At 58.7% G+C, this 57,671-nt stretch carries 37 protein-coding genes (2 of these 37 only partly in view); 2 read left to right on the top strand and 35 right to left on the bottom strand.

The features are described from left to right. From PLH32_08660 to PLH32_08630, 7 genes are all read right to left on the bottom strand, one after another. A protein-coding gene (locus PLH32_08660; protein ID HQJ64670.1) for a transposase crosses the window boundary here: on the bottom strand, positions 1 to 2,929 show its 5' portion. The gene continues 1,373 nt to the left of window position 1, outside the view; the window shows 2,929 of its 4,302 coding nt (coding positions 1-2,929); the start codon lies at positions 2,927 to 2,929; the stop codon falls past the left edge of the window. 51 nt (positions 2,930 to 2,980) lie between these two features. Further along, a complete protein-coding gene (brxC, locus tag PLH32_08655; protein ID HQJ64669.1) occupies positions 2,981 to 6,424 on the bottom strand; it encodes a BREX system P-loop protein BrxC in 3,444 nt (1,147 codons plus the stop codon). A 102-nt stretch (positions 6,425 to 6,526) separates the two neighbouring features. After that, positions 6,527 to 7,087: a DUF1788 domain-containing protein gene (locus tag PLH32_08650; protein ID HQJ64668.1), complete on the bottom strand. Its 561-nt coding sequence runs from the start codon at positions 7,085 to 7,087 to the stop codon at positions 6,527 to 6,529. Next, positions 7,074 to 7,895: a hypothetical protein gene (locus PLH32_08645; protein HQJ64667.1), complete on the bottom strand. Its 822-nt coding sequence runs from the start codon at positions 7,893 to 7,895 to the stop codon at positions 7,074 to 7,076. Before PLH32_08645 ends, PLH32_08650 begins: the two co-directional genes overlap by 14 nt. 84 nt (positions 7,896 to 7,979) lie before the next feature. Next, entirely contained in the window at positions 7,980 to 9,482 is a 1,503-nt protein-coding gene (locus tag PLH32_08640) for a 3'-5' exonuclease (GenBank protein ID HQJ64666.1), read from the bottom strand. A 149-nt stretch (positions 9,483 to 9,631) separates the two neighbouring features. Then, a complete protein-coding gene (locus tag PLH32_08635) occupies positions 9,632 to 11,278 on the bottom strand; it encodes an IS1634 family transposase (protein ID HQJ64665.1) in 1,647 nt (548 codons plus the stop codon). A gap of 117 nt (positions 11,279 to 11,395) precedes the next feature. Continuing rightward, on the bottom strand, positions 11,396 to 12,436 hold the full coding sequence (locus tag PLH32_08630; GenBank protein ID HQJ64664.1) for a hypothetical protein: 1,041 nt from the start codon (positions 12,434 to 12,436) through the stop codon (positions 11,396 to 11,398). Positions 12,437 to 12,930: 494 nt separating this feature from the next. On the opposite strand from PLH32_08630, the gene PLH32_08625 reads away from it, so the two are divergent. Both PLH32_08625 and PLH32_08620 read left to right on the top strand, forming a co-directional pair. Then, the gene (locus tag PLH32_08625; GenBank protein HQJ64663.1) at positions 12,931 to 14,562 is read left to right on the top strand and encodes an ATP-binding protein; all 1,632 of its coding nucleotides are present in this window, start codon (positions 12,931 to 12,933) and stop codon (positions 14,560 to 14,562) included. A gap of 15 nt (positions 14,563 to 14,577) precedes the next feature. Next, on the top strand, positions 14,578 to 15,255 hold the full coding sequence (locus tag PLH32_08620) for a response regulator transcription factor (protein HQJ64662.1): 678 nt from the start codon (positions 14,578 to 14,580) through the stop codon (positions 15,253 to 15,255). A 66-nt stretch (positions 15,256 to 15,321) separates the two neighbouring features. Here the strand turns inward: PLH32_08620 and PLH32_08615 are convergent, their stop codons facing one another. The 28 genes from PLH32_08615 to PLH32_08480 all read right to left on the bottom strand — a co-directional run. Beyond that, on the bottom strand, positions 15,322 to 16,839 hold the full coding sequence (locus PLH32_08615) for a DUF1846 domain-containing protein (protein ID HQJ64661.1): 1,518 nt from the start codon (positions 16,837 to 16,839) through the stop codon (positions 15,322 to 15,324). 208 nt (positions 16,840 to 17,047) lie between these two features. Continuing rightward, positions 17,048 to 18,196 carry an iron-containing alcohol dehydrogenase gene (locus tag PLH32_08610; GenBank protein HQJ64660.1) on the bottom strand — a complete coding sequence of 383 codons (1,149 nt, stop codon included), beginning with the start codon at positions 18,194 to 18,196 and terminating at the stop codon, positions 17,048 to 17,050. Beyond that, complete coding sequence (locus tag PLH32_08605; protein HQJ64659.1) at positions 18,197 to 18,502, bottom strand: antibiotic biosynthesis monooxygenase; 306 nt, start codon at positions 18,500 to 18,502, stop codon at positions 18,197 to 18,199. Positions 18,503 to 18,516: 14 nt separating this feature from the next. Continuing rightward, positions 18,517 to 18,645 (bottom strand): CcmD family protein, encoded by a 129-nt coding sequence (locus PLH32_08600; GenBank protein HQJ64658.1) that lies wholly within the window; start codon positions 18,643 to 18,645, stop codon positions 18,517 to 18,519. A gap of 8 nt (positions 18,646 to 18,653) precedes the next feature. Then, positions 18,654 to 19,328 (bottom strand): cytochrome c biogenesis protein, encoded by a 675-nt coding sequence (locus PLH32_08595; protein HQJ64657.1) that lies wholly within the window; start codon positions 19,326 to 19,328, stop codon positions 18,654 to 18,656. Between the two features lie 172 nt (positions 19,329 to 19,500). Next, positions 19,501 to 20,178 carry a heme exporter protein CcmB gene (locus tag PLH32_08590; protein HQJ64656.1) on the bottom strand — a complete coding sequence of 226 codons (678 nt, stop codon included), beginning with the start codon at positions 20,176 to 20,178 and terminating at the stop codon, positions 19,501 to 19,503. A gap of 3 nt (positions 20,179 to 20,181) precedes the next feature. After that, positions 20,182 to 20,871, bottom strand: coding sequence for a heme ABC exporter ATP-binding protein CcmA (ccmA, locus tag PLH32_08585; GenBank protein ID HQJ64655.1), 690 nt, complete (start codon positions 20,869 to 20,871; stop codon positions 20,182 to 20,184). Then, the gene (locus PLH32_08580) at positions 20,868 to 22,157 is read right to left on the bottom strand and encodes a hypothetical protein (protein ID HQJ64654.1); all 1,290 of its coding nucleotides are present in this window, start codon (positions 22,155 to 22,157) and stop codon (positions 20,868 to 20,870) included. Before PLH32_08580 ends, ccmA begins: the two co-directional genes overlap by 4 nt. Positions 22,158 to 22,162: 5 nt before the next feature. Next, the gene (locus tag PLH32_08575; protein HQJ64653.1) at positions 22,163 to 24,115 is read right to left on the bottom strand and encodes a heme lyase CcmF/NrfE family subunit; all 1,953 of its coding nucleotides are present in this window, start codon (positions 24,113 to 24,115) and stop codon (positions 22,163 to 22,165) included. Between the two features lie 171 nt (positions 24,116 to 24,286). Further along, complete coding sequence (locus PLH32_08570; GenBank protein ID HQJ64652.1) at positions 24,287 to 25,369, bottom strand: amidohydrolase family protein; 1,083 nt, start codon at positions 25,367 to 25,369, stop codon at positions 24,287 to 24,289. After that, positions 25,366 to 26,268: a DMT family transporter gene (locus PLH32_08565; GenBank protein ID HQJ64651.1), complete on the bottom strand. Its 903-nt coding sequence runs from the start codon at positions 26,266 to 26,268 to the stop codon at positions 25,366 to 25,368. The genes PLH32_08570 and PLH32_08565 overlap by 4 nt, the downstream gene beginning before the upstream one ends. A 16-nt stretch (positions 26,269 to 26,284) precedes the next feature. After that, on the bottom strand, positions 26,285 to 27,589 hold the full coding sequence (locus PLH32_08560) for a D-tagatose-bisphosphate aldolase, class II, non-catalytic subunit (protein ID HQJ64650.1): 1,305 nt from the start codon (positions 27,587 to 27,589) through the stop codon (positions 26,285 to 26,287). Then, positions 27,579 to 28,520, bottom strand: a complete 942-nt coding sequence (locus PLH32_08555; protein HQJ64649.1) for a sugar kinase — start codon at positions 28,518 to 28,520, stop codon at positions 27,579 to 27,581. The genes PLH32_08560 and PLH32_08555 overlap by 11 nt, the downstream gene beginning before the upstream one ends. A 9-nt stretch (positions 28,521 to 28,529) precedes the next feature. Then, positions 28,530 to 29,585: an SIS domain-containing protein gene (locus tag PLH32_08550; protein HQJ64648.1), complete on the bottom strand. Its 1,056-nt coding sequence runs from the start codon at positions 29,583 to 29,585 to the stop codon at positions 28,530 to 28,532. A gap of 45 nt (positions 29,586 to 29,630) precedes the next feature. Continuing rightward, positions 29,631 to 31,754, bottom strand: a complete 2,124-nt coding sequence (locus PLH32_08545; protein ID HQJ64647.1) for a T9SS C-terminal target domain-containing protein — start codon at positions 31,752 to 31,754, stop codon at positions 29,631 to 29,633. Positions 31,755 to 31,766: 12 nt separating this feature from the next. Beyond that, positions 31,767 to 33,113: an Ig-like domain-containing protein gene (locus PLH32_08540; protein HQJ64646.1), complete on the bottom strand. Its 1,347-nt coding sequence runs from the start codon at positions 33,111 to 33,113 to the stop codon at positions 31,767 to 31,769. Positions 33,114 to 33,134: 21 nt separating this feature from the next. Beyond that, positions 33,135 to 34,151: a PorV/PorQ family protein gene (locus tag PLH32_08535; protein ID HQJ64645.1), complete on the bottom strand. Its 1,017-nt coding sequence runs from the start codon at positions 34,149 to 34,151 to the stop codon at positions 33,135 to 33,137. A 16-nt stretch (positions 34,152 to 34,167) separates the two neighbouring features. After that, on the bottom strand, positions 34,168 to 36,714 hold the full coding sequence (locus PLH32_08530) for a TonB-dependent receptor (protein HQJ64644.1): 2,547 nt from the start codon (positions 36,712 to 36,714) through the stop codon (positions 34,168 to 34,170). Positions 36,715 to 36,829: 115 nt separating this feature from the next. Beyond that, a complete protein-coding gene (locus PLH32_08525) occupies positions 36,830 to 39,121 on the bottom strand; it encodes a DUF4957 domain-containing protein (GenBank protein ID HQJ64643.1) in 2,292 nt (763 codons plus the stop codon). Between the two features lie 107 nt (positions 39,122 to 39,228). Next, positions 39,229 to 42,624, bottom strand: a complete 3,396-nt coding sequence (locus PLH32_08520) for a DUF4957 domain-containing protein (GenBank protein HQJ64642.1) — start codon at positions 42,622 to 42,624, stop codon at positions 39,229 to 39,231. Positions 42,625 to 42,723: 99 nt separating this feature from the next. Continuing rightward, positions 42,724 to 47,184 (bottom strand): metallophosphoesterase, encoded by a 4,461-nt coding sequence (locus PLH32_08515; protein HQJ64641.1) that lies wholly within the window; start codon positions 47,182 to 47,184, stop codon positions 42,724 to 42,726. Positions 47,185 to 47,302: 118 nt separating this feature from the next. Then, positions 47,303 to 49,024, bottom strand: a complete 1,722-nt coding sequence (locus PLH32_08510; GenBank protein ID HQJ64640.1) for a T9SS type A sorting domain-containing protein — start codon at positions 49,022 to 49,024, stop codon at positions 47,303 to 47,305. A gap of 95 nt (positions 49,025 to 49,119) precedes the next feature. Further along, a complete protein-coding gene (locus tag PLH32_08505; GenBank protein ID HQJ64639.1) occupies positions 49,120 to 51,306 on the bottom strand; it encodes a T9SS type A sorting domain-containing protein in 2,187 nt (728 codons plus the stop codon). A gap of 29 nt (positions 51,307 to 51,335) precedes the next feature. Then, positions 51,336 to 52,124 carry a DeoR/GlpR family DNA-binding transcription regulator gene (locus PLH32_08500; protein HQJ64638.1) on the bottom strand — a complete coding sequence of 263 codons (789 nt, stop codon included), beginning with the start codon at positions 52,122 to 52,124 and terminating at the stop codon, positions 51,336 to 51,338. 299 nt (positions 52,125 to 52,423) lie between these two features. After that, a complete protein-coding gene (locus PLH32_08495) occupies positions 52,424 to 54,730 on the bottom strand; it encodes a glycerophosphodiester phosphodiesterase family protein (protein HQJ64637.1) in 2,307 nt (768 codons plus the stop codon). A 20-nt stretch (positions 54,731 to 54,750) separates the two neighbouring features. Beyond that, entirely contained in the window at positions 54,751 to 55,680 is a 930-nt protein-coding gene (locus PLH32_08490) for a hypothetical protein (GenBank protein ID HQJ64636.1), read from the bottom strand. Beyond that, a complete protein-coding gene (locus tag PLH32_08485; protein HQJ64635.1) occupies positions 55,667 to 56,872 on the bottom strand; it encodes a DUF362 domain-containing protein in 1,206 nt (401 codons plus the stop codon). Before PLH32_08485 ends, PLH32_08490 begins: the two co-directional genes overlap by 14 nt. A 74-nt stretch (positions 56,873 to 56,946) precedes the next feature. Continuing rightward, positions 56,947 to 57,671 carry the 3' portion of an SGNH/GDSL hydrolase family protein gene (locus PLH32_08480; GenBank protein HQJ64634.1) on the bottom strand. It continues 343 nt past the right edge of the window, so only the last 725 of its 1,068 coding nucleotides appear in the window; its start codon lies off the right edge, out of view; its stop codon occupies positions 56,947 to 56,949.

Genomic DNA, 57,671 nt, shown 5'->3' with positions numbered 1-57,671 from the left:
TCCTAAAATCGTGATTCATCCAGAGAACAAGTTGTCGACCTCCAAAATATATGGTACTTTCTACAGTACTTTGCCAAAATTTAAAATCACCCGATAAGTTACAAATCTCCCAAAAATATCTTCCATAATGAGGAAAATCAGCTGGCGATATTCCTTGGTATGCACTGCCATAATTCTGAAGTAGTAAAAGATTTGAGACTATTTCTAATGTCACACGCGCATCCGGATTCCCCAACTGCCCCGCCTGGCTGACGCAGATCACCTCCTCCGCCAGCAGCCTCTGCGCCTTGTCGGCCGCGTTCCTGCCGGCCGAGACATCCAGCCCCGCCAGCTCATGCGTCTCCTCCGCCAGACGATTGGTCAGGGAAAACATTGCAGTAAAAGCACCCGCAGCTTGGGAACTCTGAAAACCCCCTTCGCCGAGTTTCGCCACCCAGTCCCACTGCACCTGCTTGAGCAACTTTTCCCGCAGTTTGGCGTAAGAGCCGAGAAAGAGCCAGTTCTGCGGGGTCACCAGAGTCGCGGTTCCGCCGGGGAGACAGAAATCGCGGCAGCGCTCGACAAAGGCTGTGGCCAGATCCTGTTTGGCCGCCGGATAATGGGTCTCAATAAAAGTCCGCAGCACCTCGTCCTGCTTGCCGCGCGCCAGATAGGGCACATTGGTAGCCACCAGATGGTAGCGCTCGCCGAGAAGGCGGTAAGCGGTGGTTAACCCCCTGGCGGTCACGCCCAGCTCTTCGGCGCCGTAATCGCGGCCGCCGGCCGCCTCCAGGCCTTGCTCCACCAGCGCCGTCACTGCGCCGAGATCATCTTTGTGAAACGTCTTAACCTGCTGCCGCGGATCGATCAGGCTGCCATAGGTGACGGCGTTGTCAAAAAGTTTGTACAGCTCATTCATTAAATAGCCGTGCTGCGGCGCCAGGGCTTTCCACTCCGCCTGTGAGACGCCGATCTCGAGCCCGCAGCAGGCGATGTTCAGCTGCGGCAGGGGCTGCGTTACCGCATCCGGAGCGAGCTTCCAGGCGGCCAGGGCGAGATTGAACGCCGCCAGCTGGGTGCAGCGCGGATCGATCTCCAGGCCGTAGAGGTTATCGCGCAGCACCGCGTGCGCCGCCGCGGACTTGTCAAGCTCTTCTTCATCCATGCGCATGGCCACCAGCCGGTCAAAAAGCGCAACCAGAAAATGGCCGGAACCGCAGCAGGGATCCAGGCATTTCAGCTCCGCGGCAGCCTGCGGCCACTGCGAGAAATCGCCGGCCATGGGTGCCCAGGCCGTAGCCGAAGCCTCGGTCGTAGCCGGAGCTCCCGTCGTAGCCGGAGCTTCCAGCTCCGGAATTGTAACCGGATTTTGCATAGTAGACGGAGCTTCCAACTCTGGATTCTCTACTCGCCAACGCAACGCCATGATCCCTGCTTTATCCGGATTCCGCCAAACATATTCTACCTGAGAATGGTACTCTTTTTCCGTGCGAATGATATGGTCATACGATTCATGCTGCCAGAACGCGCCGCTGCGTTGCAGCAGTTCATTGGCTTTATTGGAGGTGAACGATTTCCAGCTGTGGGTAATTTTTTCAAGGGCGCATCCCGGCTGCGTTTCCACAATCACATGCACATGATTGGGCATGATGCACCAGGCGTGAAGACGATAGCGCTCGCCATCAAAATGCTGCAGCGCGTTTTTGACCAGTTCCGCAATCTCCGGTTTTTTCAAATAACAGGCGCCGTGTCCTGCATCCAGAAAAGATTCGATTTTTTTTGAGTACAGGTCGTTGAGCCGCCTCTGCTCATCTTCGGACAGTTCTCGCCCTAATTGCTCGGCGGTCTTGACGATATTCAGGCGTTCTTCTCTCCATTCATCAAGTCTGGATTGCGGCAGTGAATCGGCCAATCGGAAGGAGATGTGGTAAATAGCCTGTTGGCAGGTCCAGTGGGGCAGTTTGTCGCCGTGGCGAATTTTCAGCGTGGACCAGTCTGGGGAGGACATGTAGCCGGAGCTTCTAGCTCCGGAAACTATTTCACCAGAGCTGGAAACTTTGGCTACGTCATAAGCTCTGGCTATGGCAGACGGTGGTAGCCCGGAGCTTCCAGCTCCGGGAACTATTTCACCAGAGCTGGAAGCTCTGGCTACGGGAATAAATCGCAAATAATTCAACGGCATGCCGGGAAGAGCCGCTTTTTGCCGCAGCTCCGCCTCGCTGCGGCCGGATTGCAGGTCACTTTGCGTCAAATGCCGACTTGCCCACCAGGCACCGAGGGTGTTGTCGAGCATGAAATCGACCATGTAATCCTCGGTGAAGAGCTGGGTCACGGAAGGCAGTTCGTCCGCGCCGACCTTGTCGTTGCTCTCGTTCACCTCCTGCTTGCGTTTGGTCTGCCAGAACTGGTAGACCCAGCCGATGGCGTCATTGGCCTGGAAAATCTCCGCATTCAAGCCCGCAAGCAGCTGCTCCAGCTTTAACTGAAACTCACGCGGCAGCGGCACCTGCAGCAGCGGATCATCGGGCCGAAAGATCTGCGGCAGCATGTGCTGCGCCAGCAGACTGGCCAGCTGCCATTTGTCGCCAGAACCCTGCTTGGCCAGCTCCTCGCACTCTTCCAGGGTGATGGCCACGCCCATCTCGGGGTGGAGCAGCAGATGGTTTTCAGCCAGGCAGCGGGCAAAGAGCATGCGGTGCCAGTGTTCATAGGCGCAGGCGCTGATCAGATGCGGCATGGCCCGGCCTGTTAGTGCGTCGCCGAGCTGACGGCCGCGGGCGCGCAAGTGGGTGCGCAGCCGGCGCTGCTCCTCGTTCATGTGATTGTAGGGTTTGGCCTCGTGCACGGCCAGCGATTCCAACGCGAGCCGGGCGCCCTCTTCGGCGACCTCGCGCGCCTGGATGACGGTGTTTTCCAGCTTTCGGCGTTGTTCAGAAGTAATGGATGGCATGGCGTAGCGGCTTCTTTCCGTTGAGTATCTATTCATCAGCACGGGCCGGTCTCAGGAGATCAATATCGGTCCTTGTCGGATCTGCTGCATCAACTCCTGCTCGGTCTCGTCCAGCCAGCGCTTCACATCCTCAGGCGTGGCCAGGGTCGAGCTGGCCAGCCGGATAGTGCGGGTTTTAGGCTGCAAAAGCCGGGCGGCCGCCAGCAGGGCGGCGGAAAATTGCTGCGGCAGCGCCTGAATGCGCGTCTTCCAGCTCGACAGGGAGATGGCATCGAGGCTCTTCAACAACCCGGTTTCGTCGCCGGTTTCGATATCGGGGATATCGGCCAGTCCGTTGTCGCGCAGAATCTGCTTTTGCTGCTCCGGCGTCAGTTTTTGCCACTCTGCATTTTGCGCGAGCTGCCGTAAAAGTTCGTCGTGCTGCACCCGGTACGCCTCGTGCTGTTCCCTGAGCGCCTTGCGCAGCCGATCGAGAAGCTGCTGGCGCAGCGTCTGCAGCGGATTCTGCGGCTCCAGCAGGCGGCGTTCTGTGCGGATCGCCTCGAGCTGTCCCTCGATCTCGCGCAGGTCGAGATCGCTGCCATGGGCGATGAGGCGCTGCACGCCGAGCCAGGCTGTCATGCGCTGTTCCGCCAGATCGGCCAGGCTGGACCATGCGCTGAGGTTGTTTTGCAGTTCAGCGGACCGGGCCAGAATGGCCTGGAGCTGCTCATTGCCCGCCATGGTGCGGATGGATTCGATATGAGCGCGCGACGGCCGTTCCGGCAGGGGCGGTTCGCCCCCGCTGCGCTGCGCCAGATCGGAGAGATGGAGCAGAAAATCGGCTGCCTTGGCGCCCTCCTCACCGGATTTGCAGTGGATGCCGGCAAGCTGATAGAGACCGCGCAGTCTGATGCGTTCCTGCGCGCTCAACGTGGCGCTTTCGACGCGAAAATCAGCCATGGGGATGCGATTCTGATCCAGATGTCCGATGGCAAGCAATTCCCCCTTGTAATTGGCGCGGAGATGGCCGCCGGTGTGCAGGACCATCAGCGCCGCATCGATGGCGTCGCGCGGCCAGCCGCAGGGCGCATCCTCGAATTCTCCTCGGATCTCGCGTCCCGACTTACCGGCGCCGATGCAGTCGAGGATGGCGGCGCAGACCGGATGCTTTTGCGCTGCGTCATGCCAGCCGATGGCTTGCAGCGCCGCCTCGTCGCCGTTCTTCGCCCGGGTGATCACTGTGGGCCAGCGCGCATCGTCGGCCGCGTGGAAGCGGGGGAAGAGGCGGTCCATAGAGGCTTCGGCGGCGTGGCGCACTTTTTCGACCAGATCGAGTTCGAGGCGCTCGTTGCCGCCGCCCTGAAAGACCCTGGCGTTGTTGACGACCTCCTCGACCATGCGTCTGCGGCCATCCGCCGCGGCGGAGAGGCGCGTGGCCATGGCGTCGCGCGCATCACGGCCCTCCTCGGTGCTGGGCGTGCCCTTGAATTCGAGGGTACGCTGCGCCGCCTCATGGTCGATCAGCGCCTTTTTCAGATCATCGGCCGAGGCCTTGGGAATGTAGACATAGATGATCGGACTGTCGGCGCCGTCGGCGCGGCTGTCGTCGACGACACTCTTTTCGCTTTCGCCCCAGCCGTCGCGGATCCACACCGGAATTTCATGGCCCTGCGCCGAGGGCCGTTCGGGGCCATAGTGGATCAGCAGCTTGCGCGGGTATCGGCTCTTGCCGTGCAGCAGCTTTTGCGCGCTGAGCAGCTTGTCGCAAGCTTCGCCAAGCAGCGTGGTACGTTTTTGTGAAAGCCAGGTGAGGTCGCCGGCTATGCGGGTCTGGCGGTTGCGGAACTCGCGGTCCCATTCAGCGCTCTCGCGCGTCTGCAGGCTGTATTCGTCGTCCAGCCTGATCAGCTTGCCCTGTTCGGTCAGTCTATCCAGAATCACGGGAATGCGCTGGCGTAGGGCGGCGCCGTCGCCGCCCAGATCTTCGATGAGCAGATCGGCGAGCATCTCGGGAGTGGCGCGCACACCGATATCGGCGACCTGCTCGCGCGGCAGCTTGCGGATGAGAAAGATCAGACTGCAGAGGCGTTTGGCCAGGCGGCCGTCCGCACTGCCGTCATCCAGTCCCTGAATGGTCTCATCGATCTCGCGCAGCAGCACACCGGACTGGAGCATGTTGGCGCGCTGTTCGTCGAAAATAAAATCCGCCGGCGTGACCGTACCCACCGGCTTGTCGCCGATTTCGCGCACCGCGTCGTAGACCACGCGGAGCTGGGTGCGCAACTGGCTGGCGGTGCCGGGGATATCCACGGCGCGGAGCACGCTCTCCCAGAAACGGCGGCGCACCGGCAGCAAGGGATAGTCGTCCACGATGGTGGTGCGGTCTTCGCTTTTCGGGCCGATACGGGTGCCGATCAGATGACGATCGATCTCGCCGGCATGGGTGGTGTAGAGCTGCTCGACCGTCTTGCGCTTGTCGGCTTTTTTCGCCAACACGACGCGGCGGGTCACGGTTTCGACATCGGTATCGGAGAGTTCGACGGCGATGGTAAAGCGGTCGCGGAGGCGCTGCAGCAGGGGCACGCTGCCGGCCAGGGCGGTCTGGCCGGAGCCGATCAGCAGCAGCCGGCTGTCGAGCTGCTTGCACAGCGCTTCGGCCACCTCCTGCACTTCGGTGGAGCGCTGGGTGCTGTCGCCGATGAAGAGCTGCACCTCGTCCAGCACCAGAACGGTCAGGGGGAGCTGGCCGTTGCGGGGCAGCACCTGGCGGATAGTCTGGATGAAATCGGCGGTGGAGATATCCTGGACGACCGGGAACTGGTTCTTGAGGATGGAACGTACCTCGCGCGCGCTGGGCGCGAAATCGGGATAGACCTTTTCCAGCGCTTTGGCGATGACCGGGCTGACGTAGAGATCATCCAGCTCGGTCAGCAGGCTCTTGCCGGATTTTTCCACTTCCGCGGAGATCTGCTCAAAAATGTTGTTCTTTTTAAGCCAGAGCCAGAAACGGGCCTGGGGGTAGGAGGTCGGCAGTCCCATGGAGCGAAAGAGGATGCCGAGGATGGCGAGGCGGACGCTTTCACCGCCGCCGGAGGGGAGCGTGCCGGCCGCGGCGTGAAGGCCGCCAGCACGACGGCTGAGCGTGTCCAATTCTTTGAGCAGATCGGTGACCTCGACCGGCAGGTGCGCCAGTCCGCGCGCCGTGGCGCCGTCCGCTGTAAAAGTCGTGTTGACCCAGAGGTGGCGCAGCATTTTCAGCAAATGCGACTTGCCGCTGCCGAAAAATCCGCTCACCCAGGCGGCGGGCTGCACTGTGGCATCCGCATGGCTGAGGCAGGATTCCAGGATGCGGATCATTCCGCTTCGATATTGTCCTTCGCAGACGAAATGTTCCAGCTCAAAACGAAGGGTTGCCTCCTCCTTTTCGGTACGGCCTTCGTTGACCGCCGCCACGCCGTCGTTCAGCAGCTTGACTGCAAGAGGATCCCGTACGAAAAGCTCCCTGTTCTTCATCCATCCGCTCCATTTCAAAAAATATTCACTTTGGCTTCCACGGCTTTAGATACTGATATCAGACTGATTTTATTCTGACGTTCGTGTTCAATATCAGCAGCCTCAGGCGTCCATCTCATCCTGAAAGGTGATTGGCACAGCCAGGTAATTCCAGTTATCGCGCGCGTCCAGCAGGCGATAATTGTTGTTCTCATATTCGCCTGGGAAAAAGAGCACCAGCCGGCCGCGGATCTCCCGCACCACCTCTTTCAGCACCAGGGAGACCTTGGCCAGGCCGTAGAGGCTGGCCACGCCATGGACGGCGACGACAGTGTTCTCATCGACCTCGTCGGCGGTGAGGCTGGCGGCAAGTTGATCGGCCGCGTAGCGCAGAAAGTCGCTGTGCAGCTTCATGGAAATCGAATCCGGCTCCTCGAAATAGATCTCCTTGTATTCGACACGGGTCATCCATTCGGCAAAGGTGTGGGTGAAATCAAAGGATCTCCATTTGTGGCCGGTGCGCACCGTGGCGATCTCGAAAAGCTGCAACTTGGCGCGGAGGCGGCGTTCCTCGGCCGGAGGATAGACGACAAAGATGGTTTTCTGGTCGCCGGCAAGATTTTTCTGCCAGGGTGTGGCGATATGATTTTTATATTTGGCGACGAGATTTTCAATGCGTCCCATAAGCCAGCCGCCTTTCCTCTTCTGTCAAAAGAGTGTTGAAAGATATCATCATCACACCGCCCGCCTGGCTCATCTCCAGCAGTCCCATTCTTTTGGCGTCGACGGCCAGCTCCAGGATGCGGCCCTCGCCGAGATCGAGCAGCTGTGCCCACAGGGTATGCAGGAGTGCTGCGCCGCGATGGCCGAGGAGAAAGCCGAGGAGCAGGGCCCAGGCCACGGCCGCGATGGACGGCTCCACGCGTTTGCGCACCTTGTGCATGCGGCCGGTCAGGTGGCCGGACTGGGTCCAGGACGAGGCGGCATTGCGCAGCACTTTATCAATAGTAGCTTCATTAAGCCGCGAGTGCAGAGTTGCAGTGAGCGCGGTGGTGAATTTTTGCCGGCTCAATTCGTGTCCCGGGGTCAAGTCGAGGATGGCTTCCGCAGTCAGGCGCAGCAGCGGGTCGCGAGCCAGGGCGGTGAAAAGGGCAAGGAGAGGTTTGCTTTTATCGTCAAGGTTCCAGAAGCTTCTCATCAGGCGGAAGAGGGGAACTGTGGGGTCCAGGGCATAGAGTTCGCGCAGGCGCTGGGCGGAGAGCTCCCGGCTGGCGACGGTCTGCTTGCCGAGGCAGTTTTGCGCGATGATCGCCTGATCGTATTCAATTCGGGTTGATTCTTTGGGGCAGGATTGGAGCAGCGACTCGAGTTCGTGCAGCATGATAGTGCGGCTGGTGTGGGTACCTTTGTCGCCGAAACGGAAGCCGAATGCGGTCAGGGCATCAGCATTCGGGGGGACTGGCAGATTTTGAAGGATGGGATCCTGGTACATATATACTCCTTGTTTTCGCCGGCAAACTTGCCGGCGAAAACAATATAGTCATATTTTGCGGAAAAGCAAATGAATATTCATGCCTTAAAACCTGTTAAAAAAGGTCTCAAAATCCTGAAATGTTTTCTGACCAAAGGCCTGCACCAGGTAGAGTCTGTTCGTTTTGTCAGCAAGCGCTTTACGGATCGAGGCCCACTCCAAGATTTTTCTCCCCTGCATCTTATTCACTCCAGTTATTCTTTCCAACATTTTATTTTGTACTTCAGTTGGAATACCAAGAGCTTCACGGCAATAGAGAAACTTTTCACCGGTTTTATCAAGCAGTGACTTTCTATAGAAGATTTGACCTGATGGCATCGGTAATTCGAATTCATTTATACGATTATTTTTTTCATGAGCATCCCAACGTGAATATTGAAAATCCTGATTGTTCTCTCCAAAGAACGGTGAAATTTTGGAGGAGTAAGAAATTATGAGTTCCCTTTTTGCCCGAGTCATGGTAACATATAGTTTGCATAGTTCACGGTAGTATTCTTCGGGCGGGGTTCCTGATTTTGGAATAGTCCCAGCAGTGCAATTGATAATGCAAATGCGATCAAACTCAAATCCCTTCGTTTGTTCCAGATCTGACAAAAAGATATTCCCATCATCAATACTAATTGATCCATCTAAAACGGGCAAGTTGATTTCTTCTCCTATTTTTTTAACCTCCAGCAGACTGTATCCACAAAGTGCGATGCACGTTTTTTCGTTCGAACCCTCTATCATATAATTGATGTAGTTAAAGCAAAAGGCGAATTCTTCTGGAAGTGTCGGTGAAAATAGGATTAAAGGTAATGGGGATGAAAAATTGGCATATTCAGGATCCAGTACTCCATCCAGGAGTTCATCATCAACCATATCCATCCCTAAATTATTGTAAAATAAATTATAAGCCGCTTGAAGAATTTCGCGACTGTTCCGATAATTTTTGCGAATGATGTTGGACCTACCTGAGATGGATATACCTGCCTCAATCGGATTATGATATTTTGTGTACACTTGCTGGGCATGATCACCACACAGGAATAAATCGTTTTCTCCTGGTTCGACCAGTTGTCGGATGATTTCCAGCTCGATTTTTCCAAAATCTTGCACCTCATCGATCAGGATGCAACGATACTTAGGTTTAATATCATCGAGATGTTGATATAAGGCTGTAGCGAGACCGATATAATCGACGATTCCGACAAAGTTCATTTTATCTTCCCAACAAGCCAAGCCCTCAAGTATTTTTGTTCTATACTTCTCATCAAAATTTATTGCTCTTCCACGTCGTCTCATTGAAATGTATGCCTTTCTGAGATGCGGTGGAAAAGCACTTCGAATATAATCGAATTCCTGATATAAATATTCGGATGGATAGATCCCTCTGGCTAGCAATGATTTATGTATATCGAAGAGTACTTTCGCATCTTGATTATTGTTTTCGCACTGATAATATTCTCTCCATATCTCGGAGATGTGTTCATTATTTTTCCAGGTAACATCGTTGTATTTTTTATTAAAATCAGCTTTTTCGAATTTTCGCAGTTCATCCTGACACAATTCCCAGAAGGATTTGATAGTAATATTTTCGCGTGCTTGTTTAACCGAAGTTCGACAGTTGTAGGGTAAAAAAGATAGGGATTAAGCCCTATTATACAGCAAGATAGACATTCTTTTCCAGATGGTGTCGTGTTACTACAGAATCGGACCTACTGTATGTCTAAAATAGCAACCGGTTCCTTGATGGCAAGCTGCTTGAGGATGAATTTCTGCTGCTGGGTAAGCTCGGTCAATTGCGATACTGTCTTCTGATCGACAGTGAATTGACCCATCTGCAACCGGCTCATCTCCTGGCGGACTGAGCTCCAGGAGACTCCGGTTTTCAGCTCGGCTATCCGGGCCAGGACCAGCGCCAGAAAGCAAAGAAAGATATGGCAGCGGATCCGTTCGTCTTTGCTGTGGTAGTTGGGCCGTAATTCCAGGGTCGTTTTCAGGGTCCGAAATGCCTGCTCCACATCGTTGAGTTGTTTGTACCCCAGGACAATATCTTCCAGTGACAAGGTGTCGTCACTGGTTTCGATCAGGAATTTGCCATCATAACGGCTCTCATCGGCCACCTTGCCTTTGTCGAGTTTGAGCCGGCCATCCTGAAGTTCTTTTACATATTTGCCATAGACCGCGTGTGACTTGAGCGCACAGGTGGCTTTGGTATGCGCCTGGCCTTTGCGGCTGTTGATCTCTTCCAGCTTCCTTTCAATGGCCGCAACGATCTGCTGGCGAACGAGCAACTGTTTTTTCTCTTCTTCGCTGTTGCGCACCAGGACCAGTCTTTTGCGTTTCTCGCCATCGCCTCCCAAAGAGACTTCGCGGGCGGAGAGATTTTCTTTGATTGCGGTATATGGCCCCTTATGGGCCAGGGCGGCCTCGGCAGCCGGCTCGCCGCTTTTCAGCTTGCGGCCGACGATGTAGTGCCCACCGGCTCGTTGCAGATACTGCAGATTGTCCTCGGAGGTCATCCCGGCATCGTGGACAAAGATGCAGCGGCCCAGTTGCCAGCCCACCAGGTCCTTCTTGACCTGCTCGATGGTGCTCATATCGGCGGTATTACCGGGGAATACCCAGTGCTTGACCGGGATGCCATCCCGATTGACCGCCAGACCGATCACCACTTGCGGCAGATCGGCGCGTTTGTCTTTGGAGTAGCCGCGCTTTTTAAGATCGGTTTGGCTTTCAGTCTCAAAGTAGGTCGAGGTGGTATCAAAGAACAGCAGGTCGACTTCCAGATTCAACAGTGTGGAGACCGACCAGAAGATCTCTTTTTCCAGCTCTTCCTGCCGCTCGAGAAGATAATCCATAGCCCGGTAGAGAACCTGGACATCAACCGCTTCCAGACCAGGGATGTGGACATCGCGCTCGATCCACTCGGTGATGGCTAGTTTGCTGGAGGGGGCCAGACAGCGGTTGGCCACCATGGCAAACACCGCCTTGCTGACCGGTATCTGGTACTTGCTTTGTTTGAGCTCCTTTTCCAGGATCTTCTCAAGCTGCAGCTGTTGCCAGAGGGCAGCCAACAGATAGATGCCACCATAGCTGCGGCAGGACTTGAATTTCAGATTGTTAGCGCCCAGCTCGAGGGCTGCTTTGGTTTCCAGGGCATCTTCGGGCGACAGAAATCGCGAAATACTCCGGGTCAAGCGCTTGAGCTGATCGACGTCCAGCTCATCGATACGTCCAAAATTATAGAGGATTTTGGCGACTGCGCAACCCTTTTCCGGATCACGTTCATTGTGCGCCAGCTGGACGTAAGTGACTTTGGATCCGTCTTTGTTTTTGCGGGTGATTTGTCGTATATACATGCCTACAATATAAGCATATTATGCTATATTGTCAAGCACTAAATGCACTATCGTGTGCCTACGCTATTTCGCGATTTTCAGAGCTCGATTTTCTATTTTTATTCAAGTTATCTGTTCTCAATAGGCCAATTTTTGCCTACAACTGTCGAACTCGGGTTTAACATCTGCGTAATTAACCAGATTTTTAATAAGCGCAGCGAGGGATTTATTCAAAGTCAGTATGAGTATTTGCCCTTGGGGGTACTTTCTGGCTAATCGTAACGCACGTTTTATTAGCACACATGTCTTGCCAGAGCCGCTTACACCAGATAATTTTGCCGGTCCATCATAGTCTAATTCGACAATCTTGCGTTGTTCCGGATGGAGAAAGAGCATCCATTGCTGAAAATTGGCTAGTTTCATGTATTGCTTGATTAATTCAGCCTCATATTCGCGAAAACTAATCGAATATTCTCCATCGACGATTTTTTCGATATCGTCCAAAGACAAGTTTTCCAGAGTGACCAATGTATTCGTGAATAAATCTATCCTGTCTTTTGCGCCATCTATATTACCGTTTTTTAAATGGATAAAAACATCGAAGATAACATCCCGCAATTTGACGTCTTCGATTTCGAAAGCCAACTCGAGGATTTCCTCATCGCTGGAAATCGAAGTTAGCGTTTCCAATGCTTTTATATAACTTGATTTCAAGTCTTTAGTAATATGATTCAGGTAATGTTTGGATATTTTTTTATACAATGGGCCGTTGGACCAATCTGACTCGGAATGAATACGATAGTTCTTGTTATCTAATTGCGAACTTTGATAAACAGGTTTTATTGATCGGTTCTTATCGACCGCCAATGTCATGCCCTTATTTTTTTCCAGCCATTCATCACTTTCGTCATGGGTCCCGACAAATGCTAAGTAACACAAGCCATTATCCTGTATGGTTATCAATCTGCAAAACTCTGTCAAATCATATTTTACACAATGTTTAATCCGACTTTCTCCATTATTTGTTATTCTTAATCCTTCCAATGGAAAGCCTGCCTCCGGATGATCCATTTTCGCCAGAATGACAAGTACTTTATCAGCGGCCTTTTTGTAGGCACCACCGCGGTCATGTAGGTTTCGGCAGCTGGCAATAAAATCTGGGGACTTGTCAAATTTCATCGTTCCTCCCATGTACTATTCTGTACAAGCATTGTTCTACCGATAGATCATATCGACTGCCACCGTGGATATCTGCTTCAGAGCACAGCGAGCATCAGTACAACCAATAAAAAATGGCCCAGTCACATCAAGCGACTGAGCCATTCATCTATCTATAACGCCTCCCAATCAACGCCACTCTTAAAATGCATAGCTCCCAGTAAGAGATACACTAATGTAATAATTTTCTACATAAAAACAAGAAGAATTGCGGGTTGTAGCCAAAAAATAGGATTATAGCCAGAATTCTATGAAGACGTGAAACGTAATTAGCATTTTCCATGCGTCGTGTCTTATGAAGGGGGTCAATCTAGGTAAAATAATATTACTTGAAGGTAACTACCTTAGTGAATCCCCTTGGTGCCGGCGTATTTGATTTACTGCTTGTTTTTCGGCGCGGTATTGGGTAATTTCCGGGTAGATGGCCGCGGGACAAATAGGAAATGGACGAGATCATGAAAAGGACCCCGTTCCGGAAACTGCTCTACTGGCTGATTCCGCTGATCGTCGCGCCACTGCTGGGATATACCGCCTGGCAGCTCCTGCAGCGCAGCCGGCAGCAGGCGCTGATTCACTCGATCTATCAGCAGCAGCTCGACAGCATCCTCCTCTCGGTCAACCAGAACGCCTGGGACCGCCTGAATGCCTGGACCAGTCTCCTCGCCATCATGGTCCAGTCCAGCACAGGGAATGAGCGCCGCCTCGAGGCCGAACTCGCGGCGTTCATTGCGCGCTATCCCGCCGTCGCCGCGGCACTCATCGAGGAGGGCCGCAGCGTCCGCGCCGCCGCCGCGCGCGGCCCGGCCGCGCGTGCCGCAAGGGACAGTACCACTGCTGCGCGTGGCACCGTAGACGCGCTTCCCGCTCCAGCCATCGATCCCGCCGCCCTGCAAAAGGTCCTGAGCGATTCCTCCCAGCCGGTTGCGCGCATGTTCGCGCTGGCGGCGCAGAACTATATCCGTCCCCTCGCCATCCCCTGGCAGCCGCAAGGCTATACCCTGCTGCTGACGCCGCTGATCGCGCGGCCCGGTGCGGAGGGGCTTTGCGCCGCCCTTCTGGTGGACCAGCGGCGCTTTGTCGAGGAAACCGTGGCGGCGCGCCTGCGCGATACCGGCCGCGGCCTCTTTGATTTCGTTGTTCGCAACCGCCGCAGCGGTGGGATTCTCTATGGTTCGCAGACGCTCGCCGCCGCTGATTTTGAGCAGACGGCCCCGCTGTGGATCCTCCCCGATCTCGAGCTGCAGATCAAGCTGCGCGGCATGACCCTGACCGCCCTCGCCGGCCGGCAGACCCGGATCAATCTCCTTTTCCTCGCGGCCGTCAACGTTGTGCTGCTGCTCGGCGTGACCCTGCTGATCCGCAATATGGTGCGGGAGGTGCAGCTCGCCCGGCAGAAGAGCGATTTTGTCGCCAATGTCTCGCACGAGCTGCGCACGCCGCTCGCCCTCATCCGCTTGTACGCGGAGACCCTCGAGCTCGATCGCGTGCCGGACGAGGCGCGCCGGAAGGAGTACTACCGCACCATCATGAACGAAAGCGCGCGGCTGACCCAGCTGATCAACAACATCCTCGATTTCTCGCGGATCGAGGCCGGGCGCAAGGTCTATCATTTCGCGGAGGAAGATCTGACCGAAATCGCGGCGGGCATCCTCGATCTCTACCGCTTTCATCTCGAGCAAAAGGGCTTTTCTTTGCAGGAGGAACTGGCGGCAGGGCTGCCGCGGGTTGCGGTGGACCGCGAGGCGGCCGGACTGGCGCTGGTCAACCTCATCGACAATGCGGTCAAGTACAGCGGCGAGGTCAAGGAGATCCGGGTCAAGCTGGAGCAGCGCGGCCGGGAGCTGCATCTGGCGGTGACGGACCGCGGCATCGGCATCCCCGAGGCGGAGCAACAGCGGATATTCGAAAAGTTTTACCGCGTCGAGAGCAGCCTGGTGCGCAGCACCGGCGGCAGCGGGCTGGGACTCGCGCTGGTGGAGCATATCATGGCGGCGCACGGCGGCCGCGTCCTGGTCGAGAGCCGGCTTGGCCGCGGCAGCACCTTCACTCTGGTTTTCCCGGTCCGGCAAAACGCATCGCAAGCATAAGGAGCCGATTCCGCAGTGGCAAAAATACTGATTATTGAGGATGAGCCCGAGATGGCCCGCGGCCTGCGGGACAATTTCGAATTCGACGGCCATACGGTCGCGGTGGCGGCAGATGGGGAGGAGGGACTGAAAAGGGCGCTCGAGCCCGGGATCGATCTGATCATTCTCGATGTCATGCTGCCGAAAAAATCGGGGCTCGATGTCTGCCGCGAGCTGCGCGCGGCCCGGCACACCACGCCGGTGATCATGCTCACCGCCCGCGGCCAGGAGATCGACAAGGTGCTCGGCCTCGAACTCGGCGCCGACGATTACATCACCAAGCCCTTCAGCGTGCGCGAACTGCTGGCGCGCGTCAAGGCAGTGCTGCGACGCACCGGCGGTCAGGGCGAATCCGCTCCGGTGCAGATGGGACGGCTCACCCTCGATTTTGCCTCCTATCACGCCGAGGATGCCACCGGGGAGGTGGAGCTGACCCACAAGGAGTTCGAGATTCTCAAGTACCTGCACCAGCACAAGGGCGAAACCATCTCCAGGGAGCAGCTGCTGACGGAGGTCTGGGGGTATGAGGCCAGTCCCACAAGCCGCACGGTCGACAACCATATGCTCCTGCTGCGCAAAAAGCTGGAGGAGGACGCCGAGCACCCGCGGCACATTCTCACCGTCCATCGGGTCGGCTATAAATACATCGGGTGATAGGCTAATCCGGGTGATGCGCCCGGTCCTCTCAGCGCAACCTGACCCGCAATGGGCAATGACCTGTCAGCTGAGGAAGAGATAGCGGCTGGCAAAGTCGGGATCGCAGGTCAGGTTCAATCCGAGTTTGCGCAGGCCGGCCTCATCGCCCGGGGCGGGAATATGGGTGGTGTGGACGTCGCAGCCGCGCAGCTCCTTAAGTTTTTCCACGGCGGCCTGGGCGGCCGGATTGTTGGCGCCGCTGATGCTGAGGGCGATCAGGGTCTCTTCGAGATCGAGACTGAGGCGTTTCTTCTCGAGCACGTCCCGTTTGAAATGGCTCAGCGATTCGATGATGTTCTTGGGCAGGAGATCGATCCGGGCTGGAATGCCGGCCAGATGTTTGGCGGCATTGAGGATCAGGGCGGCGGAGGAATGCAACAGCGGTGAATTCATGCCGGTGATGATCGTCCCGTCAGGCAGTTCCACCGCAGCACCGCAGAAAATGCCTTCATTCCCCTTGCCGCGGCGCTGGGCTTCTCCGGCTGCCCTACGAGCAGGCACCACCACCGGCCGGTCCTCCGGCCGTGCACCGATCTCTTCCATGATCAGTTCGGCCCGTTCGACGGTTCCCTTGTCCATCATCCCCAAAGCATACTCTGTGGTGTAGCGGAAATAGCGCCGGATGATCTCCTGCACGGCCGCCTCGCGCACAGCGCTGTCATCAATGATCCCGAAACCAGCCCGATTAACGCCCATATCCGTCGGCGACTTGTAAGGGCACGGCTCGCCGGTGATCTTTTCGATGATCCGGCGCAGCAGCGGGAAGGCCTCGACATCGCGGTTATAGTTGACGGTCCTTTCGTTGTAGGCTTCGAGGTGGTGCGAATCGATCATGTTGAAATCGCGCAGATCGGCGGTCGCTGCTTCGTAGGCTACATTGACCGGATGTTTGAGCGGGAGGTTCCAGATCGGGAAGGTCTCGAATTTGGCATAACCGGCGCGGATCCCGCGCTTGCGCTCATGGTAGAGCTGGGAGAGGGCGGTGGCGAGTTTGCCGCTTCCCGGTCCCGGGCCGGTGACGACGACGATGGGTTTGGCGGTCGGGATATAGGCGTTGGCGCCGTACCCCTCCTCGCTGACGATCATCTCGATATGGGTGGGATAGCCCTTGGTAAATTTGTGGGTGAAGACGGCGATGCCGCGGCGCTCGAGCTTGTTTTTAAACTGGATGGCGGCCGGCTGTTCTTCAAAGCGGGTAATGACCACCGCGGTCACCTCGATGCCCCATTCGCGCAGATCATCGATGAGTTTCAAGGCATCGGCATCATAGGAGATGCCGAAATCGGCGCGCATCTTTTTGTGCTCGATATCGCCGGCATGGATGCAGAGGATGATGTCGACCTGGTCGGCGAGCTTTTGCAGAAGCCGCATCTTGACGTTGGGATCGAATCCAGGGAGCACCCGCGCGGCGTGATAATCATACAGCAGCTTGCCGCCGAATTCGAGAAAGAGCTTGTCGCCGAATTGTCCGATGCGGCGGAGAATTTCCGCGGATTGCTCCGCAAGATATGTGTCGTTGTCGAAACCGATTCTGGCCGGCATGGCCGTCATGCTCCCCAACTGCGATAGTGATCGTCCGGATTTCTCAAGGCATAGTAAGATCCTGTCGCCGATTTATTTGTTCAGTATAGAAAAAACCAGCCTGAAAAGCAAGCAGAAATGAGGTGCAGGGTATCACCCCTTGAAACGCACGATCCTCTATCACGAAATCGCTTCGACAGGGGTGTCCGGCTGCGTCGTTGCAGGAGGATTACAGGGCACTCTCCAGCAGGGCGCCGATTTCATCCGCGCCGAGTGGAACGGGATTGCCTTTCATGCTGCTCGCCCGCGCCGATTTTTCGATCAGCTCGGGGAAATCGGCGCGGCCGATGCCGTAAGCGGCCAGCGGGGGAATCTGGAGATGCTTGCAGAGATCCGCAATCCAGGCGGCACCCTCTTCGGCGCGGGCTGCCGGGCTGCCGGTTAGGAGTTGGGCGACTTGATCATAGCGCAGCAAGGCGGGACTCTCCGCTGCGCGTTCGCGCAGGACGCGGATATTGGTGGCCATGACATGCGGCAGCAGCGCGGCACACACAGCGCCGTGCGGCGCATGGAACATCCCGCCCAGGGGGCCGGCGATGCCGTGCACCGCGCCCAGCCGGGCGTTGGCCAGAGCCAAGCCGCCGAATAAACTCGCCAAAGCCATTTCCTCCCTCGCCTGCAGATTGCTCCCCTCTTTACAGGCTCTCATGAGCGCGCCCGCGGCGCGGCGGATGCCGGCATCGCAGAGGGGGTCGATCAAGGGGTTGGGGGCATTGCAGGTGAACGGTTCGATCAGCTGGGTCAGGGCATCGAGGCCGGTGGCGGCGGTGACCGCGGGCGGCAGGGAGAGGGTCAGCTCCGGATCGACCAGGGCGAGGCGCGGCAGCATCAGGGGGGAACGCAGGCTGACCTTGACGCGATGTTCGGGGGAGGCAATGACCGCGTTGCGGGTGACTTCAGCGCCGGTGCCGGCTGTGGTCGGGATGGCGATGAAGGGCAAGGGAGACTGACTGATGGTCTTGCCGGCGCCGATAACCTCGAGATAGTCGGTCAGGTCGCCGGGATTGGCTGCCATGGCCGCGATGGCCTTGCCAGTATCGATGGCGCTGCCGCCGCCGAAGCCGATGACCAGGTCCGAACCCGCTTTTTTTGCCGCCACAACGCCTGCCTGAATTACCTCGACCGTAGGCTCGCCGGTGACTGTAAAAATAACCACCTTCAACGGATCCAGCGGACGCTGCAGGGTCTCCATGGCTTCGTCGTTACGGCCGCTGACGATCAGCGCGCTATGGCCCATTGCAGCTGCCAGGGGGCCGATCTGTCGCAGTACCCCGGAGCCGAAGAGGATACGCCCTGCTGTGGCAAACTCGAAATTCATTCACCAGCCTGCATCATCGGGGAAAAGATTGACATACTTGACACTGGTGCGGGGTTCGCTCATCATTTCGGCGACCGCATCGCGCCAGGCGGCGTAGTGGGCGGTCTCCTTATGCTGCGCCGGGGCCTCCGGCGTGCGATAAACCTCGATCAGGACGAAGCGCGACGGGTCATCGTTCTGCTGAATCACGTCGAAGCGGGCAATGCCCGGCTCAAGCACACTGCAGCGGGCATTCTCGAGGGTTGCCCGGCGGAACGCCTCGACCTGCTCCGGCTTGACATGGACATGCACATGGACCACGAGCATAGCTTACCTCCCGGTCATTTGTCCTCGAAGCGGCGGAGTTCCTGCTCCAGCCGACTCACCTTTTTGGCCAGCCGCAGCAGAAAGAGAAACAGGGCGAGCCAGATCAGGGAATACGCAGCGAAGAGAAAATTTAGGTTTTGCATGAAGAGCCTCAGGCGCTAGGTTCAAGGGCTTGCAGTTTCTGCTGGAGTGTGCTGATGCGGTAGGAGAGCAGTAGCAGGGTGATGTAAAGCACAGTGAAGGCCAGCAGGCCGGCCATCAGGGTGCGGAACATCTCCGGGGCCAGGCCACCGCCACCGCCCATAACGGGCGCGGGGTGCTGGGTCCGCCACCAGCGGATAGACATGTAGACGACCGGAACGTCGAGAAAACCGATGATGCCAAATACGGCAGCGAACCGGGCTCCGCGCTGCGGATCGGCTGTATAGCTGCGCACCATCAGGTAGGTGACATAGATGAGCCAGAGGACCAGGGAGGTGGTCAGGCGCGGATCCCAGGTCCAGTAAACGGTCCAGACCGGCTTGGCCCAGAGCGGACCGGTGATCAGGACCAGGGAGACGAAGAGGACGCCGATCTCCGCCGAGGAGGCCGCCAGACGGTCCCACGCGGCCTTGCCCGTGCGAAGAAAGGCGATGCTGGCGATGCAGGTCACGAAAAAGGCGAGGAAGGCGACCCAGGCAGAGGGGACATGGAAGTAAAAGATCCGCTGTACGTCACCCATGGTGCGCTCGGTCGGAGCGTAGAGAAAGGCCATATAGAGGGCGCCTTCGACCAGCAGGAAGGTCAGAACCGCGAGGAGGAGGTAGAGAGGTTTGATTGATTTCATCCGGAATCCTTTGACCAAAGTTCCAATTCAGTCCAGCAGCCGTCGCCTATGGCACCCGGCTGAGCTTGGGTGGGCGCGAAATGGACCCGTGGGCGCCGGACGCCGAGCCCCGATGGGCGCGCGAGTGTTTGCTGGCCCCGACTGAGACCGGGTCGGCACCAGCGTTCGGCTGTTACTCTTCCACCACATATTCATAGAGCAAAAAACAGACGAAGAAATACAGCACGTCGAAAACGATCAGCAGACGCAGCCAGGGCCAGATCTCCACAACCCCGCGGCCGTCCAGCAGGGCGGCGGTGCTCTTGATCGCCGCGAGAATGACCGGCACGGAAACCGGGAAGAGCATAATCGGCAGCATCACTTCGCGCGAGCGGGTGTTGGCCGAGATCGCGGAAAAGAGGGTGCCGACCGTCGCAAAGCCGAAAGTGCCCAGCAGCAGGATGGCGATCAGCAGCGGCCAGACGCTCCCGATCGCCAGGTCAAAGAGAACGACCATCACCGGCAGGGTGATCAGCTCCACCACCGTAATAAAGATCACATTGCCGATGACCTTGGCAGCGAAGAGGGTGCTGCGGTCGACCGGACAGAGCAGAAGACCCTGCATCATCGCGTTCTCCTGCTCGCGGGCAAAGGCACGGGCGAGGCCGAGGTTGCTGGCGAAAACGAAGGCGACCCAGAGAATGCCGGGGGCGGCGGCGCGCATCTCGGTCGATCCGGGATCGAAAACGAAGTTAAAGATCACCACCACGGTCAGCGAAAAGACGAGCATGGCGGTGATGATCTCCTTGCCGCGCAGTTCCTGCAGCAGGTCCTTGCGGAGGATGGTGTATAATTGTGCCAGGGCTTGCATGAACTAGTTCTCGCGCAAATGCTGGATGATGTCCGCCTTTGCGACTTGCACTGCGGGGCGGTCGATGACCAGCCGGCCCCGGTGCAGCACCAACAGCCGCTGCGCATGCGCCAGGGCATAATCGGGATCGTGGACGGTCATCAGCACGGTCACCCGATCCGCGCCGGCGCGGGCGATGAACCGGGTCAGCAGATCGGTTGCGTGAACATCAAGGCCGGTGAAGGGCTCGTCGAGAAGCAGGACCTTGGGCTGGTGGAGCATGGCGCGGGCCAGGGCGAGGCGCTGCTGCATGCCGCGCGAGAAGGTGCGCACCAGATCGCGACGCCGAGGCTGCAGCTCCATCATTTCCAGCAGAGCGTCGATGCGCCGCGGCAGTGCGGCGACGCCATACATCCGGCCGTAAAAGTACAGATTCTCTTCGGCGGAGAGGTCCTCATAGAGTAAGGTCTGATGGCTGACCACGCCGATGCAGCGGCGCACCTCCTGCGGGGTTTTACGGACCTGGAATCCCGCCACCTCGACCATGCCGGCGGAGGCGCGCGTCAGGCCGGCGATGATCCGCAGTAGGGTGGTCTTGCCCGCGCCATTGGCGCCGAGCAAAGCGGCCAGCCCGCCCGCTTCCATTTCGAAGGAGACGCCGCGCAGAGCCCGTAAGGCGCCAAAGTCCTTGCGGATGTCCTTGCAACGGATCACCTGGCACCTTTTTTGTTTCTGGCGGTGTAGGCACGCGCCAGGCCGACCCCTAAAATCAGAAGACTGCCGGTGGCCGCTAGTGTCAACCAGGGGGGAAGGGCGACTGCAGCCGGGGCATTCCGCACCACCTGCAGCTGCAGCCGGGTTCCCGGCATGGCATTTTCGACACCGAACCGCTGGTAGGTGGTGCCGCGGATGGTGAAGGGACCGAGATCCTGGACGCCGCTGCCTTCAAGCCGCAGCCCGGTTTGCGGAAGGAAGAGATCGAGGGAGCGGGTAGGCTGGTCGATCTGAATGGCCAGCGGAGCGCGTTCCTTCTGCCAGGGCAAATCATAGGTAAAGGAGATCTGGCGGTTCCCCGGTTCAAAAACTCCGGTGTCGTAAATGAGATTGCCATGCACCTTCAACTCGGGGCCGAATTGCCCGGCCATCGGTGTGATGTGCTGCGCCCAGGGCGGCAGGATGATCTTGAGCAGAGCCTCGGTTTCGTGGCCGTCGGTAAGGACGTTGAGGATGGTCTTGTTCCCCGGATTGCGGAGGACGCGGGTCTCGCGCAGCGTGAGACTCGCACCTTGATCCTGGAGGATGATATGATGCATCAGCACCACAATCCCGCGGCTGTCCCTGGTCGAATCAAAGCGGACGATATCATTCCGGACCGCGCGGTTATGGCTGAACTCGGCCTCTCCGCTGTAGTAGCGCACCCCCTGATGTTCGACCATGGCGATATAGGATGCGCCCGAATCCGTTACGGTCAAGTGAAAGGAGAAGGCGCCGTCACGGCCCGTAGTCTGCGTCATCAGGTTGCGGGGCGGATGCTCGGCGGTGAAGAATTGCAGGATAACCGGGGCGCCGGCGACGGCACTGCTGTCACGGCTGCCGTCGAGAAGGCGCCCGGAAAAGGAGGCGTTCTGGGCCAGGCTGTCGGCCGCCGGCAGGACGGCCAGGGCCAGGAGAATCCAGATCGTCAGCTTCCCCGGCAAACGGCGGCCTTTGTTCTTGCCCTCCGGCCGGGCGGCCAGCCGGGACTCTATCGCCTTGAGCTGTTCCTCCTGCTCGCGGACCAGCTGATCATGGTCCTCCTGGCTCAACTTGCCGGTTTGATGATCAAAATGGAGGTCCTGGATGATCTCCATCGCTACTTTTTTTCTGAAGAGCAGCTCCGGCTGGTCGAGGTGAGCCGCTTCACCGGAGCGGGACGCTCGCGGTGAACGAGCGCGGAAGAGCGGCGCCACCACCCAGGCCACAGCGGCGATCATGATTAAAAAGCCAATCAGTGCGTTCATGCTCCTCACCCTTCCTTGCGTTGGTTGGTGCGCTGCGGCGAGACCGCCAGCAGGGTGCCCAGCACCATAACGATGCCGCCGACCCACATCCAGATCATCAACGGATTGATCATGACGCTGACGGTGGCACTCTGGCTGCGCAGATCATAGCTGGCGAGGATGACGTAGAGGTCCTCGCGCAGGTTGGAGCGGATGGCGACCTCGGTGGCTGGTTGATAATTGGGGTGAAGATGCTTCTCGGCCTCCAGTGTGCCGGCTGGACGGCCGTTGATGAAGAGATCGAACATCGCCGCATCCACCCGCCGGTCGGGCCGCTCCTCGCTGCGCAGCCCCTGAAAGACGAGGCGGTAGCGCCCGAGCTCGAGGCCCTGGCCTTTGCGCAGGGTGGCTTCCTTGTCGACCCCGAAGGCTGAGGAGCCGATGATGCCGAGGAAGAGCAGGAGCACACCGATATGGACGATATAGCCGCCATACCGGCGCTTGTTTTTTTGTGCCAGGCTGATGAGGGCGCGGACGAAGCTGAGATGATCGGTCCGGCCGCGCACCCGGGCGCCGCGCACGAACTCGATGAGGGTTGCGCTGAGCGAGAAAAAGGCGATGGCCAGGGCCAGCAGCGGCAGTGCACCGCGCAGGCCGAGGAGCATCAGTTTCAGGAGTAGCGCGAGGCTGATCGCCGCGGGCCAGAGGAAATTACGGTGCAGGTTGCGCGGGCTGGTTTTGTTCCAGGCGTAGAGCGCGCAGAGACCGGTCAGGGCGAAAATCCCCAGGCCGATCGGAGTCACCATGCGGTTGAACCATTCAGGGCCCACGGTGATCTTTTGGTGGCGGATCGCCTCGGTCAGCGTCGGCCAAAGGGTGCCGGTCAGGACCGCGACGGTCATGGCGATGAAGAGGATGTTGTTGAGCAGGAAACTCGATTCCTTGGAGCTCCAGCTGCCCACTACACCACGGCCTTCCAGCAACGAGCGACGATTGACGATGAGAACAAACGAACCGGCCAGAATTAATCCCAGGAAAGCCAGAAAAGAGGGGCCGAGATTGGAGACCCCGAAGGCATGCACCGAAGAGATGACTCCGCTGCGGGTGACGAAGGTTCCGAAAATGGTGAGGGCAAAGGTGAGGGTCACAAGAACCAGATTCCAGATCTTGAGCATCCCCTTTCGCTCCTGGACGATCACCGAATGCAGAAAAGCCGTGCCGGTCAGCCAGGGCAAGAGTGAGGCGTTTTCGACCGGATCCCAGGCCCAATAGCCGCCCCAGCCGAGCTCGACATAGGCCCACTGCATGCCGAGGATGTTGCCGATGGTCAGGAAAAGCCAGGCGAAGAGGGTCCAGCGGCGGATGCTCTTGAGCCAGCGCTCGTCGAGGCTCTTGTTGATCAGGGCGGCGATGGCGAAGGCAAAGGGCACGGTGAAGGCGACAAAACCGATATAGAGGCTGGGGGGGTGGAAGACCATGCCGGGATTTTGTAGCAGCGGATTGAGGCCATTGCCGTCCTCGGGCACGAAGGGGGTTCGGGCGAAGGGATTGGTCTTGAAGGTCGCCAGATAGAGGAAAAAGAGCGTCGTGACCTGGATCACCGCCATGGTCGCCGGCAGCAGCTCCGGATTGCGTTTCTTGTTGCTCGCCAGGACGATAGCAGCGAAAATGGTCAGCAGCCAGGTCCAGAAGAGGAGCGAGCCGTCCTGGCCGGCCCAGAAGGCTGCGAGGGTGTAAAACCAGGAGAGGGAACGGTTTGAGTAATGGGCGACATACTCGATCTGAAAATCGCGGGTGAGAAAGGCGTGGATCAGTGCGAACGATGCCAGGGTCACGAGGGCCAGGGAAGCATAGACCGCGCGGTGCGCACTGGCGAAATAGAGAGAGGTGCGTCGGCGGGCTGCGCCGAAATAAATCACCGCAGCGTAGGCGGTGAGTGCCATGGCGATGAGCAGGGCCTGATATCCGATATCTGCCAAGCGGGCTCCTGTCTGTAATGGGTGAGGAGAAGAATGAATTGAGAAAAAATATAGTAAATAAAGCTTTTAACCGCAATAAAAAAAGCCGGCTGAAGCCGGCTTGAACGCACCTTGTGGTTGACGGCCCTGCGGAGCTTTGCATGAAAGGGCGCGCCGGGCCGTCCGGAATGATCATTTTTTGCCCGGATAGAGGGCCTTGAGGGCATTGGTGCGATAGACCCGTTTGAGCACCTTATCGCTCAGGTCCAGTCCGTAGAGCGGCCAGTGATAATTGAAGAGCCCGATCTCATAAAAATGCTCATCCGCCGATTCAAGAATGCGAAAAGTGACCGCATACATCTCGGCATCCATGCCCATGTCGGTGCCATAGAGGAGGCGGGTGGAATATTTCTCATAAAAGGCGCGGGTTGCCCGTGGGACCGGCGCTGTTTCGGCATACCGGGCGGAGATGTCGGCGTACAGATTGGGATAGCGGTCCAGCAGTTTGCCGAGCGCCGTCAGGTCGTAATCGCAGTTGGCAAAATGGCAAGCGATGAAAGTGGTGCGCGGATGGCGCGCCACGGCGCGTTCGAGACTTGCCACCATGCCGGTCAGATCGACCAGGTTCTTCTTGTTGTCAAGGCGCCAGGTGTATCCGTTCATGAGGCCGTCGTTGGTCGAGTCCATCGGCTGATACATCCAGATCGGGTCGCCGACGTGGATGCTAACCGGCATGCCCAGCTGGGCGCATTTTTCAAGCAGGGGATCCATACGCGGATCTTCGAGATGCATACCCGGAGCCGGCTCGTTGCCATAGACCAGGCCCTCTCCTTTGTCGCCGAGTTCGCCGACGCCCCGGGCGCCCAGCTTGTAGCAGCGCTCCAATTCGGCGACCGCGGAGGGCCCGTAGCCCGGCTGGTCATAGCCATGGAAATCAAAGCCGCACCACACCTCGAAACGGTTGGGCCAGGCGGCATAGGCGGCATAGATCGAATCGAACCGAGCGCCGTTGGCCATGGAGAGGATGATGGTTTTTTCGATGCCAGCACGGTCCATGGTTTTCACCCATTCGCCGATCTCGGCAGATGACTGGGCATAGGGGTGGGAATGAACATCGATGACGGGGAATTTGGCGCGCTCGATGTGGTGGACTGGCACCCTGTAAATCGATTTGGGCCGGTAGTCTTTAAGAAGCAGCTGCTCCGGAGAGGTCTGCGCCAGCGCTGTTCCGGCTGCTGTCGTGAGGACAAAGAAGATGAAGGCCTTCCGTTTCATTGCTGTACTCCTTTTGATTCTGTCTCTTCTCCACCCTCCTCGATGGCCATTAAAAAGACCGCGACGATGGCCAGGATCATGCCGGTGACGATCAGGGGATGGGGAATGACGCGGTAGAGGGTCAGAGAGAGGATGATCGTGATTACCGGGGCCACCGCATTGGTCAAGGGACTGACGATAAGAGCCTTACCATGGCGGAACGCATAGACCAGCGTGAGCGCGCCGATGGCATTGAGAATCTGAATCAAGGCGGCGAGCCATGGGCCTTTCAACCCCCAATTGATCGGCTGGCTGAAATCGGTCATCCACAAGGCAAAGGGGATGAGGAGCAGACCGGTGACCGTCATGTAGAAAAAGATGCTCTCCGCCTTCATGGTTTCATTGGCGAATTTGATCACATAGGCCTGAATGCCCCAGGCGAAGAAGACCAGCAGGGCCAGGATAATCCAGAGTCCGCCCTGGACCGGACTGTTTGCAGGCTGGTAGGAGAGCAGAGGCATGGCGACCATGGCCAGAAGGATGCCGGCCCAACCCCGTTTGCTGGCCCGCTCCCGGAGCAATAGATAGGACATTAAAATGGTGATGACCGGTGAGAGGGAGATGAAGGGGAAGACCAGATAGGCCGGGCCACTGCGCAGGGCCTGGAAGAGGATCAACTGGCCACCGGCTCCGAGAAAACCCGCGGCAGCACCGAGCGCGATCGAACGACGGTCCCACTCCACTTTCCAGTGGATGTTGGTCAAGGCGACCAGCACCGGGACCAGCATGGTCAAGGCCCAGACTACATAACCGAGAGTCGCCGGAAATCCCGCCTTTTCCGGCAGTTCGATGAGTGCGCCCCAGACGCCCCAGAAAAGGGTAGTGACCAGGGCGTAAACCAGCCATAATTTTTTGTTCACTGTGATTCTCCTTGTGTTAGGCGGATGTAGACGTTGAACCGGTAGCGTTAGCATAAAGACCGAGCACCGTTGCGATCCGGTGCCGGACTAGGGCAACCGGATCGTTGGTGAGGCGTCCCTCGCGGATCGCCCGGTACTGATCGGGCAGAAACTGGCTGATGAGTGTCAGCGGCAGGGGATGGCGCTGCAGATTGGCCTGCAGGTGCAGCACTGCAGCGGTGATGGCCGGATCGGGCCAATAGTAGCGGATACGGTCGCTGTAGCTGTAATGTCGGGCAAAGCGCACTTCAGCCGCGGTGCCGTGGTAATGTTTTTTCCAGAAACGGGGGTCGCGATCCATCACCGCATCGATGGTCTCTACCAGACGTGATGGAGTGGAATCGGCGCGGTCCCCGAGCCAAAGGGTTTCCATCTCCGCCAGCGCGAAGAGGGCTTCGCGCAAGGCGTAGGTCAGCCAGGGGCCGACCTTGAGGATGGCGAAGTGGTCTTGGACCAGCTGATGCAGGGCGGTGCCGGTCTGGTAGTCGGTCGAATGGGCCTCATATACCAGCCCTGGGAGACCGGCGATGAATCGGCTCAACGGGCGGGCCCGTTCGCGATCATAGTTCACGACGTGGTCATGGCTGAACTCGACCCCCGGCTGCACCACCACCGCGATAACCCGCCCCCAGGCGGCCTCGAGGTCACGCTGGTGGAAAGCCTGACGCGTCAGGGTAATGCACTCCTCCACGGCCGCGACGGTGGTCGGCTCGACATGATCCAGTGGATGTTGAGCGCCGCCGGGAATGGGGACATCGGAGCCGATGATGTAGAGCGGAGCCTCGGCGCGGCCCTGAGCGGCACGTTCCGCCGCCGCACACAGGAGCGCGGTGCGTTCGGCAATGACTTCCGGCGGCAGAGCGGGTCCGGTATCGTCGCCGCAGGCCATGGTAGCGTCGAGATGGAGTTTGAGATAGCCGGCGCGGACATAGGCAGCCACTTGTTCCTCCGCCTTGGCCAGAGCCGCGGCGGCGGGTTCCTGCTGCCAGACATTGGGGCCAAGATGATCGCCGCCGAGGAGGAGGCGTTCGCGGGGGAAGCGCATGGCTGCAGCGGTCTCGTGCACCATGGCGACAAAGCGGTCGGGGGTCATGCCGGTGTAACCGCCGAATTGGTCGACCTGGTTGGAGGTCGATTCGATCAGCAGGGGGGAGCCATCCGCAAGGGCTTGCTGCATGGCTGCCTCAAGGACGCGGGGGTGGCTCGAACAGACCGAGTAGAGCCCGCAGCCGGCCCCCTGCTTGTTGCGCGTCAGCCGATCACGCAGCAGTTCAGCGGCCATCGATGATCCGCCTGAGCCGCGGCCATACGGTCGCCTGCTCCTTGAACGCCTCGGTGCCGCCCATCTCCGTCACCGCCAGGGCGCCGCAGGCATTGCCATACTGCATACATTCGACGGGGCTCATGCCCTTGAGCCAGCCGTGCAGAAATCCGGCGTTGAAGCTGTCGCCAGCGCCGGTGGTCTCGACCGCCTCGACCCGGTAGGCCGGCGCTGTCCAGCTCTCCTCCCCGGCACAGACGGTGGCGCCGGCAGCGCCGCGCTTGACTACCAGGATCTTGACCAGCTTGCGCAGTTTGGCGATCGCCTCTTCGACACTCGCCGCACGCGCGATCCGCATCGCTTCGTCCTCATTGGGGAAAAAGAGGTCGGTGTGCGGCAGGGTCTGGAGCAGATCCTCGCCCCACTGCTCGTCGGGATCCCAGTTGGTATCGAGCGAGGTCGTCAGACCGAGCTTGCGGGCACGGGCGAAAATCGTGCCCGCATCCGGACGGATACCGGTCTGAAGGAAGAAACAGCCGATATGAAGGTGGTTTGCCTCGATGATATAGTCCCAATCGAGATCGGCCATGGTCAGATCGCGCATCGCACCCATATAGGTGAGTAGGGCCTTGTAGGGCGGATTGGCGAGGACGATGGTGGCGCCGGTCTTGAGATTGCTTTGCATCTGAATGCCGCGGGTATCAACCCCGCCGGCGGTCAGTTGTTCGACCATGTAGCGGCCGAAGGCATCCAGCCCCGCCTTGCCGACGAAGCCGACGCGGGTGCCGAGGGCGGCGAGATTGTGGGCGGTGATGGCCGAGGAACTCCCCATGGTGAAACGCATATCTCCGGCCAACTTTTCTTTCTCGTTTTCAGGCATGGCGATGTCGCGCAGGACGAGATCGATGTTGAGCTCGCCTATGACCGCGACATCCAGATTTTTCTTTTTCACAGACGCTCCCTATAGTGAAAGTGTGACCACCGCCCTGAGATTGTGCGGCTGATCGGGATTCTGGTTCCGGTGCAGGGCATTATAATAGCCGAGCAGCTGCAGAACCGGCATGTAGAGCAGCGCATTGGCGAGGTCGCCGCCCGGACCCGGCACGCAAAAGTCGAAATCGACGTCGCCGGGAATCCGGGTCAGGCTGCTATCATGCAGCAGCAGCATCTGCGCCCCGAGCTTTTTCATGTCGGCGGCCATTTTCAGCTCATACTCCACCCCTCTCTGCGAGAGGAGGAGCGTAATCAGGGTCTCGGTCGTGGTCGTCGACATCGGACCATGGCGGTACTCGAGGGCATGAAAGCTGCGGGAGGCGGAGAGGGACATTTCGTTCATTTTGAGCGCGGCTTCATTGGCGAGGCCGTAAAAGGGGCCCTGGGCCAGGAAGACGAACTGGGTGAAGGAGTGCGAGATGATCGTGGGCAGAATGGCATCGGCCTGAACGAGCAGCGCCTCACCGGCTGCGGGAATCTGTGCGAGCAGGTCCGCCTGTTCCGTCCTTTCCCAACCCTGTATCGCCGCCTGCACCAGGCTGAGGAGCATGGTGGTGAAAGAACCGGTCATGACCACGCTCTGTTCGGCCGGGAAGGGAAAGGTGATGGAGCGGTCCCCGGCCAGGGCCAGCGGCGAATCGGGATCGCACGAAATGCATAGGGTGGGGATGCCGAATTCATGCCGCGTTTTTTCGACCGCCCAGACAATTTCGGTGGTGGTGCCGGAGCGAGAGAAGGCGACGGTCAGGATGCGTTCGTGCGGATTGAAGACCAGTTCGGGATAGATCAGGATTTCGGATGCCGGAACGGCCTTGCTGCGCAGACCAGTTAGCCCGGAGAAGAGTGCCGCGGCGGCCTGCGCCAGGTAGAAGGACGTGCCGCAGCCGGTGAAGACCCAAAGGTGTTCCCGGTATTCCCGCAAGAGCCGTTGATGCTCCTGGCTCTGTGCAGCGAGCGCGGCAACTGCGTCGCGCCATATCTCCGGCTGACGGTGGATCTCTATATTGGTGAAATTATCGTTCATAGGTCTCTTTCGCGTGAAGGAATCAGGGAGTGATGGATAATCCGCTTACATAATCACCAGGAACTTGCCCTGTGTTTTGCCCAGCGGAGATTCAATATAGTAAAAATAGAGGCCGGCGGCGACCAACTGCTGGTCCTCGTTTTTCAGATCCCAGATGGCGATGCTCGGCGCAAGGGCGGAACCACCGCGATGCTCGAGGGTGCGAACTTTTTCGCCGGCCGAATTGAAGATCCGGATCGTCGCCTCAGCGGGCAGATAGGTAAATTGCAGCTGTTTGTCCATGCCGACCTCCCAGCCGGAGGCCACCACATAAGGATTGGGAACCACCTTGACCTGGTCGAGCACGGAACGGGCGACCGGGGCGTGCGGCACGACGGCAACGGTGTTGGAGCCGGTTTTCGGTTGCGAAGCCGCGGTATTCTCCAGCGGCCCGGTGATGCCATTGCCGGTGTCATAAGCGGCGATGTAGTAGCGGTAATTGAGTCCGTTGATGAGCTGGTCATCGATATAGACATGGACGGTATCGCCGCGCTTGAAATAGCCAAGCGTGTCGCTATCGATCACCCGCGCGAGCGGCAGGCCGGTCTCACTGCCGAGATCGAACCAGGCGAATTCCGGGAGGGTCCGGTAATTGCCCTTGATGCCGTCGATGCGGTCAAAGCGCGCCAGCGGGATATACTTGATCGTGCCGGAGAAATCGGTATAAGTCTCCGTGCCCCAGGTGACGCCTTCATCGGTCGAGCGGTAGATCTTGTACCCCTCGAACTCGGGATCGCGTTCGCTCTCGGTGCTCCAGATCAGGGTATTGCGGCCATTGCCCGGGATGATTTCCAGGCGGGGGGCGGGCGGGGCCTTGACTACCTGCCATCCGGACTCGTAGAGGGTCTGGGCATTCGCGGCGTTTTTATACAACTGGGCTTTGGACATGCCGAAGATGGTGGCGAAGATCATGGTATCAGCCTGGCCGGGGGCGAGGTCGAAGGGTTCTGAGCCCATGACCTGAATGCCGTCCGAACCCTGGCCCAGGTAGTAGCCCTGGCCGCCCTCGAGGGCATCGGCCACGCCGTTATGATCGAAATCGTCGTCGATGCCGTCTTTGTTGCTGTCCTCGGGATCGCCCTGGTTGGCGAGATTATAGCGGAAATAGAGTTCCTTGCTGGCGCCATTGCCGCTGGGGGTGGTTGCTTCCATCCAGAAATTAAAGGCATCGTAGGTGGCTACCTTTTTGGAGGGACCTGGCATGCGCAGGGCCATCGTGCCGCCCCAGGCGATCTGGTTGGCCGCCAGGCTACCGCCTGCGGGATTGTCCTCATAGCCGTTATCATCGGTCCCATATGCGAACTGCAGACGGGGGTCATAATAATGGCGATCGGTGTCCCCGGTGCTCGTCGGCGAGAAGGCGAGGGGCAGGTAGCCAAAGTCGGAGTGGATGCCGACGCGCATGCCGCGAATAGGGGCGGTGCCGATGTTGCGAACTACATAGATCCATATAAGGAAATCCTGATAGAGCTCTCCCGTCCAGGCGAGACCGCGCATCTCGACGTTGGTATTGAGCCAGCGCCGTTCGTTGGTGCCGAGGTCGGTGCCGCGCCAGGCGTACATGGCCGAGTAGGTCTCCTGGTCAGCGATGCGTTCGCCGTGGCGGCCCGCGCCGGGCCAGCCCTCGCTGCCCACGCGCAACGAATCGCCGGTCCCCGGAATGAGGAGGGGCCAGCCGCGATTGGGGCCACTGCTGGGCCAGGTGGAGGGGTCGGTGCTCAGCGGCGCCACGGCGCTGCCGACCACCTCGGGATAGGGGGCGTAGTGCTCCTCGTCCCAGAAGGCGGCCGGACCTTCATCCATCGAACCATCGAGGTATTCGAGATTCTCCGAGTTGGCTCCGCTCACGGCGCCGGGATCCTGGGCGGCCGGTGCGCCGATGACAATGCCGACGCAGGTGCCGTAATTGATGCCGCTGCCGGTGGGATACTCGAAAGAGGGCTTGCGCGCCAGCGGAATATTCTGCTCATTGCCGTCGCCGAGCATGCCGGTGTTGTTGAACTGGGTGCTCAACCGGTTGATGTTCATCGTATTCCAGCGCTGATACAGCATCGGATCGGTCTGGGCGGAAAGCAGCGAGAACACCATCAAGAGGCCCAGGCCTGCCAATAATAGGGTGCGTTTTATCATAATCCTGCTCGTTTAAAGGGTGAACTTGATGGGATTGACGATAATGGACTCGATGCCGCTGCTGGCCAGGGTTACTTCGGAGAGCAGCGACAGGCTCTGCACATCAAGGATGGCCACCGAGGTCGCCAGAGTCACAAAGATCACATCGCCGGTGGGCGCCGCAGTGACCGATTTACAGGCAGTCGGGAAAGCCCGTGACGCGAGGAGCGCTCCGGTTGCGGCGTCGAATTTGTAGAGCGACTTGCCGGCGCTGACGAAATGGTGCGCGGCGCTGAAGGCGATATCCACGGGTTCGCTTCCAGAGGAAAAGGTGTAGAGTGTCTGCGGAGCGGCGCCGCCGGCATCGGTCCGTTTGACCCTGAGGCCTTTGGCGTCACAAATATAGAGGCCGCCGCTGTAGGGATCCGTGCGAAGCTCTCCCAGGATCAGCTTCTCGACGACAGCGGGCAGCGTCTTTATGGTGGTGCCGTTACCGGCATTGATGAGTACCAGGTCGCGCTTGCTTTGATCCAGCGTGAAGAGGACAGCGCCATCCGTGGAAACCGCCAGCTTGCCAGGATAAAAGGTGGTGATGTATTTGGCATCGAGTGCCAGGGTTTGCAGGTTGATTTTCGAGATCGCTTTGCCGTTGACACTGACGACATAGAGATAATTGCCAGAGACTTCAACCTGCGAGGGATTGGCAGCCACCGCGACGGTCTTCTCGAGAGTGAGGGTGGAGGAGTGAACGAACCCCACCTCGTTCTTGCCGGTGTTGGCCACCGCGACATAGCGGCCGTCCGGGGTGACCACGGCGTCCTCGGGGGCCGAGAATCCGCTGAGACTTCCAGTCAGGCTGTCCAGCCGAGTGAAGCGGCGCAATGAGCCCTCCTTGCGGTCGCGCAGATAGAGCGGGTTGAAACCGCCGATGGAATAGTCGCCGGCCGAGAAAAACCAGCTCGAGGCGACGATGATGCTATCGGCAAAAGCGCCGCCGGCATCGACCTCGATGGTGTTCATATGCGCGTCGCGGATACCGCCGCGCAGCTCAACCGTGTAGATCGTGGCCTTGTCCAGCGGGGCATCGGGCTGGAAAAAGACCGTCGAATCCACCTGAGTGCACGTGCCGGGAAGAGGCGCGCCGGTTAGGCTCTTCAGCACCACCCGGCCGGTGAAGGAGGCCAGGTTCATGGGCTCGGTGAACTGGAACTGGATGGCGGTATTCTGCGGCACGGCCAGAGAGCCGGCCGCGGGGATGATCGCCTTCGCTTTGGGGCGGGTGATCTCGATGGGGGTCACGGGTTCGCGGTTGGGGCAGCCCGTTTGCAGCAGGGCGAGGACCGCCAGGGGGAGAAGCACCCGGATGTGATTTCTTTTCATGATGGCTCTCATTTGACGGAGTTAGAAATTTACGGCCACGGAAAATTGATGGATATTGGAGAACTGGCCGAAATCGGTGTAGGCATAGTCAAAATAGACCTGCCCGAGGAAACTGGCCGGCACCAGCAGCCCGGCACCGGCCGACAGGGTGGCCTCGTCGTAATTGAGGCGGTACCCGGCGCGCAGAGCGAGCATCTTTTTCAGGGTCAGGGTGGTGCCGAGGTTGTGCCGGGTTCCGAAATCGCGGGCGTCGTTGATGGCATAGCTGCCCGACCAGACCACATCGCCGCGATTGATGATATCGGTGGCGACCCCGAGCCGGAAGGTCATCGGCATGTCCCATTCCTTGGTCTCGAGCACGGCGGGGATTTGCTTGTTGGTCGGGCTGCCCGAGACCACATGGGTCACGAGCAGGTCGTTGCCGCTGAACTGCAGGGCCCCGCCGAAGTTGGTGAGGGCGATGCCGATCTTCATGTTGTTGAAGAAGGAGGTCTCGAAGACGCTGCCGATGTCGAAGGCGAAAGCGCCCGCGGTGACCTGAGCCAATTGCTCGCGGATATATTTCAGTTTGCATCCGACCGAGAAACGATCGGTCAGGTTACGCGCCAGAGCGGCGCCGAGTGCGAGGTCGCTGGCGCTGACAACGCGTCCGGTGCCATCCTGCTTGAGCAGGGTGGTCTCCTCGATGTCACCGGAACCGAAGTAGGTGAGGTCCACGCCGGCCGTGAAACCGCCGAACGGCAGGGTGACCGCCACGTTGGTGAAATTGGTTTGCACCAGCCAGCTGGAATGGGAAAAGACCGCACTCGATTTGGGGATGCGACTGATGGTTCCGGGGTTGAACCAGAGGCTGGAGGCATCCTTGGCCAGGGTCAGGTCCGATTCGGCGCTCCCCACGAAGGCAGCGCCCATGGCGACCTTGAGAAAGTTGGCCGCTGAGGTCCCCTTGTAGCTGACACCCTGGGCGAGCACGGATCCGGAAAGGATGGTGGCGGCCGTCCAGAGCGGCAAAATCAGATTCAGGATGGATCTTTTCATGCATCCTCTCCTTGGATCATTCAAGATTAAAGTTCAGGCCAATCTGGTAGCGTCGGCCCGGGCCCCACATGGCAGGGTTATTGGTATAATCATCAGACGTGGTCTCGTTGGTATCGACGCCAGGCTGGCCGGAATCGGCATAGACCCACCAGACATTTTTGTGGTTGAGCAGATTGTTGACCTGGCCGTACAACCGGGCCGTGACCTTGGCCAGGGTTACCTCCTTGAAAAGCATGGCGTCCAGCGAGCTCTGGGTGGGGGAGCGCTCGGCGTTGGGCATGAGGACGTTGAAGGTGTAGGGAAAACCGCTGCTCAGACCGCCCATGAGCGAATAGCCCCAGCGGGCGGGGAATTCCATGGTCACTCCGAAGGAGAGGACATGGGACTGGTCCCAGTCCGCCGGGAAGGTGCGGGCCAGATCCTGAGCCTGCGAAAAAACCAGCGAACTGCTCACCAGAGCGCGCGAATAGGTATAATTGAGGAAGCCGGTAAAATTGTCGCTCATCCGCTTGGTCAAGGAGAGTTCGACACCCTTGACGGTGGCGAAGTTGATGTTGTCGAAGATCGGATACTTTTGGGCCTTGACAATATCGCCGGAAGTCAGATACCCCTCGGCGATGACAATACCGATGAGGTTCGAGGTCTTGCGGTAAAATCCAGTGATGTCGGCGGAAAGCTTGGGGGCCAGCTGCATCTGAACGCCGAATTCGTAATTGATGGTTTTCTCTTCCTGGATATCCCCCTTGGCGATGGCGCCCTGAACCGAATTGACATTGGGGGCCGGGTACATCGAATACTCGCGGTTGCTTCCCTGGAAGGCCTTGTAGAAATCGGGATATTGGTAGTAATGACCGTAGCCGAAGCGAAAGGCCGCGGCATCAGAGATCGGATAGCTGATGCCGAAGCGCGGGCTGATGTACTGGCGCGGCTTGACCTTGCCGATCTTCCCGTCCGGGGATTTGATGTCCACGACGAAATCGCGGTTGGGATCGATATAATCATAGCGCAAACCGACGTTGATCACCATACCGATGTCGTCGAACTCCATCTTATCGTTGACATAGGCGTAGAACTTTTTCGGCTCAAAGTAATAATCCTCGTAGGCATCGCCGCCGTTGGGGTTGCGGCGCTGCAGCGAAGTCTTGATGCTGGAGAGCGAAAGGCCGCTGGAGAGATAGTGCTGCCGGGAGATCTGGCTGTTGAAGGAGCCCTGCGCCTCGATCTTGTCATAATAGCTGTCAAAATAGACCCAGTTTTCGCCGGCGACCGAAAACTCGGCGGTGAGAATTTCAGGCCGGACCTGATAGAGCGCGAGGTCGGAAAAGACACGCGAGCTGTAGCCGCGGCGGTACTTCGAGACAGCCAGGTCCGCGAAAGTCCGGGGCGAAAAAACATGGGTCAGCTTGAGGTAGCCAAGATAGTCGTTGAGGGTGACGCGCGGAGTGCCGTAGGGGTTGTACTTAAAAAAGTGGTCATACACACCCTGCTTGGTCTCGGCGGCATAATAGCCGAGGCGGATCTTGAGGGGTTTGCTCACCTGCCAGATCGCCTTGCCGAAGGCCATGCGGGTGTCGCGGTAGGCCATGGGCACCACCTCGGGCGTGCCGCTCTTGTCGGTGCCGCGCGAATCGACCCAGTTGGGGTAGAGGTAGCCGTTGATGTAGCCGTCGGTGGAATAGGCCCGGGCCGAGGAGGTGAGGGTGAAATTTTTGACACCGGGCACGGGCCCGCTGACCGCCGCCTCGACATTGTACTCCTTCTGGCTGCCCGATTTCTTGCCGAAATTGTCGGTCAGGAGCGCCGCCTGGGCTTTCCAGCGGCTGGCGAGATTGTCCTGGGGCTGCATGAGAATCACGCCGGACATGGCCTCACCGTATTGGGGTCCGAACGTGCCGGTCAGGGTCTGCAGGGACTGGAGGGTGTACTGGCCGAGCACGTCGAGATTATACCCGCCCCAGAGACCGTCGTTGACGGTGATGCCGTCGAAGAGATAGAGGGTTTCGTTGGTGCGGCCGCCGCGGAAATGGAGACCGTCGTTGGGGATGGTCGCGAACTGGCCGAAGACCGGCTGGGAGTTGATCGGGGTGGTGCTGATGTCGCGGGTGATGCCCGCCTGTTTGGTGAAAAGGTCGCGGATCGACATCTGCGCCGGCATCATTTCAATATCGCTGAGATCCAGTCCCTGCATCTTGGAGGTCAGGTCTTTCTGAACCGCCGGCCGGGTGTATTGAATCACCACCTCGGGCATCTCGATCATGGTGGACTGGAGCGAAAAGTTGAGCCGGGTGGTCAGCCCCGCCTCGACTTTGACCTTGTCGATGCGTTTCGAGCCATAGCCCACGGCGCTGGCCTTGAGGCTGTAGGTTCCGGGCGGGATGTTGATGATGAAATACTCGCCCTCGACGCTGGCGGCTGCACCCATTGCGGTCCCGTCGATGATGATATTGGCACCGATGATCGGCTCTTTTTTCTCATCGATGATCTTGCCGGAGATTTTGCCTGTCGTCTGGGCCAGCAGCAATCCCGGCAAAATGGAGAGGAAGAAAAGCAGTTTGGATTTCACAGGAGCGTACTCCTTTTGGCTGATAGCGTTGGTCGAAAGTCCTGAAACAGGAGAGGCCGCCGGGCCGGGAGCAGCGACAGCTGAATTGCGCTGCTCCTGGCCCGGACGGATTCATTCATTTGAGCAGCAGCATCCGCCTGGTAGCGGCCGCGCTCTCCGTCACCAGACGGTAGAGATAAAGACCGCTGGGCCGGTCGGCTGCATTCCACTGCACTTTGTGGAGGCCGGCGGACAGCACGCCATCGGCCAGTGTGGCCACCTCCTCGCCGAGCATATTGTAGACCTTGAGGGTGATCCGCTGCGCGACGGGGAGCGTGAAATGGATGGTCGTCACTGGATTGAAGGGATTGGGCATGTTCTGGGCGAGCGTGAACTCTGCGGGCAGACTCTTTTGTTCTGTGCAGTTCACGCCGGTCGTCACCGGCCACCAGCGGTCATCGCCGAGATAGATCGGTGCGCCGTCTTCACTGAAGAGGATGGCCGGCGAATCCAGAGCATAATGAAAGTTGCCGTTCGCCGGATCCGCGAATCCGGGATCTCCCTGGGGCACGACGTTGATGAGCTGGAAATCGGTGGCGCCGTAGCTCATATCGATGTCGCGGGTGTTGAGGTAGAGGAAATTCTCGACCTTGGAGTGGGTGCCGTAGATCTTGGTGGGGGCGTAGCTGGTGTTGAGCTCGGGGAGGACCACCAAAGAGTTGGTGAGCACGGAGTAGTCGATGTAGTGGGCGATGAGGTTGTAGCTACCGCAGTCATAGACGGTGAGCTTGTTGAAGGTGACCTCGGGGTCCTTGGTCTCCATTTTGGAATCGGCGGCATCGACGTAAATGGCCTCGGCGTTGATATCCCAGAAGGTGCAGTTGTCGGCCTTGAAGACGTTGACCGAGCCGGTGGCGGTCTGGGGGGATTTAAAGCTGATGCCCATCTTGACGATATGGGCGAAGTAGCAATTCTGGATCAGGCAGCTGTCCACAACCGCGGTGGGATCGCCGAAGATGCCATAGCCGGTGGATCCGGAGGCATTACCGAAGTTGAGCAGATCGCTTTCCAGGACAGCGAGATTATAGCCTGAGGTCTGCGGTTTGATGGTAATGCCGGTGGTGGTGGGCACGCCGCCGAGGGCGCCATCGAGGACGAGGCCCTTGAGGGTCAAGCCGGCGGAGACTTCGATCATGGCGTCGGTGGCATCGGAGCTGAGGACCGGTTTTTGCACCAGTTCGTCCGCGGCCTTGATGGTGATCTTTTTGTCGACGATCAGTTTGGCGGATTCATGATAGACGCCGCCGTTGCTGGTGAGGATCAGGGTCTGGCCATCGACGGCTGCCGCGAGGGCGGCGGAGAGGACATTCTCGCCGGCTGCGAGGTAGACTGTCTCCGGGGCGGATTTCGGCCACCAGCGGTCATCGCCGAGATAGATGGTCGAGCCATCTTCGCCAACCAGCACGGCTGGTGAGGTCGCCGGGTAGGAAAAGTTGCCGTTCGCCGCATCTGCGAATCCGGGATTTTCCTGGGGCAGGACATTGATGAGCTGAAAGTCGGTGGCGCCGTAGCTCATATCGATGTCGCGGGTGTTGAAATAGAGGAAATTCTCGACCTTGGAGTGGGTGCCGTAGATCTTGGTGGGGGCGTAGCTGGTGTTGAGCTCGGGGAGGACCACCAAAGAGTTGGTGAGCACGGAGTAGTCGATGTAGTGGGCGATGAGGTTGTAGCTACCGCAGTCATAGACGGTGAGCTTGTTGAAGGTGACCTCGGGGTCCTTGGTCTCCATTTTGGAGTCGAAGGCATCGATATAGATGGCCTCGGAGTTCATATCCCAGAAGGTGCAGTTGTCAGCCTTGAAGACGTTGACCGAGCCGGTGGCGGTCAGGGGGTCATTGAAGCTGATGCCCATGTCGAGGATGTGGGCGAAGGTGCAGTTCTGGATGAGGACGGTGTCGACGACCGAGCTGGGGACGCCGAAAATGCCGAAGCCTTTGGAGTGGTCAGCATTATCCAGATTGATAAAATCACTGTTTAGGACCGTCAGATTGTAGCCGGAGGTATTGGGGGAGTTGGTGATACCCACCGCGGTTGGGACCGCGCCCTGCGCGCCATCGAGGATGACACCTGCAAGGGTAAAATCCGCTGAGAACTGGATCATTGCATCGGCGGCGCCGGAGACCAGCAGCGGCTTCTGGACAAGTCCGCTGGCTGCGCGGATGGTCAGCGGTTTGTCGATGACCAGTTTGGCGGTTTCAGTGTAGAGACCGCCATTGGTCGTCAATTCGATGATATCGCCCGCCGACGCAGCCGCACAGGCTGCAGCGAGGCCATCGGTGCCCGCGGGCACCGGAACAACTGTTTGGGACAGGAGCGGGGCATAGAGGAACAACAGGAAAAGCGGCAGCAGCAGAGTAAATTTTTTCACGGCAGACCTCACGGTTAAAGAGTGATGGATCCAGGAGCCGGGTGAGTTTGGTTTCAATCAAGGGGGCGCGCCTGTACAGGGTCGACGCGCCCCCCCACCCCGCCAATTTATTTCAGGAAAACCATTTTCCTAATCTGGTCAAAGGAACCTGATTGCAAACGGTAGTAATAGAGGCCGCTCGGAAGAGCAGCGGCATCGAACAGGACCTCATAACGGCCGGGCTGTTTCATCCCGTCGGCCAGGGTCATCACTTCGCGGCCGAGCAGATCGTAGATCTTGAGGGCCACCTTGCCCGCGACCGGCAAGCTGTAGGCGATTTTGGTCGCGGGATTGAAGGGATTGGGATAATTTTGCGATAACTGATACTCGCCCGGCACGCCGACTGGATCCTGCAGCAGGCCGGTATTGATCGGGCGATCATAGCGCGTCCCCTTGGCATCGAGGGTCAGGCTGTCGATAATAACTCCGTTCAGATCGATGCTTTCAAAGTGCATCTTGTCACCATCGACCTGGAACTTGACATAGTTGACAACCGATCTGGTCTTGCCCACCCACCAGCCGGACTGTTCACCATAGGTCGCGGCACCGAAGCTGCCAACCAGCATCTGCAGCCGGCCCTGGCCGGGGGCGCTGCCGTATTCGGCAACTGCCGACGAATCCGAGACATTCAGGTTGATCGGCTTGGAGCGGGTATAGGTGTGGTCATGGCCGTTGAGGATGACATCGACGCCATAATCATCAAAGGTCTTCCACCAGTATGGAATGGCGGAGTCCATCTCGCCGGCATGTCCGCCGCTGGTGAAAAAGGGCGCGTGAAAATAGACCACGGTCCAGGTGGCCTTGTTCTTGGCGAGCAGATTTTTAAGATAGGTCCACTGCGTTGACAGCGACGCTTCCGATAACAGGCAGATAAACAGAGTATTCCCCTGCTGGAAAGAGTACCACTTTTCATTTCCCGGCAGGACCAGTTGGTTCATCACCGCGTTTCCTGACTCAGTGTCATAGTAGAGGTGGTTGCCATGGGTGTAATAGGTCAAGGTCTTTTCCAGATACTCCCGGCCCCACGTATAGTATTTCTCCCATAATCCGGGATACAGGGAGTTGTCAATGATGTCACCGACATTGATATAAAAATCGGCCTTTTCGGCGGCAGCCATTGAGGAGATTTTCTGGAAATTTTCAGTGCCCGCCTGGCAATCCGCGCCGACGATAAAGCTGAATTTGGTCGAGAGGGTGTCACAGGCGGTCGTGAAGGACCTGCGCTGTCCCCATAATTCATTGAACTTGAATGAATAATAGATCGTGGACTGCGGTTTCAGGCCCGGGAAGGTGTAGTCGAAGAGATACTCGGGCTGGTCGCCCAGCTGGTAATTGTCATGACGAAAACCCGGAAAGGCGCCTTGCTCGTAGGCCTCGGTGTAACCCCAGCGGATGGAGTCGGCTGTATTATAATTTTTCCAGGTGATGGTCAAGCCTTTCAGCGAATTGCGTTTGGTGCCCCAGTGGATGTTGGTGGGCAGGTTGATGTGCGGCCACCAGCGATCGGCGCCGAGGCACAGGAAATTGCCATCTTCCAGGAAGAGCACAGCGGGGGAGTGAACGGTATAGGAAAAGTCACCATTCTGCGGGTCCTTGAGTCCGGGATCTCCCTGTGGCACGACATTGACGAGTTGAAAGTCGGTGGCGCCGTAGCTCATATCGATGTCGCGGGTGTTGAAATAGAGAAAATTCTCAACTTTGGAGTGGGTGCCGTAGATCTTGGTGGGGGCATAGCCGGTGTTGAGCTCGGGGAGGACCACCAAAGAGTTGGTGAGCACGGAGTAGTCGATGTAGTGGGCGATGAGGTTGTAGCTACCGCAGTCATAGACGGTGAGCTTGTTGAAGGTGACCTCGGGGTCCTTGGTCTCCATTTTGGAGTCGAAGGCATCGATGTAGATGGCCTCGGAGTTCATATCCCAGAAGGTGCAGTTATCGGCCTTGAAGACGTTGACCGAGCCGGAAGCAGTCAGGGGGTCGTTAAAGCTGATGCCCATGTCGAGGATGTGCGCGAAGAAGCAGTTCTGGATGAGGACGGTGTCGACGACCGAGCTGGGGACGCCGAAGATGCCGAAGCCGGTGGTCTGGCTCTTGTTGCAAAAGTTGAGGAAATCGGTGTCCTGGACCCTGAGGTTATAGCCGTTGGTATTCGGGGCATTGGTGATACCGATGGCGGTCGAGTCGGCGCCCTGCGCGCCATCGAGGATGACACCTGCAAGGGTAAAATCCGCCGAGAACTGGATCATCGCATCGGCGGCGCCCGAGGTCAGCACGGGCCGCTGCTTCAGTCCATCGGCGGCGCGGATGGTGAGCGGCTTGTCGATCACCATTTTATGGGTATTATCATAGCGCCCGCCGTCCGACACCAACATGATGGTCTGGCCGGCGACGGCCGCGGCCACGGCATCGGAGAGGGTGTTTGTGCCGGCGAAGACAAAGACGTATTCGGAATTATTTTCCGGCCACCAGCGGGGATCGCCCAGGCTTTTGCCGTCATCACCGGATCCGATCGCCGGCGAGCCGGTCATCAGGGTGAAATTGCCGCTGACCGCACTGGCATAGAGGGGATCAACCCCGGCCCAGATATTGGTTAGCTGGTTCTCCAGCGCTCCGGCCTCGAGGGTGACTGCATCCAGGCCATTATACAGGAGGTTGCTGATGCGGGAGTTCGGGCCATCGAGGAAGCAAACCGTGCCCGGCGAGGTCCCGGTGTTGGTGATAATTGAATTTTTGATGACCGCGCCGTCTATATCACGGGGGTAGATATTGCCGTTGGCTGCGTCATGAATGGTCACGTGATCGACGACAAATTCGGCCTGCGGACTGGCATCGATGGCCGTCGACTGAAAATAGAGGGCATACCCGCCGATGTTCCAGAAGGTCGAGTTGGTGCAGAAGAAATGCCGGACCTGGCCCGGAGCAATGGCACCGCCGCTGAACTGAAGAGCCTGTTTGGTGATGTGCGAGAAGGTACAGCCGTCGACCAGCAGCGTATCCAGCTGATTGGAATCCTCGCCATAAACGGCATAGTCAAAATTGACGAAATCGCAGTTGCGGATCTTGAGATTATAATCCAGCTTCAGGGTATACCATTCGGGTTCGGCACCGCGGATACCGACCTCACGGGCGCCACCAGCAACGGTTCCATCAATGAGTATACCTTCGAGAGTGAGATCATCCGCTGTCTGAATCAGGGCCCATCCGCCGGAAGCGTACCAGTGAGGTTTTGTTTTCAGGCCGGCTGCGGCGCGGATCGTAATGGGTTTGCCTTTAGTGATGACGAGATCGTTCCCCTCAATGTACTCGCCGCCATCGGTGGTCAGCTCGATAATGTCACCAGCCGCTGCCGATTCGTAGGCGGTGGAGATGGCATCCGACCCGGCCGGCACCTGATGCAGGGTCTGGGCGAAAAGGGAGGAACAAAGTAGAAGCAGAAATCCCAGCAAGTAGAGATGTAATCTGGTCATGGTTAACCTCACATATGGGTTTCAGCCTGCAGGTTAATGATGGGTGCAGCGGGTTCTCCCAGCCAGGCTGTTTCTGCTGGGAGGGCTGCGGATACGCTCTTACTTGAGCAGAACCATTTTGCGCAGCGAAGAAAAGTGATCGGCCTGGATTTTGTAGAAATAGACGCCGCCGGACCACTGGGCGCCGTTCAGGTCGATCGTATGATACCCCGCCCGCATTTTTTGATCCACCAGCACCGCCATCTCCTGTCCGAGGGCATTGTAGACGACGATCCGGACCTGGCTCTCCTTCGGGAGAGCATAGGTGATGGTGGTTTGGGGATTGAAGGGATTGGGATAGTTTTGCTTCAGTTCAAATTGCACCGGCAGAGCGTTCGCCTGCTCCGCCTCGACACTCGTAGGCAGGGTGTAGAGCCAGATGGAGGTAGCGCCGAGCGGTGAGTAGTTGGGCACCTCATCGTAGGCGAACACGGCGTAGTAGTTTTTCTGGTAGAGCATCGCGGTGGAATCGACACAGCTCTCGGCCGGGCCCTGATAGATGACATCGCCGTCGTTGATATTCGCCGGGAAGCGGTCGGTCCGGCGTAGCACGATGACGCCCTGGAAATCGGGCGCCGGCGAAATTTCGCCGGTGAGTTTGATATCGTCGATCTCGGCAAAGCCGCTGCCGGCGTTGGAGGAGGGGATGATAAAGTCGAGCCGGGCCATGTTTTCGAGATCGAAGGAGCGGTCCATATTGGCGTGCCAGGTCAGCGCCGAGAAGAGCCGCAGATCGAGGACCGCGTGTTTCCACTCTTTGGAGGTTAAATTCACGGACTCGGAATACCACCAGTCATCATTTTTGCCATTGCGGTCGTTGTCCTGCTCGGCGATGAGGCGCAGGGCCCGGTTCGAACCGTCGCCGCGGTACCAGAAATCGAGATACGGCGTGGAACTGATGTTGGGGAACCCGGGCAGCGAGAGGACCCCCGCATATTGATCCCAGGCGACGGTGATGGCGTAATTGATGCGCAGGGCATTGCCATGGCCCTCGGCGCCGGGCACGATCTCAAGTGATCCTGTGGCCGTACCGTCATTCTCGCCAACAAAACCCTCGATGCCGGTTTCAAAGGTCGCCAATGGCACCTCAACATGCAAGGGATCGATCGGATTCTGCCAGCCAAGCTGCAGCTTGTACCGGTTGAGCAGGGTACCGGTCAGCGAAGTGACGGCCGGTGGTGCGACGACATCGGCGACGACGCTGATCTTGCCGCGCGAGAAGCGTTTGACGGGTGGATTCTGGGTATCCCGGATCACCGCATAAACATAGTAGGATCCAGGTGTGACATGGGAGACGTCCCAATCGAAATAATTCAGCGAGTCATCTTCGCTAATGTTTTCAGCGATCAGTTCGCCGGGGCTGTTGACGTCCGCGGTATAATAGAGGTTGATTTTGGCGTCGTCATCCGGATCCGAATCCACCCAGCGGAGACGATAGAGGTCGCTGCTGCTGTCCTCGATGCCGTCGGGTTCAGAGATATAGATGGTCGGCGGCGGTGTGCTGCTGGTGGTAAAGGTCGCGGAGTAAAAGATCGCACCGGTGGTGTCCCGGGCCGAGAGGGTGATCAGGTCGCCGTTATTGCTGACATCGACGGTCGAAAAACCCGGCTGTTTGGAGTAGAACATGCTGTAGGGTTTGTCAACCAGATTGAGGTCGGTGTCATAGAGGCTGAGGTTGGCACAGCCGGGACGGACGTAATTGACGCCGGCCTTATAGAGATGCTCAAAACTGTGGTCGTCGCCTGCAAAGGCGATGATGCGCTTGCCCTGCGCGGCATACTTTTCATACAACGGCAGCAGGTTCTCTTTTTCGGTGGCCGACCACTGGCCATGGTAGGCGGTGGAGAGGACATTGGTGTGGGAGAAGATAAAGATCCATTTGGTATCGGCGTTTTTGATCTCCTCTTCGAGCCAGGCGAGCTGCAGCGATCCGGCAAGATAGGAGGGGCTGTAGTCATCGCCGTTGCTGTTGATGGCAATGATCTTGACGTCGCCGTATTCCATGCTGTAGTAGGCTTCAGGGGTCTCGCCGTTTTCGGGATGAGTCGGCAGCGAGAAATAATCGTAATAGGTCGACGGACCGAAGGCGGTTTCATGGTTGCCGACGGAGCTGATCACGGTGATATGGTCGAGCAAGGGTTTGCCCGGGGTGAAAAAGCCGCCGTTCCACTCGTCGCGCACGCTGCCGTCATTGACAAAATCGCCGATGAAGACCGTCAGGTCGATCGAATCCTGCGGCGCCCGTTTGGCGATCCCCTGCCAGAGGTTGTAATGGTTTTCGTGGATATCGCTCATGGTCATGAGGCGGAAGGGTGTGCCGCGCTCCGGCGCGGTTTTAGCCTGGTTGATATCGACGCTGATGTCGGTGCCATTACCGACGCGATAGTAGTAGGTGGTGAAGGGCTGCAGACCGGTGAGGGTGACCTCATGCATGATGCCTTCGCCGGCGATGAGCCAGCCCTCCGGACCAGTCACGGTCGTACCCAGCTCCGGCGTGAGGCCATATTCAACGATCGAAGAGGGTGGATCATTCTCCAGGGTTTCCCAGACGATGCGCACCGAGGAGGTGGTCGGGGACATGCTGGCGGGACCCTTGACCAGCTGCAGTTCATTGGATTTCTGGGTGGAAACGCCCCAACGCGGGTCGCCTATGGTCGAGCCGTCATCGCCGAAACCGACCGCCGGAGAGTTGCTGTAGAGCATGAAATTGCCCGATTCCGGATCGATGAAGAGGGGATCGACGCTGAGCAGATTCTCGCTCTTGCCGGTATGGAGGTTGATTTTCAGATTGAAATAGAGGGAATTTTTTACCAGCGAATGGTCGCCATAGAGATAAAAGGCGGTGCCTTTGACTGTCGAGGCGGCGGCGATGGTGTTCTTGATCAGGGCCTTGTCGATATAATGGGCCAGGAGGCCGTAGGTATCGAAGGCGTCATAAAAGGTGCAGTGATCGATGAGGTAAACCGGACCGGGGGTAGCCAGATTGGCGTCATGATCGCGGATGTAGACCGCATCATCGCCGATCTTGGCCATGGTCGAGTTGACCAGGTGGAAGTATTTCACGGTGCCGATTTGGGGTGCGGTGCGTCCGCCTAGATAGATGCCCTCGCGGGCAATCCGGGTAAAATAGCAGCCCGAGATGACCAGCGAGTCCACTTCGCCCTGATAGAGGCCGTCATAGATGGCATGGCCGGTCGTGCTGCTCTCGCCGCCAAAGTTGGACAGTTCACAGTCGGTCAGGATCAGATTGTAGCCGCTCGAATCCGTGGCAATGCCGCCGGCCGCCAGGAGCGCGCCCTTGCCGCCGTTGAGGTTGACGCCGGTAAGGGTGAGCCCCGCCTGGGTGCGGATCAGGTAGCCGCCGTCATCGGAGGTCCAGACCGGGGCATGGATGCTGGTTTCGGAGGGTTGAATGGTGAGCGGTTTGTCGATGACCACCGTCGTTGACTCGACGTAGAGCCCGCCGTCGCTGGTTAACTCGATGATGTCGCCCGGGTTGGCCGCGGCTACAGCCGCGGAGATCTGGTCTCTGCCCGCAGCGATATAGATGCGGCCGGAGAGCCTGGGCCACCAGCGCGAATCGCCAAGGGTCTTGCCGTCGGTGCCGGCATGAAAGGCCGGCGTGCCTTCCAACAGGGTGAGGTCACCAGCTGCGGCGGCGGTGAAGAGGGGATCTACATTATCGAGGAACCCGGTGTAGGTGGCGCCGGTCCCGGAGACCGGGGCATTGAACACCAGGGTGTTTTCAACGGTGCCACCGTAGAGGTTGAAGGACTGCCCGCCACTGATCGTGCCATCTGTGACGAAGAGGGTGTTGCGAATGCTGACGTCGGTGACGCCGCTGTTGGTGCGGATGCGCTGGCAATTGTAAAAGGTTACATGGTCCAGCTCCAGGCGCGGGCTCACCGAGGGTGAGGACTTGCTGTAGAAATAGATCGAAGGTTCGGTTTTTTTCATGTCCATGAAGGTGGAGTTGCGGATGGAGAGCCGCTTGACGACACCGGGATCAATGGTGCCGGCCGGAAAATAGAGGGCCCGGTTGGCGGCCTTTTTGAAGAGCGAGTTGACGATGACCAGGGAATCAAAGGCGGAAGAGGAGCTTCCGTAAATCATATATTCGAATCCCTGCAGGGTGCTGTTGACAATTTTGATGGAATAGCCGGCGCTTCCGGAGGTGTTAATCGCCCTTTTCCCGGCTTCCTGCCCGTCGAGGGTGAGCCCCTCCATGATCAGCGTGCCGGCAACGGTCATGAAAGGCGAGGCGTCGCACCGCCAAACCGGTGAGACGATCCCGGCGGCCGCGCGGATGGTAATCGCCTTGCCGGCGGTGATTTCCAGAGGCGCACTCTCGGAATAGGTTCCTCCGGAAGTGACCAGCTCTAGGATATCACCGGCGGCAGCGGCCTGATAGGCTGCCGAGATGGCGCCCGGCCCCGCTTCGACTTGATGTACCGTCTGCGCAAACGAGGTTACGGCAAGGATGAACAGGAAATAAAGCAGGAAGCAGAAGGTCTTTCTCATCATCGATTCTCCTCTGTTGATAGTCCTTGATGTCCGTTCACGCCGAGCCACCCCTGGCGAAAAGGTACATGCGACTGGCAGGGATGACCCTCCCTGCCAGTCCATGAAACTGCTCACTTTATTTGATCAACATCATCTTGCGGATTTCACGCGCGCCGGCACTTTCCAGAGTGCAGAAGTAAATGCCGCTGGGGAGATCCTTGCCGTTGAAAGTCACGAGGTGCTCGCCGGCGGTGAAGAGGCCGTCAGCCAAAGAGGCAACCTGCTTGCCGAGCACATCGAAGACGCGAATCCGGACAATGCCCTGTGCCGGCAAGGCGAAACGGATCCGGGTCTCGGGATTGAAGGGATTGGGATAATTCTGATGCAACGTTAGGCTGGCGGGAACGCCGACCGCCGGCCGGGTGGCGACGCCAGTCGAACCGCTGAGATTAAGGACAAAACCGGCCACGCCGGGCATCGAGGCATAATCCGCGCGCCAGGGTGCAAGGTTTTCGCCGGCATAGATCATGATGGCGATCTTGTCCGGCTGCTGGAAATTCTGCAGATAACGGGGATTGAGCAGCTGGGCCTTTGGGATGGCCATCTCGACATCGTTGCTGAGGGCATTCCAGGCCACCCAGGCGCCGCGTAGGGAATCGACGACCTCGAAATCCCAGCCGTTACCCGCCTGTTTGTGCTCCCAGACGGCCTGGGGATAGCCGCCGACCGAGGCGTAAACGGAGTCGGGAGGATAGGCCTGGACGAAAAAGTCGTAGCCGCTCCCCCACCAGCCCCAGGTCAAACCAGTGGTATCAGCCGCACCCGGATCCACTGAGATATAGGCTGCGATGGCGGCGCCGCCATGATAGGAGGTATCGTTGGGCACATTGGTCAGGTTGGCGATCGAATTCATCTTGATCCGGAGATAGACAAAATCGGCATCGTCGGTGGCGTAAACATCGTCGATGTCGAGATCAGCAAAGTAGCTGGGGACGGCGGGATTGGGACAGTCCGGGTCGCCGGCATCGAAGGTTTTCTCTTCCTGGGTGGCCGGGGTGTCGAGTTGCATCTCGGCGGTCCAGTCAAAAAAGAGGCCGTCGATGGCGATGGGGCCGGGCTTTTTCATGGCCACCTTGAAGCCGGCCACACCGGGATTGCTGGCGTAATCCGCGCGCCAGGGCGCAAGGTTCTCGCCGGCGTAGACCATCACCGCGATCGTATCCGGACGGACGAAATCGGCGAGGAAGTGGGGGCTGAACAACTGCTGTTTGGGCACCGAGAACTCCACCTCGTTATTGGTGGCGTTCCAGGCCACCTTGCAGCCGATAGTGGAATCGGCGGGAACGAAATCCCAGCCGTTTCCGGCTTGCTTGTGTTCCCAGAGATACTGATCATAATGGGTTGAATTGACGACCACACTGTCCGCCGGGTAGACCTGGACAAAATAGTCATAGCCGCTGCCCCACCAGCCCCAGGTCAAGCCGGTGATATCCGACCAGCCGGGATCAACGGAGATGTAGACGGCCAGCGCCGCACCGCCGTGATAGGAGGTGTCGTTGGGTACATTGGTGAGATTGGCCACCGGATTCATCTTGATCCGGAAATAGACGAAATCCGCATCATCGGTGGCGAACACATCGTCGATGTCGAGATCGGCGAAATAGCTCGGCACGGCGGGATTGGGACAATCGGGATCGCCCATGTCAAAGGTCAACTCCTGCGCCTGGGGGGCGACGTCCAGCTGTGTGGCATTATCCCAGTCGAAGAAGAGGCCGTCGATGGTGATCTGCGCTGTAGCAGGCTGCTGTAAAAGCAGCATGCTGAGCAAGGTCAAACAAAAGAGCAGTGTTTTTTTCATGTTTCCCTCACAAGTGAAGATTAGGGTGATGCCTCTCCATTAAAGCAACAATAATCTCCTGCTGTCTGGGCAAGCCGCGCAATACGTCCTGCAGCCTACCGGATCAATACCATTTTGCCTGTCTGCCGTTTCCCTCCTGTTAAAAGTTCGTAATAATAGATACCGCTGGTTAACTTATGCGCCGAGAGGGTATAGTCATGGGAGCCGGCGCTCATCATGCCAAGATGGTATAAGGCGGCGCTTTCGCCGCGCACATTGTAGAGCCGGAGCGTCACCTCGCCGGCCCTGTCGAGTGTAAAAGGAATGCAGGTTGCGTCGTTGAAGGGATTGGGATAGTTCTGGCCGAGGGTGAATCCCGCGGGTTGGCGCTCCGAAGGTCTTCCGGGCACGGTGGTGCCGCTGTTAAAGGTGTAGACCAGATGCTCACTGCCGAAGCGGTCGGGCGCGGCATCGACAAAGGTGAAGGGTGTGACCGCGCGGTTGGTTTGCAGCAACAGGGTCAGTTTTTGCTGTTGCACCGCCAGCGGCATCATGGTGAGCGGGAGGCTCAACTCGGTCTGGGCGCCGGAAGTGGCGCGTGACAGGCCGCTCACTTGCGTCCAGCTCCAGTCGGTGCCGCCGGTGCCGGTATATTGCCAGAGGGCGAGGTTCTCCATCATGAATTCGGCGCCGGCGGCGGCGCTGTCGGCATAACGATACCCGGTATCCGGATTGTTGTCGATGTCGAAGAAGACATGGTAGAAATAGCCACTGCCGAATGCGGCGAGTGTGGTGAACTGCAAATAGAGATTGGTCGCGTCGTGAGCGGCGTAGAGATCCACGAGGTCGGCGGCGGCATCGAGGCCATCACCGGCTGCTTCAACGGGATTAGGCGGGGTGTCGAGTGCAGTTATGCCGCTCCAGTCGGTGAAAAGGCCGTCGATGGTGATCAGGGTTTTCGAGCCCGCCGGCGGGGTGGCCTTGAGCGTGCGCAGGTTTTTATCTTCATTGCCAAGGGCATCGCGGGCGCGCACCAGGAAGGTATAGGTCGTAAAGTTGGCCAGGCCGGTGACCTGGTACTCCCAGGTTTGGCTTGCGCTTTGCCAGGTTGCCGGCACCTGATCCAGGCGAGTTGCCGTGGCGATGCTGAAGAGCGGCGCGTCACTGTAATAGACGGTGAAGGAAAGGGGCGCCGATTGATCCGTGACCTGACGCCAGCGGAGCCTGACCGCACCGTCGGAGGCTACCGCTTCCGTCAGTCCGATGGCTGAATTCCAAGTCGGGGGATTGACATCGACGGGATGGCGGTGAAAGACCTCGTAGCGGATCTCGTTGAGAGAGGAGGAGGATATAAAATCGCTCCAGCCCAGTCCCAGGACCTCGACGACCTGTTTGTTGATGGCGGCGGTCTGGCTGGCGGAGTAGTAATCAAGGGCGATCACCGCAAAGCCATCGGGTTTGGCGGCCTCGGTGTTGATTTTGGCCGCCCAGACGGCCCGCTCGCCCTCCTTGAAATACGATTCAAACATCACGCCGTCAATGAAGGGGCGGATCGAATGGGCATAGGCGGTGGCGAGATCGGGATCGAAATAAAAGAGCCCGCGGTTGGCCACCAGGTATTTGTCCGGATAGACTGCGTGCAGCCAGCCGACCAGATCGGACATGGCCACCACCATCCAGCGATAGGGCCAGGGCGACCAGGGAGAGGCGGTATCGATGGTATCGAGAAAGAGCCCGTCGCAATGCTTGGTGTTGAGGATATTGTCGGTGCCGGTCGGGCTGGTCTTGAGAAAACTGCGCCAGGAGGAGTCTCCGGCGTTGACGTAATAGCTTCCCCAGTTTCCGTTCATGTCCGGCTTTTTGTCGTGATCGGCATCATCTAGGTACCAGGAGGCATAGCCGGCGTTGGTGTAGACGATCGAACTGGTGCCCCAATCCCAGTAGCAGGGACCGCGGCCGTCGCCGGTCCGGCTCCCCTGATGATCCTCACCGATCGAAACGTAGCCGATGACGATGACATCATCGGCGGTGCCGGCAAGGCCGTCGTGGCCTTTCTTGAGTTCAGCGACCTGGGAGGCGGAAATATTGGAGGGTTCGAGGATGACGAGGTCAAAATCCTTGGCGCGGAAGAGTCTGTCGTTATCCCATCCGCCGTAGTAGCAGAGGTAATCGGAGCGGTCATCGATGGGGAGCCGCGAGGAGGCAAGAGCGGCCGGCGGGATCGCGAGAAGAAAGGCCAGAGCAAGGACGGTTTGCAGGCGCTTCTTAAGGCTGTACGATCGGAGCGGGGTGAAAAGCTGCATGTACAAATCCTGTTGGTTGGTTTTGAATTTCAGACGATGATGACCTCAATTCCGCGTTCCTGCAGGCTCTGCCGGTCGGATGCCTTGATTTGGCCATCGGTGATGAGATGATGGGCGGCGCGGACCTCAGCGATGACCCCGAGACTACGGCGGCCGATCTTGCTCGAGTCGGCGACGACATAGACGTCAGTGGCGCTGTGCAGCATCATCCGGTTGATCGTCGCCTCCTGGAGATTGGGAGTAGTCAAGCCGTATTCGCAATGGATGCCATCGACGCCGAGAAAGAGCTTGTCGGCGGTGAGGCTACGCAGGGCCTCTTCGGAGAGCGGCCCGACCAGCGAGAAGGAATTCTCGCGCACCACACCGCCGATGAGGATGACCTGATTTTTACTCGCAGCCAGCTCAAAAGCGATATTGATCGCGTTGGTAATGATCGTCAGCCCCGTCCGCGCCTTGAGGGCCCGAGCGATGGCGGTGGTCGTCGAGCCCGAATCGAGGATGATCACCTCGCCGTCGCGGATGAGCTCGGCCGCCTTGCAGGCGATCCTGTCCTTTTCGCGCGTATGAATGTGCTCTTTCTCGAGAAGGGCCAGGTCGATGACGGTCGGATTATGGACGAGGATGGCGCCGCGGTGGACCCGCTTCAGAACGCCGCGGCGTTCGAGCACTTGCAGATCCTTGCGAATCGTGACTTCGGAGGTTTCCATCAGTTCGGCCATTTCCGCCACAAGGATGCGGTTTTGAACTTTGAGGATCTCTTCAATCCGGTCGCGCCGTTCCTCGGCAAGCAGCAGGGTGCCACTGGGTCTGGACGCCATTTTTTGGCGATCTTTCGTTTGATTTCAATGAGAGAAATGCGGCATTACGAATGGTTATTTATGATTACTATTGCTTTCGAATTGTACGCATAATTCGCGGAAATTGCAAGATAATTTTCAATGCCGGACATTTTTTTTATCAGAGAAGGTGGAAAGAGGGTACAAGGGTAAAGCGGGTTGAAGCCGGCCGCGGGCAGCCTGGGGTCGGGGGGAGGCCTTCCTCCCGGACGTCCGACACGGGCTGACAGCGGCCGGCCGGCAAAATGCGGGGCCGTGATCAGGGAAGTGAGGATTTACTCTTATTTGAGGAGCAGCATCGCGCGGGTGGCCGTTTTTCTCCCGCTGCTCAGCTTGCATAAATAGAGGCCACTGGCTGCGGGGAGGCCGTGCTCGTCCAGTCCATCCCAGGTGGTCCGACCGGGGCCCGGCCCCTGGAGGCCCTGCACCAGGCTGGCGATTCGGCGGCCGAGCAGGTCATAGACCGCCAGATCGACGATCTCCCGGCAGGGCAGCAAATAGTTCAGGGTGGTCGAGGCATTGAAGGGGTTGGGATAGTTCTGCGACAGTCCGAATGCCTCCGGCTGGAGCGGATGGTAGCCGGCCGAGCTGGTGATCTGGCGGCCGTCGTAGAGGAAGAGGATCTCTTCGGCGCTGAGGGCCCGATTGTAGATCTGGATATCGTCGATCCTGCCCTTGAAGTAGACGCCGCCGGTCTTGCCGATGGTGGCAATCTGGCCCGCTTTGACGGTGCCGGTCAGGTTATGACTGTCCTTGAGTTCACCGTTGAGGTAGATCATCGCCCTGGTGCCGTCGTAAACGCCAACCAGGTGGATCCATTCGCCGGCGGTGAGATCTGCATCGCGAATCCCGGGCCGCTCCGCACTGACATTAGTGGTCACCTTGAAGCGGAGTTCGTGGATGCCCTTGTCCTCGTAGAGGACATAGGTATCGCTTTCCGAGTCGTAGAGCGGGCCATAGGCGCCGCGGAGGTTGTTGGGTGTGTAGGCCATCCAGGTCCAGAGCGAGAGGGTGACGGCCGGGGTATTGATGTCGAGGGAAGGGGAGGCCGGCACCAGGATAAAATCGTCGACGCCGTCGAAGAGGAGGCCGTTGCCGGTGTGGCCACCCGACCAGGAGATCCCGTTTTGCAGGGTGCCGTGGTTGGCATTGCCGGAGTAGTCGGGCAAGGTGGTTCCCGCCTCTTCATCAAAATCCCAGGCGGCGACCAGGCCGGGCCGGTACGGCCAATAATTAAAGTCCGCGGTTTCGGGTTCGACGATAGGGTTGGGATGGAGAGCCTGATCTTTGACGCCGGTGACCGTCAGGGTGCAGGGGCTTTTTTCGGGCAGGGGCGAGGTAGTGAGCATGACCGAGAGCGAGTCGAGGGCGAGGCGCGCGCTGGTGACGGTCACTCCGGGTTCGATCCGGTAGTTGGCGGCGGCCTGGGCGCTCTCTCCCTCCACCCGCTCGTTGAAGCGGATCACCAGATGATCGGGCCGGCCGTAAGCGCGGACTGCCGTGACCTGCGGCGGGCGCAGGTCCGGGGCGGTGGTCGCCTGTGCCTCATTGCTGTACGTGAGGCTGTAGAGTCCGGCGGTATTCTTGGCCCGGATGCGGTAAAAGAACTGTGTCGATTCGAGGCGGGTATCATCGATATAGGCGGTGGTATCGATCACGGTCGCCAGCAGAATTTCGGGCTGGGCCCGCGTGTCGCGATAGATTTCGTAGGTTATGGAAGGGCTCTCCGGATCCTCCGCCGGCAGCCAGCTCAGGCCGATACGGGTTTCGTCGACTACCGGAGGTAGGAGCACCACCTCCCCCGGGGGGGTGGTATCGAGCAGGGCTCTGGCGATGTCGGGAAAATTGGTGGTGAAGGCATCCGCCCCCAGCTTGATCAGGGGGAGCATTTCGGAGGCGCTGTTGACAGTCCATTTATTCATCTTGACGCCGCGGGCGTGGGCCGAATCGAGCAGGGCCGTGGTAATGGCGCCATCGGTCCCGACCCATTCTCCGCCGATACTCGCGACCTGCTTGATCTGCGCCAGAGCGATGGTGCCGAAGAGCTGAACCGGGATGGAGGGATCGAGTTGCTTGGACCGGCTGAGATGGCTGAAATTGAAGCTGCTGATTATCACCCGGTCCTGCAAGCCGCGCTGCTGGACAGCGGCCACGACCTTTTCGACCACCGTGGGTGCGGTGCTCTTGATCTCGATGACCACACCGACGCGGTAAGAGGCGCGCAGAGCCAGGTCCAGGGCTTCAGCCAGAGTCGGAATCTTCTCGCCGGCAAACAGGGGACTGAACCAGGAGCCAGCGTCGAGGGCACGCAGTTGCTGGTAGGTCATGGTCGGGATGGTCCCGCCGGCGCCGGTGGTGCGCGCGACCGCTTCGTCGTGCATCAGCATGAGCGAATCGTCGCTGGAGAGCCAGACGTCCAGTTCGAAACAATCGGCGCCGATTTCAACGGCTTTGGCATAGGCAGCCATGGTGTTCTCGGGAGCGAGGCCGGAGGCGCCGCGGTGGGCGATGATCGCCGTGCCCGCGTGGAGCACAGCGGAAACCGCACAAAGCATCAGGGTGGAGAAAAAGATGGTATTTCTGAACATGGCAGATCCTTCCTGGTCTATCAGGGTTGCGGGAGATGAAGCTCGATCTGGATGGTGCTGCCGTTGCAGGTGATACGGCCATATTCCTGCTGGAAATCCCTGAAGAGCAGGGTGTCTCCGGCCGAATGCACCGGGCTGAGATAGGGATCGAGGTGGGTGGCGGTATAGGTAAATGCGGAACGGGCGGCGGCGGAGTCGGGATAGAAGAAGCGCAGGCAGGTTTCCCGCTGGCCATCCCTGCCGGGCCGTTCAACCGCGACCCCCATCACCCGGCCGCCGAGCTGCAGCACATCCCCTTCGCCTAGAGTACAAAGCGGCTGCAGGCTATAGGGCCCGGCGATCAGCAGTTCGGAGCCGGGGATGCGCTCTGCAGGCATGGCGGCCAACCAGTCGCGGGCCGGTTCGTCGGGAAGCGTGACCAGCACTTTTTGCAGCAAGGCGACCATGACCGGCAGCACATGCTCCACGCCACTCAGATTGGTGATCTGAATGTAATAGCGCCCCCTGAGGGCGGCAATCTGCCATACGCTGCCGGTGTTGCGGCACTCTATCCCTGCAACCGGCTGTTCCACGCCCTTGCGCGCCAGATAGATGCCGAGGGCGGCATCCGGCGATGCCATACGGTAGAGATCGAGGGTGAGCTCCGCCTCGCCGCGGCAGTAACGCTGGACGGTCAGTCCGGCAAAGCCGAATTCCAGGAAGAGTTCAGCTCCGCCATCGATGTAGCCGTAGAGATTTTGCGCGACATAGGTGCGGGTTGCACCGCAGGGACCCCATCCCGGAAAAAACGCCGCGCCGGGGAGGCCAGCGGCGGGCGCAGCGGGCTTTTGACTTTGCGTCAAACCGGGGACGGCGGTGCAGAGCCATACCGCCGCGAGTAGTACCACAATCAGCCCGTGTTGCCCGGTCCGGCGCCGGTTCGCGGGCCGTGGAGGATCAGACAACGACATGGGTGATTTTCTCCGGCGAGGCCACGCCCAGTCCCAGCTTTTCGGCATAGCGAAGGTACTCGGTGAAGCGGGGATGTTCGTTGACCTTGACATTCATCTGCTTGCGCTTTGCCACCAGCAGGTTGTGACAGACCATGTCAAGGGCGAAGGGATCGGTGGCGAAAAAGAGGGTATTGTAGTCCCAGGTGAACTGGGCGGCGCCGTCCGGGCCGCCGTCATACTGGCCGCGCAAACCATCGGTGATGTTGAGGGCCAGCTTATCGCGGATGGCCGGAAAAGCGAGCACCTCGGTGCAGACGTCGAAGAAGAGGGGCCGGTGGAGGCGCGCAGTGTTGCAGATGGCGGCATAACCGAGGTTTTTCGTGGCCATCGAGACGCCATTACCGGTGTTTTTAAAGACGGGGAGGTTGATGATCCGGGTCAGCCTTTGGGTCACCAGCTTGCCGAAATAGGAGTACTGGCCGTTGAATACGTGCTGGTTGAGATAGGCTTCCGCCTTGTCGCCCTCCACATCGGCCCAGTAATAGACCGCCTGATCGTAATTACCGGCGCTGACATGGGTACCATCGGCTTTCAGCCAGCGGCTGTTATCGCTCTTGCCTTCGGCGGCGGCCTCGTCCATGGTCTGTAATCCTTCGATGGCGATCCCCGGGAAACGCTCTGCGGTAAAACCCGCATCCCTGAGCATATAATCGAACCGGTCCCAGATGACAATTTGATCCCGTTTGAGGCCGCAGCCGGTCAGCCAGGCAATGACGGCATCGACCAGCTCGAGATGGGTGGCGATGACGCCCGGTCCGACCGGATTGACCTTAATGCCCACGATATCCTTTTTGCTGAAAAAGAGCTTGAAGGCTTTTTTCATCGTGGTGCCGGTCAGCTGTTGCAGCCCCTTTTCGAACATGGCCGTGACAGCCTCCGGCTGGACGCGGCTTGCCCGGGCGGCGGCGTCGTCGGTCACCTGCACCACGTAGCCGGGAAAGGGTCCTGGCAGGGAGCGCGCTGTTTTCGGAATTTTAAGCGCCTCATCGATATTGGTCCTGGGCCTGGCCGGCGGCTGAGGCTTTTGTGCCTCCTGTGCCCAGGCTGCAGGTGTCCCGAGCAGCAAGCCCACCCCCGCGCCCAGTTTGAGCATTTCCCGGCGGTTAAGCGAGGAAATCAGTTCCATGGAATGGTAGGTCGATTTTTTCATAGACTCCTCCTGCAAAAGTATACAAAAATCCCGGCAGGAAAGCAAAAGACTTTTGTACTGCGGGGCCGGTTTCGCTACCTCACCAGGGTGATGCTCTGCATCCGGTTCACGTCGCGGCTTTGAAACCAGACCAGATAGAGTCCGCTGGGGCAGCCGGCGGCCTTCCAAATGAGGTCGTGCGGCCCGGCGCATATGGGACCGTCGCAGAGCCGCGTCACTTCCCGCCCGGTGAGGTCAAGCACCGTCACCCGTAGTGGACCCTCCCTCGCCAGCTCAAACCGCAGGATCGTGGTCGTGTTGAAGGGATTGGGAAAGTTGGGATAGAGCCTGAACTCTGCCAGCGGCGCGCCTGCGCGTGGATGGATCGGTGTATAGAGCAGGACGTGAGCGTGGACCACCCGCTCAAACAGCAGATGGTGACCGGCGTTGTTCAAGTGAATGTGATCGCCGCAGTCATAGGCAGGGAGGATGTTGCCGGTGCTGTCCGCCAGGCCGCTCCAGAAATCGAGGGCATGGGTCCAGATCCCGTTGGAATAACGGCTGAGAATCGAGTCCCGCATGACTTTAAGGGCATCGCGTTGGCGAGGGTCGCGGAAATTGCGCGGCTGGGTGGTTGAGAACCAGAAAGGAATTTGATAACGGCTGGCATAGCCGGCGAGGGTATCAAAGTTCGCAATCTGTTCGGCGATCGAGAAGTAGTTGGCAGCGTCGTTGCTGGGCAGATTGATGATGATCGCTTTGGGATGCAGCCTCACGGCCTGGGTGATATTGTGATATTCGAGCGGGGTGAATCGCCGGG

The organism is bacterium, assembly GCA_035419245.1.
GTDB lineage: Bacteria > Zhuqueibacterota > Zhuqueibacteria > Residuimicrobiales > Residuimicrobiaceae > JAKPUX01.
This window is presented reverse-complemented; position numbering and strand designations above follow the sequence as displayed.

Coding starts and splice junctions, on each gene's coding strand:
- PLH32_08615 (HQJ64661.1), bottom strand. CDS start 16,839: ATGCCGGCCAGAATCGGTTTCGACAACGACACATATCTTGCGGAGCAA.
- PLH32_08550 (HQJ64648.1), bottom strand. CDS start 29,585: ATGAACGATAATTTCACCAATATAGAGATCCACCGTCAGCCGGAGATA.
- PLH32_08650 (HQJ64668.1), bottom strand. CDS start 7,087: ATGGGACGCATTGAAAATCTCGTCGCCAAATATAAAAATCATATCGCC.
- PLH32_08570 (HQJ64652.1), bottom strand. CDS start 25,369: ATGAAACGGAAGGCCTTCATCTTCTTTGTCCTCACGACAGCAGCCGGA.
- PLH32_08490 (HQJ64636.1), bottom strand. CDS start 55,680: ATGTCGTTGTCTGATCCTCCACGGCCCGCGAACCGGCGCCGGACCGGG.
- PLH32_08595 (HQJ64657.1), bottom strand. CDS start 19,328: ATGAAATCAATCAAACCTCTCTACCTCCTCCTCGCGGTTCTGACCTTC.
- PLH32_08500 (HQJ64638.1), bottom strand. CDS start 52,124: ATGGCGTCCAGACCCAGTGGCACCCTGCTGCTTGCCGAGGAACGGCGC.
- PLH32_08590 (HQJ64656.1), bottom strand. CDS start 20,178: ATGCAAGCCCTGGCACAATTATACACCATCCTCCGCAAGGACCTGCTG.
- PLH32_08580 (HQJ64654.1), bottom strand. CDS start 22,157: ATGAACGCACTGATTGGCTTTTTAATCATGATCGCCGCTGTGGCCTGG.
- PLH32_08645 (HQJ64667.1), bottom strand. CDS start 7,895: ATGTACCAGGATCCCATCCTTCAAAATCTGCCAGTCCCCCCGAATGCT.
- PLH32_08610 (HQJ64660.1), bottom strand. CDS start 18,196: ATGAATTTCGAGTTTGCCACAGCAGGGCGTATCCTCTTCGGCTCCGGG.
- PLH32_08540 (HQJ64646.1), bottom strand. CDS start 33,113: ATGAAAAGAAATCACATCCGGGTGCTTCTCCCCCTGGCGGTCCTCGCC.
- PLH32_08625 (HQJ64663.1), top strand. CDS start 12,931: ATGAAAAGGACCCCGTTCCGGAAACTGCTCTACTGGCTGATTCCGCTG.
- PLH32_08520 (HQJ64642.1), bottom strand. CDS start 42,624: ATGACCAGATTACATCTCTACTTGCTGGGATTTCTGCTTCTACTTTGT.
- PLH32_08495 (HQJ64637.1), bottom strand. CDS start 54,730: ATGTTCAGAAATACCATCTTTTTCTCCACCCTGATGCTTTGTGCGGTT.
- PLH32_08560 (HQJ64650.1), bottom strand. CDS start 27,589: ATGGCCGCTGAACTGCTGCGTGATCGGCTGACGCGCAACAAGCAGGGG.
- PLH32_08630 (HQJ64664.1), bottom strand. CDS start 12,436: ATGAAATTTGACAAGTCCCCAGATTTTATTGCCAGCTGCCGAAACCTA.
- brxC (HQJ64669.1), bottom strand. CDS start 6,424: ATGAAGAACAGGGAGCTTTTCGTACGGGATCCTCTTGCAGTCAAGCTG.
- PLH32_08485 (HQJ64635.1), bottom strand. CDS start 56,872: ATGAAAAAATCGACCTACCATTCCATGGAACTGATTTCCTCGCTTAAC.
- PLH32_08505 (HQJ64639.1), bottom strand. CDS start 51,306: ATGCAGCTTTTCACCCCGCTCCGATCGTACAGCCTTAAGAAGCGCCTG.
- PLH32_08510 (HQJ64640.1), bottom strand. CDS start 49,024: ATGAAAAAAACACTGCTCTTTTGTTTGACCTTGCTCAGCATGCTGCTT.
- PLH32_08605 (HQJ64659.1), bottom strand. CDS start 18,502: ATGCTCGTGGTCCATGTGCATGTCCATGTCAAGCCGGAGCAGGTCGAG.
- PLH32_08545 (HQJ64647.1), bottom strand. CDS start 31,754: ATGATAAAACGCACCCTATTATTGGCAGGCCTGGGCCTCTTGATGGTG.
- PLH32_08635 (HQJ64665.1), bottom strand. CDS start 11,278: ATGTATATACGACAAATCACCCGCAAAAACAAAGACGGATCCAAAGTC.
- PLH32_08535 (HQJ64645.1), bottom strand. CDS start 34,151: ATGAAAAGATCCATCCTGAATCTGATTTTGCCGCTCTGGACGGCCGCC.
- PLH32_08600 (HQJ64658.1), bottom strand. CDS start 18,645: ATGCAAAACCTAAATTTTCTCTTCGCTGCGTATTCCCTGATCTGGCTC.
- PLH32_08515 (HQJ64641.1), bottom strand. CDS start 47,184: ATGAGAAAGACCTTCTGCTTCCTGCTTTATTTCCTGTTCATCCTTGCC.